This window comes from Nocardiopsis endophytica (assembly GCF_027706725.1).
Taxonomy (GTDB): Bacteria; Actinomycetota; Actinomycetes; order Streptosporangiales; family Streptosporangiaceae; genus Nocardiopsis_A; species Nocardiopsis_A endophytica.
Genome location: NZ_JAQFWQ010000018.1, coordinates 1 through 57,671, shown reverse-complemented (window position 1 = coordinate 57,671; position 57,671 = coordinate 1). Strand labels below are relative to the sequence as shown.

Sequence of the window (57,671 nt, the reverse complement as noted above, 5' to 3'; positions counted from 1 at the left end):
CGCGCAGGCCCGCCATCAGCGCGACCGTGCGGGCGCTGCGCGAGGCGGCGATGAACCCGGAGGCGGCCACGGCGTCGGTGCGCGCCTGAGCGGTGGGTCCTCCGCACGACGGGGCGGGGGCGGCCGTCACGGTCCGGGCGTGCGTCCGTAGGGCCCTAGGAGCCGTGGTCGGCCCTGCGGTCGGCCTGTGTCCGGCGACCGCCCGCGTCGGGTGCCCGACTGTGGCCGGAGCCCCGGAGGCGGCCACCGTCGCGGTGGGGCCGCCCGCGCGACGGCTCCCTGCGGACGGAACCGTCACCCCCGCGCGCGATACTGGCCCGTGCCGTCGGTCGCCACGACCGGGGGCACGGCAGACGACGGACGGGAAGGCGCGCACATGGAGCGGATCGGGATCATCGGGGTCGGGGAGATCGGCCGGGCCATCGTCGAGGGCCTGTGCGACGGCGTCGACACGCCGCCGGAGGTGAACCTCTCGCCGCGGGGCGCCCGGACGGCCGCCGCGCTGGCCGACACGTTCGACGGCGTGCGGGTGTGCGCCGACAACCAGGAGGTCGCGGACCGCTCCGACCTCGTGGTGATCGCGGTCCGCCGCCAGGACCGCGCCGAGGCGCTGGCCGGGCTGCGGATCCGTCCCGGAACCACCGTGGTCAGCGCCATGGCCGGGGTGAGCGTCGCGGAGCTGCGCGAGACGCTCGGCGACGGCTTCACCCTGGTGCGGGCCATCCCGCTGCCCTCCGTGCGCGAGCGCCGGTCCACCACCGTGACCTGGCCCTCCGACCCGGTGGCCGAGGGCTTCTTCGACCGCCTCGGCCGGGCGCTGCCGATCGCCGACGAGGAGGCGTTCGGCGTGTTCTCGGCGCTGACCGGCACCTTCAGCGCGCACTACCGGTACCTGACCACGCTCACCGAGTGGGCGGTCGCCCAGGGGGTGCCCGCGGAGGCGGCGGACCGCTACGTCCGGGGCCTGTTCCAGGACACGGGACGGGCACTGGCCGACACGTCGCGGACCCTCGATGAGCTGGCACGCGACCACGAGACCCCGAACGGCAACAATGAGCGCATCCGGACCACCTGGTTCGACGAGTCCAACGCCCGGTCCCTGACCAAGGCCCTGGACGGGCTGCTGGACGACATCCGCTAGACCGTCGACGGGGGTTCGCCGAACCGGCTGCGGACACGGCAAGGGGCGCCGAGGATCAACGTGCGACCACGAACCTCGACGCCCCGACCGCGTTCCACGGCCGTCCCGGCTGCCACGCCCCGCCCTCCGGTGAGGCGGCTCCGGCCGCCACGGTCGGCCCGGGGCCGCCCTGCCTGGCGAAACCGCCACGCGATCATGCTCGAAGCGTCCGTGTCACTGCGCGGAATCGCCGCCCTGCGCCCTGGCGTCCGGTATGTCGGGTATGAGGGCGGTTCCGAGGGCCTTCCGAAGACCCGGCGGCGGCCCCGGGGGCGACGGGGGATGATTCCACTGTCCGATCACGCCTGCGATGGCCGTTTCACCGCACCGGATGCCCGAACCGGCGCTGTGGGCCCGGTATGCGCGGTGTGCGCCGCCCGGCGGCCGCCACGAATGCGGGCGGCCGCAGAGCCGTCGCCCATCCGGACCACGAGGAACCCGCCGCCCTTCAGGCAGGCCCGGGGACCCACCGGCTCACTCCGTCGCAGCCCAGCACGGTGGTGAACGCCCGCCTCGCCCCCGCCTCCGCTCAGTCCTCGCCGAGCAGGCCCGACAGGGTCGCCCCCGGGCTGATCACGTCCGGGTCGGTCCGGGCGTCGATCAGGGTGGGCAGGTCCGCCTCCAGCGCCTCGGTCAGCGCCTTCTCGAACTCCTCGGGCGTGTGCGCGGTCGCCCCGCGCGCCCCCAGGGACCGGGCGTAGCCGGCCAGGTCGAGCGGGCCGCTGATGTCCACCGCCGCCGTGCGCCCCATCTCCTTCGCCTGGTGCATGGCGATGGTGCCGTACAGCCCGTTCTGGAACACCACCACGACCACCGGCACGCGCAGCCGCACCGCCGTCTCCAGCTCCTGGCCGGTCATCAGCGCGCCGCCGTCGCCCACCGCCGCCACCACGGTCCGGTGCGGCTCCACCAGCTTCGCCGCGACCGCCGCGGGCACCGCGTACCCCATCGCGCCGCTGGTGGGCGCGAGCTGGGTGCGCGGCTCGGTGAAGCGCCACCCCCGGTGCAGGAACGCCGCGAAGTTGCCCGCGTCGTTGGTGAGCACCGTGTCCCGGGGCAGCACCGTGCGCATGCGCTCGACCACGGCCCACGGGTGCAGCCGCCCTCCCGGGTGGGAGGCGGCGGCCGGGTCGGGGACCGTCGTCTCCTCCCACGCCGCGTGCGCCGGGGCGAAGTCGCGGTACATCGCCGTGGTCGGCGACGCGGCCAGCGCCTCCAGGGCCCGCCGGGCGTCGGCGACCGCGCCCGTCCACACCCCGGCGACCGCGCCCACCTGGTCGGGGTCGATGTCGATCTGCGCGACGCGGGAGTCGACCACCCGCACCCCGGGGGCGGGGAACCGGTAGGCCTGGGTGGTGACCTCGCTCAGCCTGCAGCCCACCACCAGCACCGCGTCGGCCTCCTCCAGGGCGCCCAGCACCTGCGGCGGGCACCCCAGGCCCAGGTGGCCCAGGTAGAGCGGGTGGTCGTTGGGGAAGACGTCCTGGCGCCGCCAGGAGGCGTACACCCCGGCCTGGAAGCGCTCGGCGACCCGCACCAGCTCCTCGCGGGCGCCGCGCGCGCCGCCCCCGGCGATGATCACCGGGCGCTCGGCGCCGGCCAGCCACCGCGCCAGGCGGTCCCGCTCCTCCTCGGCGAGCGAGGGGCGGGGCGGGAACGTCCCGGGCAGGGGGCCCACCACCCCGGCCGGCTGTCCCCACAGGTCGCCCGGGACGGCGATGGCGACCGGTCCCGGGCGGCCCGAGGTGGCGATGCGCAGCCCGCGCGCGGTCGCCTCCACCAGCCGGTCGGCGCGCGTCACCGTCGTCGACCACTTGGTGATGGGGGCGTAGAACGCCGTCAGGTCCACCTCCTGGAACGCCTCCCGGCCCAGCCGGTCGCTCTCCACCTGGCCCAGGAACACGATCATCGGCGTGGAGTCCTGCCTGGCCGTGTGCACCGCCACCGCCAGGTTGGACGCGCCGGGGCCGCGGGTGGCGGCCGCGGCGGCGGGGAACCCGATGAGCTTGCCCTCGGCCTCGGCCATGAAGCCGGCTCCGCCCTCGTGGCGGGTCGACACCAGCTGCATGTCGCTGCGCCGGTCGATCGCGTCGGCCAGTTCCAGGAAGCTCTCGCCGGGGACGGTGTAGCAGCGGCGCACGTGGGCGGCGGCGAGCAGCTCCGCCACCGCCTCGGCCGCGGTGGGGCCACTGGGCAGGGTGGTCTCGGGGGGCACGGTCGTCCTTCCGTCGTCGCAAGGCACTACGGGGCGGGGACGGCGCGCGGCCGCCCCCGCCGGTCACCGCCATCCTGCCCGAGGGGAGCGGGTCCGTCACGCGCCGGCCGGTGCGGACGGGGTGCGCCCCGCGCGGTCAGCCCAGTCCGAGGGCCCGCAGCAGCGCGGTCGTTCCGGCCGCCGCGGCGACCACGACCAGGAACGGCGCGCGCAGCAGGAGCGCGGTGGCGGCCGCCCCGACCCCGGCCAGGCGCGCGGTGTCGGCGGTGAGCGCGGAGCCCCCGTCGGAGAAGGTCTGCACGGCCACCAGCGCGGCGAGCAGCGCCACGGGGACGGTCATGGCGAACCGCCGCACGGCGGGGTGGTCGAGCAGGCGGCGCGGAGCGGCCAGCCCGGCGTACTTGAGCGCGTAGCAGCCCGCGGCGGTGACGGCGATCGCGATCCAGACGGTCATGGCCGTACCTCCTGTGCCGGTCCGAGGTCGGAGGCGCCGTCCCCGTCCCCGTCGGGGCCGTTGGCGCCGCCGGTGGCCTCGCCGCCGTCCGCGTCCTCGTCGGCGGGGGCGGGGGCGGCGGCGGGCCCCAGCAGCGCGGCGGCCGCGGCGATGAGCACCGGGACACCGGGCGGCAGCACGGGGACGGCGGCGAGGGCCAGCCCCGCGCCGACGGCCGCGACCAGCACGATCCTGCGCCCTTCGCGCAGCCGGGGCCAGACCAGGGCCAGGAAGATCGCTGGGCCCACCGCGTCCAGCCCGAAGGCGGAGGTGTCACCGACCCGCTCGGTGGCCACCGCGCCCAGCAGGGTGGTCGCGTTCCAGAAGAGGAACAGCGCGGCGAAGGTCGCCGTGAAGGCGGTCCGTGCGGCGGCCGGAGTGGGCTGGGCGAGCGCCGCGGCGGCGGTCTCGTCGATCACCCCGTGGGCGGCGACCGCCTTGCGGACGCCCCGCACGCCGAGGATGTCGGCCAGGCGCAGCCCGTAGAGGGTGTTGCGCGCGCCGAGGAGCAGGGCCCCGGCGGCCCCGGCGATGACGTTCCCGCCCCCGGCGACGACGCCGATGAGGGCGAACTGGGAGGCGCCGGTGAAGGCGAAGAGGCTCAGGGCGCAGGTCTGGGCGACGGTGAGGCCGGCCGCGACGGACGCGGTACCGAAGGCCACCCCGGAGACGCCGACGGCGAGCCCGATCCCCAGCGCGTCGCGCACCGGGGGAGAGAGTGCGAATGCTGACGTGTTCACGCCCCGAACGCTACGGAGTGGGCCCAGAGGCGGTCTTGAACGTTATTGCGCGTTCGGAGGGGAATGGGGAGGATGCCGCCATGCCTCCCTCCCCGCTGGCCGTCTTGACGGCATTGGCGCTCCTGCTCGTCGGCGGAACCGTGGTCGCCGCCGTATTACTGAGGAGGAGAGTGCTGAGGGAACGGGCCGAGGAGTGGTCGCGGTTCCAGCGCGCGCGGGCGGCGCATCCTGACGCCCGGGTGTTCGAGGTCGTCGAGGTCTACCAGAATGCCCGTTCAGGCACGAAAGCGATCATCGAATGGCACGGCACACAGGGGCGACAGGACGCCTGGTTCGACGGGTTCTTCCTCCCGCCCGGCGCGCTCGCCCTGGTCACCGGTAGGACGGGATACGGGCCGCATAACGACGATCCCGCCGTCTTCTACGTCCGCTGGGATCAGGTTCACACCTGGGTCCGGCCGGAGGTGCGGGCAGCACCCTAGTCGGCGCCTCCCGGCACCGCCCCCAGGATGCCTTTTTGGAACTCGCCCGGTGGCACACCCGTCCTGCGTTTGAAGTGGCGGGTCAGGTGCGGCTGGTCCGCGAAGCCCACGGCCGGCGCGACCTCCGACGGCGGCGTCCCCTCGGCCAGCAGGCGGCGGGCCCGCTCCACGCGCGCGCTGTTCAGGTAGGCGTGCGGTGGCAGCCCCAGGTCGCGTCGGAACGCCCGGAGCAGGGCGAACGCCGACACCCCCACCCGCTCGGCCAGCTCCTCCAACGACGGCGGATCGGCCATGGCCGACCGCAGGATCTCCCTCGCCTCGGCGACCGTGCGGCGCGGCGCCGGGGCGGCGGCCGCGCGCGCGGAGTCGGTGGCGTGCCCGGCGAGCAGCCGGTGCAGGGCCTGGCGGGTGAGCGTCGAGGCGCTGAGCCGGTCGCCCCGCTCGGCGGCACGGTGGGCGGCGCGGAGCACCTCCGCCGTCGCGGGGGCGTGCGCCGAGGAGTCGGTGAACAGGGGCGCCCCCGCCATCCCGATGTCGCGGGCCGCGTCGGCGACGACCGCCTCGTCCGGGTACAGCACCCGGTACCTCCACCCCTCCGGCACCCCCGCGTGCCCGGTGTGCACCACCCCCGGCTCCACCAGGGCGATCCCGTCCCTGCCGACCCGGTGGGTGGTGCCCTTGTAGTCGTAGACCTCGATCCCGGACTCGATCACCGCCAGCGTGTAGGCGTCGTGCGTGTGCGGGGTGAAGGCGTGCCGGACGTAGTGCGCCTTGAGCAGGTCGACCCCGGGCAGCCCGGGGTGGCGCCAGTAGCGCGCTGTGTCGCGGGGAGGCGTGCTCATCCTGCCAGCGTAGGACGGCCCGGGGCGGTCCCGGGTGGCGCGATTCACGAAATACCGCCCGATGTGCCCGAGTTGTTCTCTGCTGGTGGGACGGCCCACGCCCCCGGGCTGCACCCCAGAAAACTACTACCGAGTAATATTCGGTTTCAGTGGCGCCGGACCGGCGCCCGACCGCCCGCGCCGACCGGTGCGGGACGACGAGCCGACGAAGGAAGCCATGACGGTCGACGCACAGCCGGTTGCGGAAAAGCCGGACCCCGCCGATTACGGGTTCACCGTGGTCCCCGAGGAGCAGATCCCCGCGGAGCTCTCCGCGCTCGTGGACCGGGTGCGCTCGCTGATGGACACCGCCGCCCACACCGAGGCCGCCCCCGAGGCGCTGTCCGCGGCCGCCGACGCCGTGGCCAAGGCCGAGGAGATGCTCCGCGGCGACCGCCGCCCCATCGGCACCATGGTCCGCTACACCTACTCCGACGGCAGCACCGAGTACGGCACCATCACCAACGGCGTCTCCGGCCCGGTCAACCCCCTCGCTCCGCCGATCGACCTGGACAAGGACGGCGATGGCCTGCGCGCGGACTTCACCCTCAACGGCCTGTACGAGGGCCCGCCCGGGCTCGTGCACGGGGGCTGGCTCGCCGCCGTGCTGGACCAGGCCCTGGGCACCGCCGCCAGCGCGGCCGGGATGCCGGGCCTGACCGCCAACCTCGACGTGAACTACCGCAGGCCCACCCCGCTCAACGTGCCCCTCGAGGTCCGCGCGCGGGTGACCGGCACCGAGCGGCGCAAGGTCTTCGTCTCCGGGGAGATCCGCCACGGCGGCGAGGTCACCGCCGAGGGCACCGCCATCATGGTCCGCCTCAACCTGCCGGAGTGATCCCCGACATCCGGGGTCGGGCCGGTGGGGGGCGGTCGCGGATCCGGGTGATGGGGCCGGTCACGGGTCCGGCCGCGCCCGACGGTGCCGGGCGGCCGGTCCGGGCGCCCCCGTGTCGCCCGCGCCGCCCGTGTCGCGTCCTCCCAGGTCGCGCAGGGGGCTAAGGTGCGATACCGGGCCCTGGCGCATGCGCGGGGGCATCCGGCGCGCGACGCCGGGCGTGAAGGGGGTTACTCGCCGGTATGGCCTTTCTCATGTCCCTGTCTGAGGCGTGATGTTCAGATTTGTTACGAATGTCGGATAGACACGGAAGCGTGACCCACATCTCGACCCCCGCGACCGGTCGGCCCCGCGAGCACGGCGGCCTGGCCGAGCTCTTGTACGAACGCGCCGCCGCGCACCCCGGCGCCGCGATGCTCAGCGCGAAGGACGGCGGCGCCCCGGGCTGGCGCGACGTCTCCGGCGCCGACGTCGCCGCCCGGGTCACCGCCGTGGCCAAGGGGCTCGTCGCCTCCGGGATCGGCCCCGGGGACCGGGTCGGCCTGCTCGCCGCCAACCGCTACGAGTGGACCGTCGTCGACTTCGCGATCTGGGCGGCCGGCGCGGTGACCGTGCCGGTCTACCCCTCCTCCTCGCCCGAGCAGGTCGCCATGGTCCTCTCCGACTCCGGCGCGACCGCCTGCATCGTCGACGACGAGGACAACACCGCCACCGTGGAGGGCGTCCGCGCCTCCGTCCCCGACCTGCGCCACCTGTGGACCATGGACCCGCTGCGCGGCGAGCCCGGAGCTCTGGAGGCCCTCGCCGCCGCCGGGGCCGAGGTGCCCGACTCCGCCGTCGAGGAGCGCCGCGCCGCCGTGCGCCCCGGGGACCCGGCCACCATCGTCTACACCTCCGGCACCACCGGCACCCCCAAGGGCTGCGTGCTCACCCACGCCAACTTCTTCGCCGAGGTCGAGGCCGCCACCACGGCGCTGTCCGCCCTCTTCGACGACGGCGGCGACCCCGGCGCCGCCCCCTCCACGCTGCTCTTCCTGCCGCTGGCGCACGTGTTCGGCCGCATGGTGCAGGTCGCCGCCGTCCACGCCGGGGCCCGCCTGGGCCACGCCCCCAGCGTCCGCGAGCTCATCGCCGACCTGGGCACCTTCCGGCCCACCTTCCTGCTGGCCGTGCCCTACGTCTTCGAGAAGATCCACACCACCGCGCGCAAGCGCACCTCCGGGCTCAAACGCCGGATCTTCGACGCCGCCACCGACACCGCGGTCGCCTACAGCAGGGCCCTGGACACCCCCGCCGGCCCCGGCCCGCTGCTGAGGCTGCGCCGCCGCCTGTTCGAGCCGATCGTCTACCGCCCGCTCACCGGCGCCCTCGGCGGCCGCTGCACCCGCGTCATCTCCGGCGGCGGCGCCCTCGACGTGCGGCTCTTCCACTTCTACCGGGGCGTGGGCGTGGAGGTCATCGAGGGCTACGGCCTCACCGAGACCACCGCCGCCGTGCTCGCCAACCTGCCCGGCCGCTCCCGCGCCGGGACCATCGGCGGCCCCCTGCCCGGCGTCGAGGTGCGCATCGATGAGGACGGGGAGATCCTCGTCAAGGGCGGCCCCGTGTTCGAGCGGTACTGGAACCGCCCCGACGCCACCGAGGAGGCCTTCCGGGACGGCTGGTTCGCCACCGGCGACCTGGGCGCCGTCGACGGCGACGGGTACGTGCGCGTCACCGGCCGCAAGAAGGAGATCCTGGTGACCGCCGGGGGCAAGAACGTCGCCCCGGTCCCCATCGAGGAGCGCGTGTGCGCGTCCCCGCTGGTCGACCAGTGCATGCTGATCGGCGACGGCCGCCCCTTCGTCACCGCGCTCATCACCCTGGACCCCGAGGAGTTCGCGGCGTGGAAGGCCGCGGCGGGCAGGCCCGCCGACGCCGACGCCGCCTCCCTGGCCGACGATCCCGACCTGCGCGCCGAGGTGCAGAAGGCGATCGACGCCGGGAACTCCGCCGTCTCCCGCGCCGAGTCGGTCCGGGCGTTCACCATCGTGCCGCGCCCCTTCGGTGTCGAGGACGCCACCCTCACACCGACGCTGAAGCTGCGCCGCGCCCGCATCATGGAGCGCGAGTCCGCGGCGGTCGAGCGGATGTACGCCAAGCGCTGAGGCGCCCGGACGGCCGGGCCGGGAGCGATCCGCCGCCCCGGAGCGGCGGCGCCCCGCCCGTCCGGCCCCTCAGCCGGCCCGGCCGCCGTCCTCCGGCGCCGGGCCGGACCTCCAGGTCAGCGTCACTTTGACGGCGCCCTGGGCGGCGGTCTTGGCGAGGAACACGTCCGCCTCGGCGCTCACGTTCACCCCCAGCTCCACCGTCACCTCGTCCGGGTCGCCGGGCAGGTCGCGCAGCTCCCTCACCACCAGGGCGGACAGGGCGCGGATGCGGCCGAACACCTTCTGCGCCGTCTCGTCGGCGCTGCGCAGGATGTCCCGCCCGCTCACGTCGCGCATCTGCGGCGAGCTGCCCGCCGCCTCGATCAGCACGTAGGCGTCCTCACCGCCCCGCTCGTCGGGGAACCGCACGATCTCCGCCATCGCCTCCGCCCTTCGCACGCGGCCCCCGCCCGGTTCGGCCCGGACGGGAGACCATCTCAGCGCGGAATCCCCTTGCGCGTAAGGGAAATGTCCGGGATCGGCCGACATGAAGGTAAAAGCGTCGGGGATATACAGGCCGACTGGCGCCGAGTCGCGAACTTCGTCATGGGAGCAGATGTGTGTGCCGCCCCTACGTGGCGTACCCGAGCGTGTCCCCACCGCATGGCCGCGAGGTGCAGATGAGCGCTGAGCCGACTCCGTCGGTCGTCGGGGAGGACGGACGGGAAGATCGCGCACGCGCGCGGCACAAGGCCGCGCGGGGCCTCTACGACGGGCGCCATTGGCGGACGTCCACACATACGTCGTCGGCGGGCCAGTGCGTCGAGGCCGCACCCGCCGGGGCCGGATCGGTCCTGGTCCGCGACTCCCGCAACCGGCGGGCGGCCCACCTGTCCTTCGGCGGCGGGGAGTGGACGGCCTTCCTCGCCTGGGCGGGCGGCGCCGTGGCGCCCGGCCGGGAAGGGCGGTAGCCGCCCTCCCGGCCGCCTCGGCGCGGCCCGCTCTCAGAGCAGGTTCAGCATCAGGTCGCAGTTGCCGCGCACGTCCCGTTCGGCCGACCTGGTCGCCGGGTGCTCGGGCCCGAACACCTCGCCGTAGCGGGCGATCATCGCCGCGCGCTCCTCCTCGGGGACGGTGCCCTCCACCGCGGCCCGGTCCAGCAGCAGGTTCCGCCACACCACCAGCGTCAGCGGATGGTTCTCGCCCAGGACCTCGCGCGCGGTGCGGTGCGTGCGGGCGTCCTGTTCCAGCGCCTGCTCGGGGCGGCCCAGGGCGAACAGGTCGCTGGCGAGGTTGACCGCGTTGGCGACGGTGTTGGGGTGCTCGTGCCCCAGCCGCGCCTCGTGCACCCGCAGCGCCTGCTCGTCCAGCTTCTTGGCCTCTTCCAGCCGTCCCACCAGCCGCAGGATGACGGCGTGGTTGACGGCCGCGTCGGCGGGCAGCGGGTGGTCCTCGCCGTAGGCGGCGCGCAGCGCGTTCAGCGCGCGCTCGGACAGGGTCAGCGCCTGGTCGTGCTCGCCCACCGCGCGGAGGGCGACCGCGTGGCAGCCGGTCGCCTGGAGGGACAACAGGGAGTCGGGGCCCTCGCGCTCCAGGTAGAGGCGGTAGGTCTCGTCGGAGATGTCCAGCGCCTCCTCCAGGCGCCCGATGCGGCGCAGGATCGCGGCCAGCACCAGCAGCGCCCCCAGCCGGAACTGGTTGTCGGCCGGATAGTTGCGCTCGATGACGGTCCGCGACCCCTCCATGATGTCCAGGGCGCGCCAGTAGTCGCCCGACTCCATGTGGCCGAGCGCCAGGCAGTACTCGCTGGACAGGGTGCGCAGGTTCTCGGGGCCGAGGATCTCGATGCGGCGCTGCAGGTTGTACCGGTCGATCTCCATGGCCTCGTCGAAGCGGCCGATCAGCCGCAGGCCCACCGCGTGGATGTGCGCCACCTGCAGCGTCACCGGGTCGTCGCGCCCCATGAGGCGCTCCTGGCTCGCCAGGATCCGCTCGCTGACCTCCACGGCCTCATGGAAGCGCCCCAGGTTGCGCAGGTCCGTCGGCAGGTCGTTGCTGACCCGGAGCGTCTCGGCGTCGTCGGGGCCGTACAGGCGGGTGAGGCTGTCCACCACGTGCAGGGTCAGCTCGTGCGAGTCGTCGAAGTCGCCGAACATCGACAGCAGCACGGCGTAGAGGGCCTGGAGCCGGAGGGTCTGCGGCTCCTCGTCGCCCAGGTGGTGGGTCCAGTGCCGGATCGCGGTCTCGGCCAGGGTCCGGGAGGCCCGCAGCCGCCCCCACAGCATGAGGAACTGGGCCTGGTTGATGACCAGCTGGCGGCACCACGGGCTCTGGCAGTCCCACTGCTCGGTCTCCCACACGTGCGGCTGCAGCTCGGCGTAGCGCGGCCAGTCCGCCACCGACTCGGGGTCGCCCGGCTCGTAGTTGGCCAGCAGCTGGTGGGCGCAGTGCCGGTACTCCGCCCGCTGCTCCTCGGTCAGCGGCAGCTTCAGCGTCTCCTGCACCAGTTTGTGCAGTTGGAAGGTGCCGTTGCGGTGGTCCATCCGGGCCAGCGCGTAGCGGTCGATGCTGCGCAGCACCCGGCCCAGGCGCACCGCCGGGTCCGACAGGATCTCCTGGAGCTCTCTGGGCCCCTCCACGTTCCGCGCGCCGTTGAACAGGCGGCGCGAGATCGGCTGGGGGGCCAGGAAGGCGCACACCTGCAGCAGCCGCAGGGCCGCCGGGTCGGTCTGGTAGAGCCGGTCCAGCGCCATGTTCATGGTCGCCCCGACCGTCCACGGGTAGTCCGGCGACGGCGCGACGCTGGTCAGCAGCTCCTCCTGCTTCTCGTCGAACACCTCCAGCCAGTCCCGCGGGTCCATCATGGTCTCGTACAGCCACACGGCCGTCTGTTCCACCGCCAGCGGCAGGTCGCCCAGCTTGTCGGCGATCAGGTCGGCGTCGGGCCCGGTCAGCGCCTCCGGGCCGCGCTTGCGCAGCAGCTCGATGCTCTCCTCGCGCCGGAAGACGTCGACCTCCAGCAGGTTCCCGCCGGCGTTGCGCCACTGCGAGGACCGCGAGGTGATGAGCACCTGCCCCGGACCGCCGCTGGGCAGCAGCGGCCGCACGTCCTCGGGGTCGGCGGCGTTGTCGTACACCAGCAGCCAGTCGCTGTGGGGCTCGCCGGAGCGCAGTGCCTCCAGGACCGACCGGGAGATGCTCGTCGGGTCGCGGTCGATGTCCACGCCCAGCCGCGGGGCCAGATCGATGAGCGACTGCTGGATCTGGGTGGGGGTGTCCGCGGGGATCCACCAAACCAGGTCGTACTCGTCGCGGTGGCGCCAGGCGAACTCGGTGGCCAGCTGGGTCTTGCCCACGCCGCCCATGCCGCGCAGGGCCTGCGGCAGGATGTGCGTGTCCCCCGAGGCCAGCCGCCGGGCCAGCTCCTCCAGCAGGTCGTGGCGGCCCACGAAGGACGGGTTGCGGGGCGGGACCCTGCCCCAGACGGCCGGACGGCCGCGCTGCCCGGGGGGCCGTGGCGGCTCCGGTGCGGCGGGGCGCTCCGGGCGTGCCTCTTGGGCGGGCACTCCCGGGCGCTGCGCGGCGGGCGCCCCGCCACGGCCGGCTCCAGGGAACACGGAATCTCCAGCAGCCACGTCGTCCCTCTGTTCTGGTCGTTCCTGGTGGTGCGCGGGCGCCGGCTCGCGCGCCCGCTCGTGCTCGGGGCCCGCGGGCCCGGTCCCGCCCGCCGGGGCCACGTCCCACAGGTCGGCGGCCGTCCGCATCACCCCGGGCAGTGCCCGCATCGCGGGCCGCAGCGCGCGGGCGATGGGCGCGGTCTCGTCGTGGACGGGCGGCAGCGCCGGGTCGAAGGTGCGCCCGTGCAGCAGCGCCGCGAACGCCTCCATCCACGGGGCCGCTCCGGCGAACCGCTCGGCGGCCAGGGCGAGCAGCGCCCGGATCCGCTCGCGGGTGCCCCCCGAGGCCAGCAGGGCGGCGCGCACCCCCGGACGGAAGCCCAGCGACACCTGGTCGGCGCGGGTGATGGGGATGCCTCCGGGGCGCCGCACCACCAGCCCCGACCACAGCGCCTCGGCCAGGTCGGAGGCGGTGGCCTCGGGCACGAAGCGCGCCCGCACCGCGTGCGCCGTCGGCAGGTTCAGCGGCACCGCCGCCAGGCACACGGCCAGCTCCAGCGCCGGTGCGGAGGCCGTCTCCCGGAACCGCGCCACCAGCTCGCCGGCGTCCGCCGGGTCGGGGCCGGCGCCGCGCCGCACCAGCGGGCGGGGCTGGGCCGACGGGGGCGGGTCGCCGGTCGCCTCCTCGGCGTAGAGCACCGAGGCGTTCAGCTCGTGGGCCTCCGGGCGCTGGGACACGAAACCGGCCCAGGCGCCCAGCTCATCGGTGTCGAGCGGGACCACGGGCACCGGCACCGCGCCGTCCGGGGCGGCGCCGGGCCGCCCCGGTCCGAAGGGCTCGGCGAGGCCGTCGACCGGCGCGGCGGGCACGGTCCGGTAGGCGGCGTTGGGGGCCACGGCGGGCCCGGGGTCCTCGGGCGGGCGCAGCACCGCAAGCCGGGGGCGGATGCCGGTGCGCGGCCACTGGGCCCGGTCGAGGAGCTGGACGACGCCGACCGCGGCGGTGCGCCCCCAGCGGGCCAGCCACACCGGGACCGCCCCCCGGTGCCACCCCTCGCCGACGCCGTCGGTGAGCACGAGCACCACGTGGCTCCCGCCGTCGGCGACGAGACGCCGGGGGGAGGGGGCGGGGCCGTGCTCGGAGCGCAGCACCAGGTCGTCGTGCCAGGCCTTGTCGGAGTCCATGCGCAGGACGCGGGTGCGGGCGCACACCTTCAGCGGCGCCAGCAGCTCCAGGAACCGCTTCACCCGGGGCTCGTGCACGAGCATGGACAGGCCCGCGTCCACGAGCACGGTGAGGGAGTCGGGGGAGGCGGGCTCCCCGGAGAAGCGGGGCAGCAGCGGGACGCCGCGGGCCCCGGGGCCGGAGGGGTGGGCCAGCGCGCGCTCGGCGTACCCCTCGGCGGTGGCGTGCTCGTCCAGCGGCCCGGCGCCGGGGCGCAGGCGGGTGCGGCGCAGCCGGAGCAGGGCGCGCACCAGGCCCTGCGGATCGGGCAGGTCGGAGGCGGGCCCGGCGGCGGGGCCGGGGACGGCCAGGTCGTCCTGCCCGCCGCGGTCGGGGCGGACGGGTGAGAAGGGCGCTCCGGCACCGGGCGGGGCCCCTGCGGAACCGGGAGTGCCGTCACCGGGGGCGTCGGCGGTGGGCCCGGGCTCCCCGGGGAGGCCGGGCGGAGCGAGCGGTTCGTCGTCCGCGCCGGGGGAGCCCTCGGGGGCGTCCGGGCCGGCCTCCTGCCGGGCGGGCGCGCCGTGCGGCGCGGGCGGCGGTGGGCCCCCGGCGGCGTCCGGGGCGCCGCCGCTGCGCGCGGCCAGCCACACCGCGTCGGCGACCTCCCACCACAGGGGGCCTTCCGCGGTGTCCTGCGGGTACGCCTCATCGGGGGGCGGCTCCCGCTCCGCCCCCTCGGCCCGCGGCTGCTCGGCCCGCGGGCGGGGTCGCTCGCCTCGCGCGCTCACTCAGGGCCCGTTTCGGTCAGGCGTTGCCAGATCACGTCGAGTACGTGCTGCCAGGCATTCGGATCCCAGGATGTGGCACGCGCGCGGACATCGGAACTAACGAGATGGACCGAGTTGAGTAGCTGGTCGATGGACAGGCCGCCCTTGCCCGCCGAGCGCTCCACGAACGCGCGGATCAGCTCCCGGTCGGCGGCGGCGTCGCGGCCGGAGAAGTGCGCGGCGACGATCTCGGCGAGCTGCTCCTGCGTGGGCGGCGGCAGCTCCACCGGCAGGCAGCGGCGGCGGAACGCGGCCGGGAAGGGGCGCTCGGAGTTGCTGGTGATGACGATGAACGGGAACTCGCGGCAGACGACCTCGCCGTTGCGCACGGTCGCGGTGCGCCCGGGGTCGTCGGTGGGCACGGCGACCTCCGGCCGGGAGGCGCCCAGCCGCGCCAGCTCGGGGATGCGGAACCGACCGTTCTCCATCACGTCCAGCAGGTCGTCGGCCAGGTCGGCGTCGCCCTTGTCGAACTCGTCGATGACCAGCACCCGGGGCAGCTCGGCCGGGAGGAGCGCGGTCCCCAGCGGCCCGAGCCGCAGGTAGTCCCCGATCGGGCGGCGCACCTCGCGCTCGGCGGCCTCGGGCCCCAGCGCCGCGGCGTCGGCGCTGATGTCGTGGATGCGGGCCAGCGGGTCGTAGGAGTACAGGCCGTCGGCCAGGGAGGTGCGGCTGGTGACCGACCAGCGCAGCACGCGGCCCAGGCCCAGCTCCCGGGAGACGCGGTAGGCCAGGCTCGACTTGCCCACCCCGGGGCGCCCGGTGACCAGCAGCGGGCGGCGCAGCAGCAGGGCCGCGTTGACGGCGTCGGCCACCGCCGTCTCGGCCTCGGAGAGCCGGCGCGTCCGCGCGCCGTGCCCCGGCCCCAGCACCCGCTCCATTTCAGCCTCGTCGATCGGAGGTTCCGACCCGTCCGGAATCCCGGGGAAGCGGCGCCACGGCGGCGGCGGGGGGAGCCGCTCGCCCAGCGGCGGCGCGTACGGGCTCGGCGTTCCGGTGCCCCGGTAGATCCACCAGGAGGGGAACGCGGGGCCGCTCTCGGGCCGCCCGGGGCCGGGCTCCGGGGCGGACGTCATCGGCGGGACCTCCCTATTCGCTGTCCGGGGTCTCCTCGGGGGCGGCGATGGCCCCGGGCCCGCGCTCCTCGGCGGCGGGGCCGGTGAGGTCGCTGAGAAGTGCGATGTCGAAGGGGTCGCCGGTATTCGTGGTCGTCGCGTCGGAAATGTCGGTATCGGTGGCCGCGATACGCCATTCGAGCAGGCGTTTCGGGAGGGCGTCGATCTCCTCTCGGGTGAGCCGGTGACGCTCTCGGGAAATCAAGGTATCGAAAGCGTACTCGTTCTCCAACGGAGGAATGGGCGCCGTGTTCTCACGCTCCTCGGCCGGGCGCCGCGGGGGCGGGGCCCGGCGCGCCGCCGGGGCCCGCCAGGCGACCACCGGCACGCCCGATTCCAGGGCCGCGGCGAGCGCCTCCCGGAGACCGTGCGCACCCCCTTCGACCAGCAGGCACACCGCGACCGACGGGTCGCTGAGCCGGTCGTGCAGCGGCCCGGCGGCCCGGTGGTGGGCCCCGATCCTCCGCACCCGCCCCTGGCCGCTCCCGGTCACGTGTTCGATCCGGCGCCGCCGCTGCCGCCGGGCGCGGCTCCATTGCCGCGCCCGCTGCCGCTCGTAACTGTGGAGAACGATTTCATACGCGCTGCCCAGCCGCTCCCCATAAGGGCTCATCGGGGTCCTGATCCTCCAGTGCGGCACGTCGCCGGAAATGAGCAGCTCGAAAGGGAGGACGAACTCCAGGGCCAGCTCCGGGGCGTGCGCGCGCGAGCGCTGCTCCAGCATCCGCTCGACGTCGGTGACCATGTCCAGCACGGCCGGGCGCAGGCCGCCCGCGTCCACCCGGAGCGCGCCGTGCGGCGTCACCGTGCCCCCGGCGCGCACGCGCGCGTGCAGCTCGTACCGGCGCGGCCGTCCCGGCGGGCCGGGCAGCGGCTCGGCGATGAACTCCAGGCGGGCACCGGCGCGCGCCGCCGGCGCCGGGCCGCCGCGCAGCCGCAGCAGCGCCTCCCGGGGCACCTCGCCCGGCCCGCGGGTGTCGGCGTAGGCGCGCAGCACCGCCGGGTCGCCGATACCGAGCCGGGCCGCCTCCTCGGCGAAGACCACCTCCAGGGGAAGCCCGTCCCCGCGCGGGGCCAGGCCGCTCAGGTGGTCGAAGGCCTCCAGGGCCGTGCGGAACGGCGCCCCCTCCAAGGCGCGGGAGGCCGTCGCGGCCCGGTAGGCGGCGGCCGCGTCGCCGAACGGCACCGCCCCCAGCGCGCGCTCCACCCCCTGCCGCCCGGGGTCGGCGGCCAGCGGGGACAGCGACGGGACGGCCTCGACCGGCACCACCGCGGCCAGCCGGCCGCCCCCGCCGTCCGGCCCCACCAGCGCCTGTCCCACGATGCCCATCACCGCGCCCTCCTCCACGTCCAGCACCCCGCACCCGCTGAACCCGGGCAGGATCCCCATCGGCCCGCCCGGGTCCAGGTCGAGCTGGGCGGCGCCGGCGCGCACCCCGTCGCCGACCACCCGGCCGAAGGCGCTGAGCCCGAACGGGGCGTCGGCGGCGTACCGGGCGGGGTGGCCGCGCACGTGCACCGCCCGGGGCCGCCGGGTGCGCCGGATCCGCTCCATGACGCCGCGCAGCACCGCGGGCTCGGGGTCGGCGGCGCCGGGCGCCGGGTCCAGGAGCAGCACCGCGGTGTCCCCGGCCGGGTCCCAGGCGTCGGGGTCGACCCGGGCCGTGCGGCGGGTGAACCCGCCCGCGCCGGGCACCTCGACGGGCACGGCGGCGGCCCGCGCCGGAGGCGCCTGCCCGCGGGGGCGCTCCAGCGCGGCGTCGACGACGTGGGCGCAGGTGAGGATCCGGCCGCCGGGCAGGACGACGCCGCCGCCGGCGACCGCACCATGGAGGGTGGGGATCCGTACCTGCCACGTGGGGAGGGAGAGCGGTGCGGGGGTGAGGGGGTGGGAAGGAGAAGCCACCGTGGCGCGGTCTCTTTCTGCGGTTGTCCAAGGTGTGTGATTCGGTTGGCTCCTTATTGTTCCCGTCGCGGTCGTGAATACGCTATGTAGGGATTCGGCTACTGGAAAATCGCAGGTAGGGGAGGTGAGGGCGGAACGGGGGCGCCTCCCGGCCGTTACGGAGCGGTTATCAAAGGGGGGAGTGGGAGGGAGGGGAGGGTATGCGCCCGCCGCGACCAGAATGGCGGTTCACCTGGGCCCTTGCGCGTCAGTGGAGGTGAGGGCGGTGCGCCGGGGAGGGGCCGAAGGCGGGTGCCCCGAAGCGTCGGCGGCCGAGCCGAGTCCCCGGTGGTCGCGTCCGTTGGAGCGGTGTGATCGGCGGCCGGCCGGGTCGGCCCGCCGGTGACGGCCCTGGGGCGGGGCCGAGCCGCCGTCGCGGCCTCGGCCAGCGGCGCCCCGCCCCACCGGCGTGACACCGTTCTTCCTGAGGGAAGCGGCGTTTCTCCAGGGCGGCCGTGCTCGTCACCCGAGGGTCGGGATCGACTTCCACCGCAGGTACTCGTCGAGCCCCTCCGGGCCGAACTCGCTGCCGACCCCGCTCGCCTTGCGCCCGCCGAACGGCGTGTTCACGTCGATGTTGTAGGCGTTGACGCCGAACGTCCCCGCGCGCACCCTGCGCGCCACCGCCAGGCCCCGCTCGGGGTCGGACGTCCACACCGACCCCGCCAGCCCGTACTCGCTGTCGTCGGCCAGGCGCACCGCCTCGTCGTCCCCCTCCGGCCCCTCGCCGTCGTAGGGCACCACCACGACGACCGGGCCGAAGATCTCCTCGCGCGCGATGCGCATGTCGTTGCCCGCGTCGGCGAAGACGGTCGGCTCCACGTAGAACCCGCGGTCCCGGCCCCCGCCCTTCGGGCGTCCCCCGCCCGTGGTGATGCGGGCGCCCTCCTTGAGGCCGAGCGCGATGTAGCCCTCGACGCGTTCGCGCTGGCGCTCCGAGACCAGCGGCCCCACCTCGGTCGCGGGGTCGGCCGGGTCGCCGACGCGCAGCGAGGCCACCTTCTCCGAGACCGCCTCCACCACCTCGTCGTAGCGCGCGCGGGGCGCGAGCACGCGCGCCTGGGCGATGCACGCCTCCCCGTTGTTGAGCAGCGCCGTGAGCGGCAGCATCGCCAGGTAGGCGTCGAGGTCGGCGTCGTCCAGGATCACCGCGGCCGACTTGCCGCCCAGTTCGAGGCTGCAGCCCTTCAGGCGTTCGCCGCACAGCGCGCCGATGCGGCGCCCGGCGGCGGTCGAGCCGGTGAAGGCGACATGGTCCACGCCCGGGTGGGCCACCAGGTGCTCGCCCGTCTCGCGCCCGCCCGCCACGATGTTGAGCACGCCCGGCGGCAGGTCCGCCTCTTGGGCGGCCTCGGCCAGCAGGTACGGGTCGAGGGGCGTCTCAGGTGCGGGCTTGACCACCACCGTGCACCCGGCCAGCAGCGCGGGGGCGATCTTGGCGGCGATGAGGAACTGCGGCACGTTCCACGGCACGATCGCCGCGGCCACCCCGGCGGGCTCGCGCTCGACGTGAACGGGCCCGAGCAGCCCCGGCCGGACATCGCCCCAGTCGACCTGGTCGGCCAGGCCCGCGTAGTACTCCAGCACCGCGTGGGCGAGCGGGGCCTGGGCGAGCTGCGAGAAGGACAGGGGGCTGCCCATCTCGGCGGTGATGAGCTCGGCGAGGTCGCCGGTGCGCCGGCCGAACGCCTCGGCCAGCCTCCCGAGGGCCGCGGCCCGCTCGGCGGGGGAGGTCCGCGGCCAGGGCCCGGAGTCGGCGGCCCTGCGGGCGGCGTCCACGGCGAGGTCGATGTCGGCTGGGGTGCCCTCGGGGGCCGACCCGACGGTCCGCCCGTCGTGGGGGCAGTTCACCCGGAGCACCCCGTCACCCGCGGGCGCGGCCCACCGTCCGTCGATGAAGAGCCGGTCGTGCGTCGTCATCACGCCTCCCTGGATATGCAGAACAGGTTTCAGTCTGCATTCCGCGCATGGAGAAGGCTAGACGGGCGCACGGGATCGATTCCTGAAACTGGTTATCGATAGTGGTCCGGCCCCCTGTCCGTCGAGATCGTCGCCGGGGGGCGTGGGGTGCGGGGGGCGTCCTGGGTGGTGGAATCGCCACCTGATCTGCATAAAAGCGTCGATTTCACGACGCGGGACGGCCTGGCCCTCTCTCGGTGCCCGTCATGCCTGGTATGAGTGGGCCGGGCGCCCCGTATGGACCCGCGGCGGGTCTGCGGGATGCCGTCGTAGCGCGCGGGGTCAAGGTGGGGCCGGAACGGGGGAACCGGGCCGACCGTCCTGCGGCCCGCCGGAGCCGGGCCGTGCGGGCCCGCCCAGGTCGTGGCGGGGACGCTGCCGCGCCTCCGGGGGATGTGTTCCTCGGGACACCGCCGGCGCGGCGCGGAGGCGCTCCGGCACCCGTGCGATGGTCGTAGGCTCAGGAGTCGTCCGCCGTCCCACCGACTCGCTTGAGGGGAACCCCGCGCAATGGCCGATCCCTTCGTCCACCTGCACGTCCACACCGAGTACTCGATGCTGGACGGTGCGGCGAAGCTGAAGAACCTCTTCGAGGTCGCCCAGCAGGAGAAGATGCCCGCGGTCGCCATGACCGACCACGGGAACATGCACGGCGCCTACGACTTCTACAAACAGGCGCAGGCGGCGGGGATCACCCCGGTGATCGGCGTGGAGGCCTACGTCGCGCCGGAGTCGCGGTACCACAAGAAGCCGGTCCGCTGGGGCGACCCCAGCCAGAAGAGCGACGACGTCTCCGGTGGCGGCGCCTTCAACCACATGACCATGTGGGCGCGGAACAAGGAGGGGCTGCACAACCTCTTCAAGCTCAACTCGCGCGCCTCCACCGAGGGCTTCTTCCGCAAGCCCCGCATGGACAAGGAGCTCATCTCCGAGCACGCCGGCGGGATCATCGCCACCACCGGCTGCCCCTCCGGCGCGGTGCAGACCCGCCTGCGGCTGGGCCAGTTCGACGAGGCGCTGCAGGCCGCCTCCGACTACAAGGACATCTTCGGCCCGGAGAACTTCTTCGTCGAGCTGATGGACCACGGCCTGGACATCGAGCGCCGTGTGCGCGAGGGCCTGCTGACCATCGCCAAGCAGCTCGACCTGCGGTTCGTCGTCACCAACGACTCGCACTACACCTACGAGAACGAGCGCGACGCCCACGACGCGCTGCTGTGCATCCAGACCGGGTCCAAGCTCGCCGACGAGAACCGGTTCAAGTTCGGCGGGTCCGGCTACTACCTGAAGACCGCCGAGCAGATGCGGGCCATCGACACCTCCGACGCATGGCTGGAGGGGTGCAGGAACACCCTGGCCATCGCCGAGATGGTCGACACCACCGGGATGTTCGACTACTACGACCTGATGCCCAAGCTCCCCTGGCCCGAGGGCGAGACCGAGGAGAGCTTCTTCCACAAGCAGGTCATGCAGGGGCTGGAGCGGCGCTTCCCCGAGGGCATCCCCGACGGCTACGTCGAGCAGGCCGAGTACGAGATCGACGTCATCGTCCAGAAGCGGTACCCGTCCTACTTCCTCGTGGTCGCCGACTTCATCAACTGGGCCAAGGAGAACGGCATCGCCGTGGGCCCGGGGCGCGGGTCGGCCGCGGGGTCGCTGCTGGCCTACGCGCTCGGCATCACCGACCTCGACCCCATCCCGCACAGCCTGATCTTCGAGCGGTTCCTCAACCCCGAGCGCGAGTCCCCGCCCGACATCGACATCGACTTCGACGAGCGCCGGCGCGGCGACGTCATCCGGTACGTCACCGAGAAGTACGGCGAGGACAAGGTCGCCATGATCGCGACCTTCGGCACCATTAAGGCCAAGGCCGCCATCAAGGACGCCTCGCGCGTCCTGGGCTTCCCCTACGCGCTGGGCGACCGCGTCTCCAAGGCGTTCCCCCCGGCCGTGATGGGCAAGGACATCCCGCTGACCGGCATCTTCGACGAGAAGCACGCCCGGTACAACGAGGCGGGCGAGCTGCGCAAGCTGTACGAGGAGGACGTCGAGGTCAAGCAGGTCATGGACCTGGCCCAGGGCCTCGAAGGGCTGATCCGGCAGACCGGCGTGCACGCCGCGGGCGTCATCATGAGCTCGGAGACCATCACCGACCACATCCCGGTCATGATGCGCGACTCCGACGGGGTCATCATCACGCAGTTCGACTACCCGACCTGCGAGACGCTCGGCCTGATGAAGATGGACTTCCTCGGGCTGCGCAACCTGACCATCATGGACGACTGCATCAAGAACATCGAGGCCAACCGGGGCGAGAAGGTCGAGCTGCTCGACCTGACCCTGGACGACGGGCCCACGTTCGACCTGCTGCAGCGCGGCGACACCCTGGCGGTCTTCCAGTTCGACGGCGGCCCGATGCGCGCGCTGCTGCGGCAGATGAAGCCCGACCACTTCGAGGACATCTCCGCCGTCGGCGCCCTGTACCGGCCCGGCCCCATGGGCGCCAACTCGCACATCAACTACGCCCTGCGCAAGAACGGCCAGCAGGAGATCACCCCGATCCACCCGGAGCTGGCCGATGCGCTGGAGGAGATCCTCGGCACGACCTACGGCCTGATCGTGTATCAGGAGCAGGTCATGCAGATCGCCCAGAAGCTCGCCGGGTACACGCTCGGCGAAGCGGACCTGCTCCGCCGCGCCATGGGCAAGAAGAAGAAGGAGGTCCTCGACCGCGAGTTCAAGCCGTTCAGCGAGGGGATGAAGAAGAACGGCTACTCCGACGAGGCGATCAAGACCCTGTGGGACATCCTCGTCCCCTTCTCCGACTACGCCTTCAACAAGGCGCACTCGGCCGCCTACGGGCTGGTGTCGTACTGGACCGCCTACCTGAAGGCGAACTACCCGGCCGAGTACATGGCCGCGGTGCTCACCTCGGTCGGCGACGACAAGGACAAGAGCGCGCTCTACCTGAACGAGTGCCGCCGCATGGGCATCAACGTGCTGCCGCCGGACGTCAACGAGTCCCACGCCACGTTCACCCCGCGCGGGGAGAAGGAGATCCGCTTCGGCCTGTCGGCGGTGCGCAACGTCGGCACCAACGTCGTCGAGGGCATCGTCAAGGCGCGCAAGGAGAAGGGGCGCTTCACCTCCTTCGCCGACTTCCTGGACAAGGTGCCCCAGCAGGTCTGCAACAAGCGCGTGGTGGAGTCGCTGATCAAGGCGGGCGGGTTCGACGAGTTCGGCGAGCCGCGCAAGGGCCTGGTGCTCGTGCACGAGCAGGCCATCGACGCCATCATCGGGCACAAGCGCGCCGAGGCGGCGGGGCAGGACTCGCTGTTCGGCGGGATCGCCGAGCCGGAGTCGGGCATCCAGGTGGTGCCGGACATCCCCGAGGGCGAGTGGGACAAGACCACGCTGCTGGCCTTCGAGCGGGAGATGCTGGGCCTGTACGTGTCCGACCACCCGCTGCTGGGGCTGGAGAACCTGCTGGCCTCCAACGCCGACTGCTCGGTGGCCGACCTGGCCGACCGGTCCGACGGCACCATGGTGACCGTGGGCGGGCTGCTGTCGGGGCTGACCCGCAAGATCACCAAGCAGGGGAACAGCTGGGCGATGGCCCAGCTGGAGGACCTGGGCGGCGCGGTCGACTGCATGATCTTCCCCAACACCTACCAGCTGTGCTCGCACGTGCTGGCCGAGGACGCGGTGCTGTTCGTCAAGGGGCGGCTGGACCGGCGCGAGGACGTGCCCAAGCTGATCGCGATGGAGGTCATCCAGCCGGACCTGTCGCAGGTGGGCAAGGAGCAGCCGGTGGTGGTGTCGATGCCGATCTCCCGGGTGCAGAAGGGCACCATCTCGGAGTTCCGCGACATCCTGTCCCGGAACAAGGGGCAGACCCAGGTGCACCTGCAGGTGCACAATGGGCCCCGCACCACGGTGTTCGCGCTGGACGAGGGGCTTCGGGTGAGCCCGTCGCCGGAGCTGATGGGCGAGCTGAAGGCGCTGCTCGGCTCCAACTGCCTGGGCGGCGTCTAGACCCCGGCCCCGCCCGGGGCACCCGCGTTTTGGGCCCCGTTCTCCCGGAGGGGAGGGCGGGGCCTTCGTCGTGCCCGGGAGGTGTCCGGAGGTGTGTCCGGCGGCACACTTGCCAAGCGATCGGTACCGATATATCGTTAACTATCAAGATAGAAAACCACCTATCGGGACCGGTCGGTAGTGCGGCACGCACCCTCCGGCCCCGGAACGAGGAGGACACCATGACCGCGATGGCGATGCCGTGGCCCTGGGGCGGCCGCGACGACGAGGACGCGCACGGACCGCGGGACGCGCGGCCGGGCGCCGAACACCACGGGCGGGGCGGCGGCCGCTCCGCGCCCTGGGGCGAGCTCGACCCCCGGCGGGCGCTCAAGCACTGGATGAAGATGGGCGAGGGGCGTCCACACGGCCACGGGAGGGGAGGCTGGCGCCCGCCCGAGGGCCCGTTCGGCGGAGGCCCCGGGCCGCACATGCCGCCGGTCCCCCCGGGGCCGCCCGCGCCGCCCGCGGGCCCCTGGGGGCCGCCCTTCGGGTTCGGCGGGCCGGGCGGCCCGTTCGGCGGAGGGCGCGGGGGCCACGGAGGGCGCCGCGGCCAGCGGGCCCGCCGGGGCGATGTGCGCACCGGAATCCTGCTGCTGCTGGCCGAGGGGCCGCTCAGCGGCTACGAGATCATCCGCGAGGGCAAGGAGCGCAGCTCCGGCACCTGGCGGCCCAGCCCCGGGTCGGTGTACCCGATGCTCCAGCAGTTGGAGGACGAGGGGCTGGTCCGCCCGGTCACGACCGAGGGCGGCGGCCGCCGGCGCCCCTACGAGCTGACCGAGGAGGGCCGTGCGTACGTGGAGGAGCGCGGCGGCGACCTGACCCCGCCGTGGCAGGCGGCGGCCGAGGAGTTCGAGGACGCGCACTCCGGCCAGATGGAGGTGCAGGCGCTGGCCTACCAGCTCATGGCCGCGGCCGCCCAGGTGGCCCAGGTCGGCACCCCCGAGCAGCAGGAGCGCGCGAAGCGGATGCTGTCGGAGACCCGGCGCGAGCTGTACCGGATCCTCGCCGAGGACGACACCGCCCCCGAGGAGGAGCCGGACGAGGACGAAGAGGAGTAGTCCTCAGGGGGTGAGGAGCCCCCGCCCGGATGAGGAAGGCGGGGCCGCACGGGGGCGGCCCCGCCTTCGCCGTGTCCGCCGGACGGTGCCCGCGGACGGAGCCCCATCCGCCGAGGGGCCGGCGCCGGTCGAGGACGCCGAAGGGGATGGGTCCTGCGAGCGGCGCCGTTGCCCGGCGGCGGTCGTTCTGACGTGTCTCGTGCGGGGCGGGTGCGGGCGCGCTACATGTCCACCATCCTCCGCAGCATCTCCAGTTGGCCCACGTGGGCCGCTGTCTCCTCCACCATGTGGATCAGGACCCAGCGCAGGGTCACCGGCGGCTCGCCCACGCGGGAGCGGCGCGCGCCGGACCGGGGCTCCAGGCGGGCGGTGATCGTCCGGGAGCGCTCGCACTGCGCCTCGTATGCGCCGATGAGGCCCACGAGCCCCGTGCCGGGGTCGGGCCGCCAGTCGGCGCCGGGGCCGGGCGCGGGCGCCCCTTCCGGCGGGTCGAACACCCGGTCCGGGCGGCCGAGCAGGACCGCCTCGAACCAGTGCTGCTCCGACCAGGTCAGGTGGGACACCAGGCCGCGCACCGTCAGCATCGGCGAGCCCGGTACCGGGGCGGCGGCGGACGCGGCGGGTGACAGCCCGGCGCAGGCACGGCGCACGGACGCGCGGTGCCGGTCCAGGAAGGCGCTGAGCATCGTGGTCTCGTCCGCCCACACCGGGGGCGGCGCCGGGCGGCACGCCCCGGGGTCGGCGAGCGCGGATTGACCGTCGCAAGTCGTGTCCATGCGCTCATTGTCACCGGGGCCCCCGAGGCGGACCACTGGTTTTCCGGCCCGCGGAGCGGGATAGATTCGTGTGAGCGGAAACGGAAGGGGGCGCCCGGATGGTGCGAGGGCGGTTGGCCGCGGGCGGTGCGGTGCTCGGGGCGGTCGCGCTCCTCGGGATCCCCCTCGGCGTGCTGTGGTGGTGGCTGGCGCCGAGGCCGGAGGTCACCGTCGGCCTCGACGGGCGGTCCCTGCCGTACCCCATCAGCGAGACGGCGTTCTCGGTCCAGGGCCACTACGCCCTCATCGCCGCCGGGGCCGGGATGGCCACCGGGTACGGCGCCTTCCTCATCCAGTACCGGATGGCCCGCCGCCGGGCCGACCGGGGCAGGCCGCCGCTCGACGTGCGGATGGCGTGCCTGCTCGGCCTGGCCGCGGGGGCGGCGCTGGGCACCGTTCTGATGTGGCGCACCGGAGTGCTCCTTGACGGGGACGCCTTCGCCCGGGCCCTGGCCGCCGCCGAGCCGCAGGACGTGCTCACCGACCGCCTCCGTCTGGACGCGACGGCGGCCCTGGTGATCTGGCCGTTCGTTGCGGTGCTGCAGTACGGACTGTTCGACGCGGTCAGCACGTGGCGCAAGGACGTCCCCGTCGAGTCCGTGGCGGCCGAGCGGGCAGGAGAGGCGGACGCGGCGGTACCCGCCGAACAGGAGGAGGCCGAGAAGGCCTCGCAGTAGCCGTCCCCCATCGCGTTGATCTCGGGAGAAACGACGCTACCGGCGCGGTTTCAGCGTCGGTTATCACGAGATCAACGACGGGTGGTCGGGGCGTGGCAGGGCGGCCGCCGTCTACCAGCGGCGGTGCCGCTCGACCTTGGGGGCGTCGCCGTCGCCGCGCCAGGTGCCGCGGCCGCCGTCCCCGGCGAAGTCTCCGCCCAGGCCGGTGTCCACCCGGCCGAGACCGCGCCCGCAGGCGGCGGCGAAGGAGCGGACCAAGGCCTCCTCCCGGGGCCGCGGGGGTGCACCGTTCCCCGGCCCCCGCCGCCGCAGTTCGGGGAAGCCCTCCAAGGCGGTCGTGCGCAGGGCGCCGACGGGGCCGGGGGCCGTCTCCGCCGCGCGGGCCTCCGCCAGAAGCGCATCCCCGGCGAGCGTGCGCGGCCCCAAGCGGCCCCCGGTCGCCCGGTACACCCAGTGGACCCCGAACCAGCACCCGTACAGGGCCGGGGCGGCGAGCGCCACGCGCGGCAGCGGGGCGGCGGCCAGCGCGATGGCGGCCGCGCACGCGCCGCACGCCACCGCGCCGGGCAGCCCGCCCAGCAGCCGCCGCGCAACGTGCAGCAGGAACGGGTAGGCCATCAGCAGCAGGGCGAAGGCGGCAGGGAACAGCGCGTGCACGGGGTCGGGGCCGGGGCGCATGCCCGCCAGCAGCAGCACGGCGCCGAGCACGGCCGCTGCCGCACCGGCGCCCGCGTGCACGGCCCAGGCGGCACGGCGCAGCCGCCGGACCCGGCGCAGCGTCTCCGGGGCGGAGAACAGGCCCAGGCGGCGCAGGCGCCACAGGACCGCCGTGGTCGCGTCCCCGCGCGTCACCGACTCGACCAGGCGCTCGGCCGGGACGCAGCGTCCGGGCTCCAGCGAGGCGCCCATGATCCGGCCGAAGGGGGACGGAGGGCGGGGGAGCGGGGGCGTACCGTGCGGCGCCTGCTCGGGAGGCGACACCGCGCCGTTGCCGCGCGCGATCACCTTGGCGGAAAGGTACAGCTCGGCGAGCGCGACCTCCCCCAGGCGGGTCCTGCCACCCGCGAGCATGCCCAGGTCGGTCGGGTCGAGCTCGTCGGCGCCGATGGCGGGGAGCCGCGGGCCGGCGGCGCGGGCGCGGGCGTAGCCCCAGCGGGAGAGCAGGAGGCAGAGCGCGGTCAGCACGTGGAGGATGACCGTGCCGAGCACGACCGCCGGGACCATCGTGCCTCCCTGACGCGTCCCGCCTTCGGATGTGATGCAGACCACCGTAAGACGGCGACGGTCCGGTGAAAAGTACCTTGCGCTAAGTAGCACACACCGGGGCGGAGATGGGCCTCCCGGAGCACGAATCGGACGGCGGGGAGGGAGGGGCGGAGTTCCACGTCACCGGAAGACGGCCTGGGGCCGTCGGACCCCCGGCGGTCCGCCGGCCGGGTCGCGGAGGTTCGCGGACAAGGACCTCCTGGGCCAGGTCCGGATCGAGTCGGGGCTGAAGGGCCGTCCGTGACGCCGCCCCTGCACCTCTACCGGCCCGCCGTCGGCCGTGGTTCGTAGCCCCTGGCCCGTCAGTACGCGGCGATGGGGCCGGTCGTGGCGCGGGTCAGGTCGAGCAGGTCCCTGGGGGACAGCTCCATCTGCAGGCCCCGGCGGCCCGCCGACACGTACACCGTCTCGTGGTCGCCCACCGACGCGTCCACCACCGTGCGCAGCCTCTTGCGCTGCCCCAGCGGGCTGATGCCCCCGCGCACGTACCCGGTGGCGCGCTCGGCGTCCTTCGGGTCGGCCATCGCGGCCTTCTTCCCGCCCGCCGCCGCGGCCAGCGCCTTCAGGTCCAGCGTGGCCGAGACCGGCACCACGCCCACCGTCAGCACACCGTCGACCTCGGCCACCAGCGTCTTGAACACGCGGTCGCGCGGGACGCCCAGCGCGTCGGCGGCCTCCTCGCCGTAGGAGGAGCCGCCGTCGCCCGAGGCCTCGTAGGTGTGCAGTGTCGTCTCGATCTTCGCCCGGCTCGCCGCGATGGTCGCCGGGGTCCCCTTTCCGCTCACGCGGCCAGCCTAGTGCGGCCGCGGAGCGGGCCGCCGGGTCCGGTGGGCCCGGCGGGGAGGCCGCCGAGGGGCGGCGCCCCTCACACGGTCAGCGCCGGCCCGGCCGTCTCCGGGGCGCCGGCGTCGCCGCCCGTCTCGTCGGGCATCTCGCGCGCCAGCCAGGTCTCCACCTCGAACAGCGACCCGCCCGCGGCGCGGTCCAGCACCGCCAGGATGGTCGACATCTTGTGCTCCTCCTCCACCTGCTCGGAGAGGAACCACTGGAGGAACTGCTCGCCGGTGTAGTCGTTCTCCTCGCGGGCGACGCGCTGCAGCACGTGGAACTGCTCGGTCACGCGCTGCTCCTGGGCCAGGGCGAGGGCCACCAGGTCCCGCGGAGCGTCGAAATCGTTCTGGATTTCGTCGACCCGGGGGATGGAGGTGGGAACGTCCCGGTCGAGCAGGTAGCGCACGATCATCATCGCGTGGTCGCGCTCCTCCAGCGACTGGCGGTAGAAGATCCGCGCGAGCTGGGGCAGGTGGCGGTCGTCGAACCAGGCCGCCAGCGCCACGTACTGGTGCGAGGCGGTGAACTCGTGCCGCACCTGGTCCAGCAGGAGGCGGTGGAACTTGGAAAGGCCGTGCTCGGTGGTCTGCGGTGTGGAAGCCATGCCCTCACAATAACGCTTCCCAAAAGCCGGGTCGATCAAATACACGGCAATTCTCGCCACACAGGGAAGCCTTTCTTGAGAGGAATTAGGTTAGCCCTCCCAAAGTTAGGCCAGGCTTATTGCATGCTTTTATGGTGAGGCTTGCCTGAACGGTGGCGAACGGGGGCCGAAGGGGGTGCGGCGGGCGAAAGGGGAGCGGCGCCGCCGCGCGCCGCCGCGGAGCCGGCCCGTCCCGCCCGTGACCGCGGTCACCCCGCCCGACCAGGGCGCTCCTGGGGCGCACGGGGCGCCCGGCCCCTAGAATGGGGCCGTGATCTCCCGAATCGATCTCCGAGGCACCACCGGCGACCCGCGCGACCTGCTGCCCCGCGCCGAGACCGACGTCGAGGCGGCCGTGGCCAAGGTCCGCCCCATCGTCGAGGACGTCCGGCATCGCGGCACCGACGCGCTGATCGAGCTCGCCGAGCGCTTCGACGGGGTCCGCATCACGGGCATCAAGGTGCCCGAGGAGGAGATCGCCGCCGCGCTGCGCACCCTCGACCCGTCGGTGCGCGCCGCCCTGGAGGAGTCCATCCGCCGCGCCCGCCTGGTCCACCGCGACCAGCGCCGCACCGACACCACCACCCGCGTCGCCCCCGGCGGCACCGTCACCGAGCGCTGGGTGCCGGTCGGCCGGGTCGGCCTCTACGTGCCGGGCGGCCGCGCCGTCTACCCCTCCAGCGTCGTGATGAACACCGTGCCCGCCCAGGAGGCCGGGGTGGCCTCGCTGGCCGTCGCCTCCCCGCCGCAGGCCGAGTTCGGCGGCCTGCCGCACCCCACCGTCCTGGCGGCCTGCGCCCTGCTCGGCGTCGACGAGGTCTACGCGGTCGGCGGCGCCCAGGCCGTGGCCATGTTCGCCTACGGCGCCGGCGAGTGCGCCCGCGCCGACATGGTCACCGGCCCCGGCAACATCTGGGTGGCCGCGGCCAAGCGCCTGCTCAAGGGCACCATCGGCATCGACGCCGAGGCCGGCCCCACCGAGATCGCCGTCCTGGCCGACGACACCGCCGACCCCGGCTACGTCGCCGCCGACCTGATCAGCCAGGCCGAGCACGACACCGTCGCCGCCTCCGTCCTGGTCACCCCCTCCACCGCGCTCGCCGACGCCGTCGACGCCGAGCTGGAGCGCCGGGTGGCCGCCACCAAGCACTCCGACCGCATCACCCAGGCGCTCACCGGCCCCCAGTCGGGCACCGTGCTCGTCGACGACATCGAGCACGGGCTGCGCGTGGTCGACGCCTACGCCGCCGAGCACCTGGAGATCATGGTCCGCGACCCGCGCGCCACCGCCGACCGGGTCCGCAACGCCGGCGCCATCTTCGTCGGCCCCCACGCACCGGTGTCCCTGGGCGACTACCTCGCCGGGTCCAACCACGTGCTGCCCACCGGCGGGTGCGCCTGCCACTCCTCCGGCCTGAGCGTGCAGACCTTCCTGCGCGGCATCCACGTGGTCGACTACGACCGCGACGCCCTGGCCGAGGTCGCCGGGCACGTCGTCGCCCTCGCCGAGGCCGAGGACCTGCCCGCGCACGGCGAGGCCGTCACCGCGCGCGTCGGCCGCACCGGCGCCTGAGGAGCCCGCACCACCCGCACCGCCGCACCGACTTCCCGGACGGAACACCTGACACCGTGAGCGACTTCGGCCCCGACGACCTGCCGATCCGCGACGACCTGCGCGGGCGCACCCCCTATGGCGCCCCCCAGCTGGACGTGCCGGTCGCCCTGAACACCAACGAGAACCCCTTCCCGCCCTCCGAGCGCCTGGTAGAGGCGCTGGGCAGCGCCGTCTCCGACGCCGCCCGCGGCCTCAACCGCTACCCCGACCGCGACGCCGTCCGGCTGCGCGAGGCGCTCGCCCGCTACCTCGGCCACGGCCTGGACGCCGACCGGGTGTGGGCGGCCAACGGCTCCAACGAGGTCCTGCAGCAGATCCTTCAGGTCTTCGGCGGCCCCGGGCGCACCGCCATGGGCTTCGAGCCCTCCTACTCCATGCACCCGGTCATCACCGAGGTCACCGGCACCCGCTGGATCACCGCCGAGCGCGGCGCCGACTTCCGCATCGACCCCGACCGGGCCGAGGAGCTCATCGCCGAGCACCGCCCCGACGTGCTCTTCCTGACCTCGCCCAACAACCCCACCGGCACCGCGCTGCCGCTGGAGACCATCGCCCGCCTGGCCGCCGCCGCGCCCGGCATGGTCGTGGTGGACGAGGCCTACGCCGAGTTCCGCCGCGAGGGCACCCCCAGCGCGCTGACGCTGCTGCCCGACCACCCGCGGCTGATCGTCTCGCGCACCATGTCCAAGGCGTTCGCCCTGGCCGGCGCCCGCCTGGGCTACCTGGCCGCGCACCCGGCCGTGGTGCGGGCGCTGCAGCTGGTGCGCCTGCCCTACCACCTGTCGGCGGTCACCCAGGCCGTCGCCCTCACCGCGCTGGAGTTCTCCGACGAGCTGCTGGCCGGGGTCAAGCAGCTGCGCGAGGAGCGCGACGCCCTCGTGGAGTGGCTGCGCGCCCAGGGCTTCTCCGTCGCCGACTCCGACGCCAACTTCGTGCTGTTCGGGGAGTTCGAGGACCGCGGCGCGGTGTTCCGCGGAATGCTGGAGAACGGCGTCCTCATCCGCGAGGTCGGCCCGCCGCGCTGGCTGCGCGCCACCGTCGGCACCCCCGAGGAAATGTCCGCCTTCCGGGAGGCGTTGCTGCGGGTGACGGCCTGACCGCCGACGCCGGCCGCCCCGAGACCAGGCCCCAGACCAGGAGAGTCCCACCACCATGAGCCGCATCGGCCGCATCGAGCGCGCCACCAAGGAGACCAAGGTCAGCGTCGGGATCGACCTCGACGGGACCGGCGTGTCCGACGTCTCGACCGGCGTCGGGTTCTACGACCACATGCTCGACCAGCTCGCCAAGCACGGCCTGTTCGACCTGACCGTGCGCACCGAGGGCGACCTGCACATCGACTCCCACCACACCATGGAGGACACCGCCCTGGCCCTGGGCGCCGCCTTCCGGGAGGCCCTCGGAGACAAGGCGGGCATCCGCCGCTTCGCCGACGCCAAGGTGCCGCTCGACGAGGCCCTGGCCGAGGTCACCGTCGACGTGTCCGGCCGCCCCTACCTGGTGCACAGCGAGCCCGAGGGCATGGCCCCGGTGATCGGCCGCGACTACGACACCACCATGACCCGGCACATCTTCGAGTCGTTCGTCGCCCAGGCGCGCGTGGCCATGCACGTCCACGTGCCCTACGGCCGCAACGCCCACCACATCGTGGAGTGCCAGTTCAAGGCCCTGGCCCGGGCGCTGCGCTTCGCCTGCGAGAAGGACCCGCGGGTCAGCGGCGTCCCCTCCACCAAGGGCGCCCTCTGATGCAGGACCTGTGGGGCGTGCTGCTCATCGGGCTCGGCGGGCTCCTCGCCGGGGGAGCGCTCTCCACCTGGAAGCAGCAGCGCGTGCTCTCCGTGGTGCTGGGCGTGTGCGCCCTGATGGCCGTCGCCTCCGGGGTGCTCCGCCTGGGGTACTTCGGGGGCTGAGCCCGCCGCCCGCCCCGCCCACGCCCCTCCACCGCCGAACCAAGAAAGGCGCGGTCGACCGTGCAGCCTCGCGTCGTCATCCTCGACTACGGATCCGGCAACCTCCGGTCCGCCCAGCGCGCCGTGGAGCGCGCCGGCGCCGTTGTGGAGGTCACCGCCGACCCCCATGCCGCCATGGAGGCCGACGGCCTGCTCGTCCCCGGCGTCGGCGCGTTCGCCGCGTGCATGGCGGGCCTGCGCTCGGTCCACGGCCACCAGGTCATCGGCAAGCGCCTGGCCGGGGGCCGCCCCGTGCTCGGCATCTGCGTCGGCATGCAGGTCCTCTTCGACCGCGGGGTCGAGCACGGCGTGGAGACGCAGGGCTGCGGCGAGTGGCCCGGCACCGTCGAGCGCCTGCGGGCCCCCGTCGTCCCGCACATGGGCTGGAACACCCTCGACGTGCCCGAGGGCAGCCGCCTGTTCGCCGGTGTGGGCCCCGAGGAGCGCTTCTACTTCGTGCACTCCTACGGCGTGCTGGACTGGGAGCTGGAGGCGGCCTCGGCGCACATCGCCGCGCCCCTGGTGACCTGGTCGACCCACGGCCGCCCGTTCGTGGCCGCGGTGGAGAACGGCCCGCTGTGGGCCACCCAGTTCCACCCCGAGAAGTCCGGCGACGCCGGGGCCAAGGTGCTGGCCAACTGGGTGGCGTCGCTGTGAGCGGCGCCGCCGAACCCGTCCCCGTTCCGCGCAGCGGACCGAAACCGGAAAGCAGGGTCTGCGAACCGATGTCCTCCACCCTCGAACTCCTCCCGGCCGTGGACGTGGCCGACGGGACCGCGGTCCAGCTCGTCCAGGGCAAGGCCGGGTCCGGCGGGCGCTACGGCGACCCGCTGGAGGCCGCCCGCGGCTGGCAGGAGGCCGGCGCCGAGTGGATCCACCTGGTCGACCTGGACGCCGCCTTCGGCCGCGGGCACAACCGCGAGCTGCTGTCCTCGATCGTGGGGCGCCTGGACGTCAGGGTCGAGCTGTCCGGCGGCATCCGCGACGACGAGTCGCTGGCCGCCGCCCTGGCCACCGGGTGCACGCGGGTCAACATCGGCACCGCCGCCCTGGAGAACCCGGACTGGTGCGCGCGCATCATCGCCGAGCACGGCGACCGCATCGCCATCGGCCTGGACGTGCGCGGCACCACCCTGGCGGCGCGCGGCTGGACCCGCGACGGCGGCGACCTGTACGCCACCCTGGACCGCCTGGAGGCCGAGGGCTGCGCCCGCTACGTCGTGACCGACGTCAACAAGGACGGCACCCTCAAGGGCCCCAACCTGGAGCTGCTGAGCGCGGTGTGCGCGCGCACCGACAAGCCGGTCGTGGCCAGCGGCGGGGTGTCGAGCCTGGCCGACCTGGAGGCCATCGCGACCCTGGTGCCCGAAGGGGTGGAGGGCGCCATCATGGGGACCGCCCTGTACGAGGGGGCGTTCACGCTGGAGGAGGCCCTCGAGGCGGTGAAGCGGTCGTGACCCTCGCCGTGCGCGTCATCCCGTGCCTGGACGTGGACGCCGGGCGCGTGGTCAAGGGCGTGAACTTCCAGAACCTGCGCGACGCCGGGGACCCGGTGGAGCTGGCGGCCCGCTACGACGCGGCCGGGGCCGACGAGCTGACGTTCCTGGACGTCACCGCCTCCAGCGGCGACCGGGAGACCACCTACGACGTGGTGCGCCGCACCGCCGAGCAGGTCTTCATCCCGCTGACGGTGGGCGGGGGCGTGCGCACCCCCGACGACGTCGACCGGCTGCTGCGCGCCGGGGCCGACAAGGTGGGCGTGAACACGGCGGCGATCGCCCGCCCGGAGCTGATCCGGGAGATCGCCGAGCGGTTCGGCAACCAGGTGCTGGTGCTCTCGGCGGACGTGCGCCGCGCCGAGGGCACCCCCGAGGCGCCGCTGCCCAGCGGGTTCGAGGTCACCACGCACGGCGGGCGCCGGGGGACCGGGATCGACGCGGTGGAGTGGACCGAGCGCGCAGCGGAGCTGGGCGCCGGGGAGATCCTGCTGAACTCGATGGACGCCGACGGCACGAAGGCGGGGTTCGACCTGGACCTGATCCGCGCCGTGCGGGCGCGCGTGGACATCCCGGTCATCGCCAGCGGAGGGGCGGGCGAGGTGCCCCACTTCCCGCCGGCGGTGGACGCGGGCGCGGACGCCGTGCTGGCGGCGTCGGTGTTCCACTTCGGCGATTTCACCATCGGAGACGTGAAGGCCGAACTGGCGCGACAGGGCCACCCGGTCCGCACGGTGGGCTGAGACGCGCCCCTGCCCGGCGATGATCTCGACGAGGGTGCTGTCAAAACCGCCGGAATGACAGCACTTCCGTCGAGATCATCGCCTTCTCCCTCAAGGTCAACGGCACAGGGGCCCTTACACCGCCCCCAGGCGCGCGTACAGCCCCCGGTAGACCTCCGCCACGCGGGGCCACGTCCGGTGGGCGGTCACCTCTTCACGGCCGGCCGCGGCCAGCTCCGAGCGCAGCCCGGGGTCGCCGTGCAGCCGCTCCAACGCGTCCGCCAGCGCCTCGGCGTCCCCCGGCGCGACCATCAGCCCCGCCTCGCCGCCGCCCAGCAGCTCGCGCAGCGCCGGAAGGTCGCTCGCCACGACAGGGGTGCCCAGCGCCATCGCCTCAACCGGCTTGAGCGGCGTCACCAGCCGGCACACCCGCTCGTCCGCGCGCGGCGCGGCGAAGGCGTCCAGCGCCGCGTGCGCCCGCAGCGCGTCGGACGGGTCCACGCGGCCGGGCAGCACGCACGCCTCACCGATGCCCAGCCGCCGCACCGCCGCCCGCACCCCGCCCAGCGCCTCGCCGTCGCCGACCAGCAGCATCCGCGCGGGCACCCCGCGCCCGCGCAGCAGCGCCACCGCCTCGGCGAGCACCGTGAAGCCCTCATAGCCCACCACGCTGGAGACCGACCCCACCACGAAGTCGCCGTCCTCCAGCCCGTGCTCGCGGCGGAACCCCGCCCCGTCGGGCCGGGCGTCCAGCAGCGACGGCTCCACCGCGTTGGGCGCCAGCACGATCCGCCCGGGGGCGGCCCCCCGCGCGACGATCTCCTCGCGCATGGTCTCCGAGAGCGTCACCACCGCGTCGGCGGTGCGCATCAGCGCCGACTCGCGCTCGACCACCGCCCGGTGCCGCTCACTGCCCTGCGCCTGCGGGACGGCCCCCGACAGCCAGCTCTCCTCCCGGAAGCCCCGCACCTCGTACACGAACGGCAGCCCCAGCCGGGCCGCCACCGCCGCGGCGATGGAGCCGTTCCGGTGGTCGGTGGCGGCGTGCAGCACCGACGGGCGCAGCCGCCGTGCCAGCGCCGACACGCCCTCGACCCCCGCCTCGATCTGCGCGGCCAGCCCGCCGGGAAGCTCGACGCCCGGGTGCAGCCGGTGGTGGCCCACCCCGTCCAGCTCCTCGGTCTCCTCCACCCCCGGCCGGTCCAGCGGCCACCCGGGGAAGGTGACCACGCTCGGCTCCAGCCCGGCGTCCTTCTGCGCGGTGACGATCCGGTGGGTGCGCACCGTGTACCCGGCGCCCGTGTAGGGCAGCGCGTTGGACACCACGTGCAGCACGCGTCCGGGGACCGGCTCGAACCCCGCATCGTCCCGGGCGGGCGGCTCGGGGAGCGGCCCGAGGGCGCGGCGCTCGCCCAGCAGGCGGTCGTGCATCCGCGCGCACACCTCGTGGCCGCCGGTGTAGGGCTCCACGGCGGCGATGGCGTCGGAGAGGCGCCCCTGCTCGAACATCAGCCGGGCCTTGCGCGCCGCCACGGCCCCGCCGAGCGAGGCGGTGTAGTGCTCCGGCAGGCCGGACAGGTGGCGCAGGGCGACCTCGGTCAGGCGAGGGCGCTCGGCGGCCGCCAGGACGGACGCCAGGCGCCGGGCGGCCCGCCGACCACGCGGCGTCTCCTCGGCGGCGGGCCTGGCGATGCGCGGCATGTCGCCGCGGGCGTCGTCGATCCGCTCCCCGGCGGCCAGCAGGAGCAGGTGCGCGGCGGGGAACCGGGGAGGCGGGGCATCGGCGCCGGACGGCTTGCCCGCCCCGTCGGCCGGCGGTCCGTGCGGGTCGGTGGTGGACAGGGCGGACGCCCTCGCGTCCTCGGAGAGGGACCGCGCCCAGCGCAGCGCGGCCCGGGCCGCGGCGTCGCGCAGGCCGTCGAGGAGCGCCGCGCGCGGGGGAGAGGGCGCGGCCGCGGGAGGGCCGAAAGTGGGGGAAGACGTGTCGGACACCTTTACGAGTCTGGTGCCGTTCCGGGGCGCCGTGCGCCGCTCGTCGCGATCCGGGCGAGGAATTCCCCGGACCGAACACCGCCGTTCACCGCCCGTTCGCGGCCGCGGGCGGCCGACGCGCACCCCCGCACCATGGTTGACCTGGGCAGAGCAAAGCGCAAGAACACTGGCGGTCGAGAGGTATTTACCGCCTGCACCCGAACCGGTCCCTCCTGCGGCGGGTCTCCCCGGGAGAACGGACGTGACCCGGAGAGAACAAGGGGGACTCTCTCATGTCCATGTGGAACAGGATCGCCACGGTGGCCGCCTCGGGGGCGCTGGTGTTCGGCGCGGGACTGGCCGCCGCACCGGCGGCGCTCGCCGACGGGCCGAACACGCCGCCCGAGGTCGAGCAGCGGGTGGAGGCCTGCGAGTGGATCGTGCTCAAGCCCGGCGACGAGCGCTGGGAGGTCGGGTTCGCCAAGTACGTGCTCAAGGGCCTCGGGGCCTACGACACCGATGCGGTGGACGCCGTCTACGGCGACGACCTCAAGGCGGCGGTCGAGGAGTACCAGTCGGCCGAGGACGTCCCGCAGAGCGGCGAGTTCGACACCGCCACGTGGGAGCACGCGCGTGCCGACTTCGACGAGGTGGGTCCGGGCATGCAGTCCGAGCCCGACGACCTCGTGCGTGCGGTGCAGTACGCGCTGGCCGAAGGGTACGGCTACGACGTGGCGGTCGACGGGTACTACGGCCCGGCCACCGAGGGGGCCGTGCGCGAGTTCCAGGGGATCGTGGGGATCGACGCCGACGGCATCGTCGGCCCGGTCACCTTCCGCGCCCTCGTCACCGGCGGAGCCTGCCAGGAGCTCGGCCTGACCGACTAGCAGGGCCACCCCGGGAGGGGGCGGGCGGGCCCGAGAGCGACAAGGGCTACTCGGGCCCGCTTCGCTGTGTGCGGGACGGGGACGGGGACAGGGCGGGGCCGGCGGTGCTCCTACCGGCGGACCGGTCGTGTGCGCTGGAGTGGTGCCATTCCCGTCCGGCCGGGCCGGTTCGCAGGCGTCGGTTCTGGGACGGGATCGACCCGACGCAGAGTCACACCCCTCAGCGGGACCCCATCGGCTTGGAGGCCGGGTGCCGGGACGGCGTTTGTGGCGTACCCGCTCCCAGACCCCCGGTCTCCGGTTCGCCCGGACCGGGCGGCGCCCCGGGCGAGCACCGCGGGCTCCGCCTACCGGGCGGGGCGGGGGCAGGCGTCCGGTGTGCGGAAGAGCGCACGCCCCAGAGGGAATAGCGGTCGAACCGGCACACTCGCTCCTCGGGCCGCCTGCGGGACATTGTCGTCGGCATCGGGTGGAATAGGCGTCACCCGGGCGGTGCTGAACAAAATCGATACCTTCGGTGCCTCGCCGCACAGTAGGTTGGTCCGGCACATGCCGTCCCCTGATCGGATGGCATGTGCTTTTTGCGGGCGTCCACCGGCGCGCCGCGAGCGAGAGCCACCGGAGACCGTGGACGAACAGGGGGCCGCATGGCGCAGTCAACCGCGAACGGCGACGGGGCGGGCGGGACCCGCGGCGCCCCCGGGAACCGCGACCGGCGGATCTTCGCCCGCGGCCTGCGGGTGCTCTGGGTGGCCATGCGCGCCGAGCCCGTCGTCTTCCTGGTCGCGGTCTTCGGCGCCTCCCTGCACGCCGCCGTCACCGTCGCCTCCGCCGAGGTCCTCGGACGCGTGACCGACCAGGTCATCCTGCCCGCCTTCCAGGACGGGCGCACCACCGCCGGGGCCCTCACCGCCGCCGCGGCCGCCCTGCTGGCCGTCGGCGTCCTGAAGGCCGTCGGCCTGGGCCTGCGCCGCCTGTACGCCGGGCTCATGCAGTTCCGCATGCAGGCCCGCTACCGGCGCAAGGTCGCCCGCAAGTACCTGCGCCTGCCCCTGGCCTGGCACCACCGCCACCCCGCCGGGCAGCTGCTCTCCAACGCCAACGCCGACGTCGAGGCCGCCTGGCAGCCCCTCGCGCCGCTGCCCATGGTCGTCGGCAGCCTGTTCATGCTCGTCATCGCCGCCGTGGCGATGGTGTTCACCGACCCCGTCCTGGCCCTGGTCGGGTTCGTCGTCTTCCCGCTGCTCTTCGCCGTCAACGTGGTCTTCCAGCGCAAGGCCGCACCCGTGGCCACCCGCGCCCAGGCCCTGCGCGCCGAGGTCAGCGAGGTCGCCCACGAGTCCTTCGACGGCGCCCTGGTCGTCAAGACCCTGGGCCGGGAGGACACCGAGACCGAGCGCTTCACCGCCGCCGCCCACCGGCTCCGCGACGCCCAGATCCGGGTGGGCCGCATGCGCGGCCTGTTCGACCCCGTCATGGAGGCCCTGCCCAACCTCGGCGTGCTCGGCGTGCTGCTGGTCGGCGCCTGGCGGCTGTCCACCGACGCCATCGCCGTCGGCGACCTGGTGCAGATGTCCTACCTGTTCACGCTGCTGGCGCTGCCCATCCGCTCCTTCGGGTGGCTGCTGGGCGACATGCCCCGCAGCGTCGTCGGCTGGGACCGCGTCACCACTGTGCTCGGCGCCGACGGCGCCATGGAGCACGGCCGGGCCCGCCTCGACGGAGGCGGCGGCATCGGGGTGAGCGTGCGCGGCCTGGACTTCTCCTACGAGGACGGCGGCGCCGCCCGCGACCTGGCCGACGACGCGGCCCAGGCCGCCGCAACCGCCGCTGCCGCGGCCTCCCCGGGCGGCACCGCCGCCGCGGACGGGGCACGGGACGGGGACCGGGACGGGCGCACCACCGTGCTGCACGGCGTCGACCTGGACATCGCCCCCGGCCGCACCGTCGCCGTCGTCGGCCCCACCGGCTCGGGCAAGTCCACCCTGACCACCCTGCTGATGCGGCTGGTCGACCCCGACACCGGCACCGTCGCCTACGACGGCACCGACGTCCGCGACCTGGCCCCCGGCGAGATCCCCGCCGCGGCCGCCCTCGTGCCCCAGTCCACCTTCGTCTTCGAGGACACCGTCCGCGACAACGTCGCCCTGGACACCGGCGCCACCGACGCCGAGGTGTGGGCCGCGCTGCGCCTGGCACGCGCCGACTCCTTCGTCGCCGCCCTGCCCGACGGCCTCGACACGGCCCTGGGCGAGCGCGGCGCCAGCCTCTCCGGCGGCCAGCGCCAGCGCCTGGCCCTGGCCCGCGCCGTGGTGCGCCGCCCCCGCCTGCTCATCCTGGACGACGCCACCTCCGCCGTCGACCCGCAGGTGGAGGCGCAGATCCTCGCCGGGCTCCGGGAGACCGACCTGGCCGCCACCGTGGTCGTCGTCGCCTACCGCAGGGCCACCATCGAACTCGCCGACGAGGTCGTCTACATGGAGGACGGCACCGTGGCCGACCGGGGGCCGCACGCCGAGCTGCTGCTCCGCTCGCCCGGCTACGAGCGCCTGGTCACCGCCTACGAGCGGGCGGCCGAGGAGCGCGCCGCCGCCGAGCGGGCCGCGGCCGCCGGCGCCCCCGACCAGTCCGCCGAGGGCGGCCCCGCCGCCGAAGAGGAGGCCCTCCGATGAGCGCGCCCGCCGCCACCCGCGACCGCTCCGCCAGGGAGGAGGGGCTGGGCCCCGAGGCCCCCGCCCCCGGCCTGAGCCGCTCCAGCCTCGGGGCCGTCGCCACCATCCGCCGCGGACTGGCCCTGTCCCCGGAGTTCACCCGCGGCCTGGGCTGGACCGTGCTGTTCGCCCTCGTGGCCACCGCCGGGAAGATCGTGGTGCCGCTGGCCGTCCAGCAGACCATCGACAACGGCATCGCGGTGGAGGGCGGCCCCGACCTCGACTTCACGGTCCTCGCCGTCGCCGTGAGCACCGCCGTGCTCGCTCTGACCACCGTGTGCTCCTACGTGATGAACGTGCGCCTGTACCGGGCCACCGAATCGGGCCTGGCCACCCTGCGCCGCAAGGCCTTCCGGCACGTGCACGACCTGTCGGTGCTCACCCAGAACAGCGAGCGCAAGGGCGCCCTGGTCTCCCGGGTCACCTCCGACGTCGACCAGATCAGCACCTTCATGCAGTGGGGCGGCATCCTGCTCATCGTCAGCTCGGGCCAGCTGCTGGTGGCCACCGTGCTGATGGCCGTCTACTCCTGGCAGCTCACCCTCGTGGTGTGGGTGTGCTTCCTGCCGCTGCTGTTCGGCGCCCGGTGGCTGCAGCGGCTGCTGTCCAAGGCCTACCTGTCGGTGCGCGAGCGCACCGGAGAGATGCTCGGCGTCATCGGGGAGACCGTCGTCGGCGCCGCCGTCATCCGCGCCCACGGCACCGAGGACCGCACCGCCCGCCGCATCGACGACCGCGTCCTGGCCACCCGCAAGGCGCAGGTGAAGGCGCAGCGCCTGTCCATGTCGGTCTCGCCGTTCGCCGAGCTCGTCGCCGCCGTCGGCAACGCCGCCGTGGTCGTCACCGGCGTGCTGCTGGGCGTGGGCGGCCACCTCACCCCCGGCCAGCTCGTCGCCTTCCTGTTCCTGGTCACGCTGTTCGTGCAGCCGATGATGATGGCCACGGAGATCTTCAACGAGGCGCAGAACGCCATCGCCGGGTGGCGCCGCGTGCTGGGCGTGCTCGACACCGAGCCCGATGTCGCCGACCCGGGCGACGGCGGCCGGGAGCTGCCCCGCGGCCCGGTCGGCGTCCGCTTCGACCGGGTCTCCTACGCCTACCCGGGCGGGCCGACCGTGCTGGACGGCGTGGACCTGGAGATCGCCCCCGGCACCCGGGTGGCCGTGGTGGGCGAGACCGGGTCGGGCAAGACCACCTTCGTCAAACTCCTCACCCGCCTGATGGACCCCTCCGCGGGGCGGGTCCTGCTCGACGGCGCCGACCTGCGGGAAGTGGCCTTCTCGTCACTGCGCAGTCGGGTCGTGATGGTGCCCCAGGAGGGGTTCCTGTTCGACGGCACGCTGGGCGACAACATCCGCTTCGCCCGCCCGGAGGCGACCGGCGCCGACCTGGAGCGGGCCGTGGCCGACCTGGGCCTGGGCGACTGGCTGGCGGGCCTGGCGCACGGCCTGGACACCCCGGTCGGCCAGCGCGGGGAGTCCCTGTCGGCGGGGGAGCGCCAGCTCGTGGCTCTGGTGCGGGCCTTCGTCGCCGACCCCGACCTGCTGGTGCTGGACGAGGCCACCTCGGCGGTCGACCCGCACACCGAGACGCGCATCCAGCGGGCGCTGGACCGGATCACCGCCGGGCGCACCTCGGTGGCCATCGCCCACCGGATGTCGACCGCGGAGGCCGCCGACGAGGTACTGGTGTTCGACGCGGGCAGGGTCGTCCAGCGCGGCCCGCACAAGCACCTCGCCGAGCAGGAGGGGGTCTACGCGGACCTGTACGCCTCCTGGGTGCGCAGCTCGGCCTGAGGCGCCGGCGCGGGCGGGCAGGGGACGACAGGGAGGGCAGGGCCGGCAGGGGAGGGGCCGCGAGGGCTGCCACCCCTGGCCCGGGCGGGTCCATCCGGCCGTGCCTGAAGGGGCGCCGCGGCTCATGGGCGGCCCCGCCACGGCTCGGAAGCCGCGCGGATGGGCGGGTCGCTCGGCGTTGACGCTTCTATGTCAAGCGGCCAACGAGAGTGCTTGTTGTTCGCGGGCCGTGCGCGCGGCCTTGTCGGCGCGCATGGCCCGGAACACCTGCCGCACCAGCTTGCGCTTGAGCACCCGGTAGGCCCCCGGCGGCCTTTGACGGCCTCTCGGGAGAAACGACGCTTCCGGGGCCGGCGGCGTCAACCGGTGAGTGCAACCACGGGCCGGGCGCCCGGGCCGCGACCCGGAAGGGCGCGGGGCGCGGCCGAGGGCTCCCGGCCCTCCGCCGTCAGATCCCGCGGGCCGCCCACCAGTGGGCCGCGAGGATCTCGGCGACCAGCGGCTCGGTCAGCAGCGCCACGTCCGGATCGGTGTCGCCCAGGTACCGTACGGTCGCCGCCGCGCCCTCCACCTGGCCGCCCACCGCCACGAACCGGCCGCGCAGCTGCAGCAGGTGCTCGGAGAACCGCTCGTCGTAGTGGGACCCGGCGAACAGCAGCGCCCGGTAGTCGCTCACCGCCGCCAGGTACCGCCCCGTGTGCGACCACTCGGCCGTCTCGAACGCGAACGACGCCATCACCGGGCCCTGCCGCAGCACCAGGCTCGCCTGCTCGGCCGAGGCCTCCCGCTCCGCCGGGGCCGCCGTGTGCACCGGGCCGCCGCCCTCCAGCACGGCCGCCGCCTCCGGCACCCACGTGCGCGCCCGCTCCAGCAGGTCCGCCGAGGCGTTGGAGGCCCGCCGCAGGGTCGGCACCAGGTCGGCCGAGCGGCCCAGGGGCTGGGCCCCCAGCCGGTGCCCCAGGTGCAGCAACTGCGCCAGCGCCAGCCGGTGGCCGCGGGAGTTCAGCCCGCTCTTGTCCGGCTCGTCGCCCAGGGGCACCAGGATGTCGGCGTAGCGGGCCGCCGGGGAGGTCGTGTCGTCGGTGATCACGACGATCGCCGAGTTCGCCACGTACCGGTCCAGCGCCGTGCACAGCTCCCGCAGGCCGCCGCCGACCGCGACCGCAACCACCAGCGTCGCCGGGCCCGCCGGGAGCGACCCCTCGGCCGAGGGGTGCTCGGCCGTCGCCCCCAGCCCCGCCCGCCGCAGCCGGTGCGCGGCCGCCTCGCACGCGTGCCGCGCCGAGCCCGTGCCCAGGAGCAGGATTCCCGCGGGCTCGTCGTCCACCAGCGCGGGCAGCGCCTCATAGGGGTCCTTGCGGGCCAGGCGGTCGGCGAGCGCGTTGAGCGCCGCGGGCACGCCCGCGAGGTCGGCGGAGAGCAACTGCGCGGTCACACGGCTCCTTCTCGGGTCATGCGGAACGCCAACGACGATACTCGCCGCCCGCCGTCGGCCCGCCGCCCGCCGTCGGCCCGCCGCCCGCCGTCGGCCCGCCGTTCGCCGTCCGACTGCCGCCCGCTGTCCGTCCGCCGTCGGCCCGCCCGCCGCGTGGCCGGTGGGAGCGCGGCGGGGGCGGGTCGGTGAGAACGCGGAGGCGGCCGGTGGGAGCGCGGTGGCGGCCGAACGCGGGCGCCGCGCGGCCGAGCATGATCAACACAACACGCCCTAAGGCCGACCCGGCCGCGGGCGGCGCCGACCCGCACATAGGCTGTCACCATGACCGCCCGCCCATCGGAGGGCGGCCCGGCAGGCGCGCCCGCCAGCGGGCTCGCCCCCGAGGTCGCCGCCCGCCTCAAGCGCACCCCCGACGGCCTCGTCCCGGCCGTCGTGCAGCAGCACGACACCGGCGAGGTGCTCATGCTCGCGTGGATGGACGACGAGGCCCTGCACCGCACCCTGACCACCCGCAGCGCCACCTACTGGTCGCGCAGCCGCGGAGAGTACTGGGTGAAGGGCGCCACCTCGGGCAACGTGCAGCGGGTCGTCTCGGTCGCCCTCGACTGCGACGGGGACACGCTGCTGGTCCAGGTGGACCAGACCGGCGCCGCCTGCCACACCGGCGACCGCACCTGCTTCGACGCCGGTGCCCTGCCGGTGGAGGGCGGGCCGTGAGCGGGCCGGACCACGCGCGCGCCAAGCGCGAGTACACCTCGGCCCTGGCCGCCACCGCGGTCGGCGCCGCCGCCCTGATCACCGCCGCCGGGCAGACCTGGGCCAGCGGCGACGTCGAGGTGCCCGGCCCGCTGGCCGCGGCCCCCGTCCAGGTGGACGGTGCCACCGCCGCCCCGGCCGTCGCGGCCATGGGGTGGGCCGGGCTCGCCGCGGTCGCCGCGCTCATCGCCACCCGCGGCCGTGCGCGCACCGCCGCGGGCGTCCTGATGGTCCTCTTCGGAGCCGGAGCCCTGGCGGGGGTGTGGACCGGCACCCGCGGGTCCTCCCTGGCCGCCGCGGCGCTCCGGGCCACGACCGCCCGGGGCGAGCTGGGCGGCCTGCACGTGGAGTGGGGGTGGCCGGCCCTGGCCGCGTTCGGCGGGGCCGTCCTGCTGGCCGCCGGCGCCGCCGCCGCGTGGCGGGGGCCTGCCTGGCCCGCCATGGGCAGCAGGTACGATCGCCACGGCGCCTCCGCCGCGACCTCCCGGAACGGCCCTGCCGACCCCGCCGACCTGTGGAGGTCGCTGGACCACGGAGAGGACCCCACCGCCGACCCGGCCCAGGGCGGCGCGTCCGCCGAGGAGGCCGGCGGCGCCCCTGACAACGACGATCCCGACCGTGACCGCGCCCGACCGGCGGGCGCACCGGCAGCACAGAAGGAGCCCTGATGGCCGACGCACACCACGAGGAGCACGAGGACCACGGCAACACCGTCGCCGCGTGGTTCCTCACCATCTCCTGGATCGCGGCGTGGACCGTGGCCGGCGCCGCCATCATCCTCGGCGGGGACATCATCGTCTGGACCGGGCTCGGTCTGGGGGCCAGCGTCGTGCTGGCGATCGTCGCCGGGGTCATGAAGAAGGCCGGCCTGGGCCGCAAGGAGCCGCGCCCGGTGCCGCCGACGCGCGAGCAGTGGGAGTCCGAGCGCGCGCAGGGCGGCGAGGCCGCCAAGGGCGACAAGGCCGCCAAGGCCTCTGAGAAGGCGGACAAGGCCGAGAAGGCGGACAAGACGGACAAGAAGGGTGGCGACGACGACAAGGAGCCCGCCACCGCGGGCGCCAAGTAGCCGACGCCCCGTCCGGTCGGTGGGCCCGCCCGAGGGCCTACGGACCGCTGGGGGCGCGGACCGGGCCGGCCGCACGGCCGGGACGGCGCACGCCCCCGAGAGAGACCGACACGGCCCGCTCCCCGTGGTGCACCGCCACCACCAGGAGCGGGCCGCGGTCGTATCCGGGGACGGGGAAGAGCGGCGACGACGGAGGTGGGCGGCGCTTGCTGCAGCGTCGTCGGCCGCGGCGCGTGTGCGTGGTTTCTGGTGAGGGCGGCGACGGCAGCAGCGGGGCGGTTCCCCGGCCCTGCCTGCCGGGCGCCGGGCCCCTCCGCGATGATCTCGGGAAAAACGACGCTACCGGGGCGGTTTTAGCGTCCTTTTCCCCGAGATCAACGAGGGGACGGCGGTGCGGGGGCGCGCTGGTGTTGATCTCGGGGAAGTCGGGGTTATTGTGTCCGGTTTAACCCCGGGTTCCCCGAGATCATCGCGGAGGGGGGCCTCCCGGGCGGCGCATGTCGGGCATTTCGGGCGGTGGGGGAGGGGGTTGGGCGTCCTGTGTCGTGAAATCGACGCTTCTTGGTGGATCAGGTGTCGATATCACCACTCAAGATGGCCCTGCGCCCTGCCTGGCCCCTTTGGTGAGATCATCGCCGGGATGGCGTCTCTCGGGGTGGGGTGCGGCCGTCGCGGGCGCCCGATATGGCTCGTTCGGGTGCGGGGTGACTGGTGCCTCAGGGCCGCTTTCGGCCATGGGGGCGGGGGCCTTCGGTCTCGGTTCGCCGCTTGCCCGCCCGTCCCTGTTCTCCCAGGCCTCGCCGCCACATCTCCGGGGTCGCTCGGCGGCGAGGCGTGCTCGCGCGCCTCCGGACCGTGGTCGCGGGTCTGCGGAAATGGGGTCCGGCCTGTCCTTCGTCTGGCATGATGCCTACCGATCTGCGGCGAAACGCGGCGTACCCGGCCCTGAGACCGCCGGCCCCCCATCCCCGCACACCTGCGCGCGACGGCGCGCCGCCGTGGCCCCTCACACGTTGGCGTCACAGGTACAGAGAAGTAGGTAGTGATGAGCTATCCACCCCCCGGACCGCCCCCTCCTCCGCCCGGTGGCGGGTACAGCCCTCCCCCAGGAGGCGCGCCGTACGGGCACGCGCCCGGCGGCCCGCCCCCCGGCGCGCCCCAGGGCGGGCCGCCGCAGGTCGGCATGGCCGGCCTCATCATCGCCATCATCCTTTTCCCGCTGCTGGGCATCCCTGCCCTCATCTTCGGCCTGAAGGTCGACTCCGCCTGGCGGGCGGGGGACTACCAGGGCGCCTACGACGCCCATGACAAGGCGAAGAAGTTCGAGAAGTGGTCCTTCATCGCCTTCGGGATCAGCATCGTCCTCAGCGTCCTGCTGAGCATCCTCATGACGCTGGGGATCATCGGGCTCGGGTTCGGGGTCGCCGCCACCTCCGGGGGGCTGGACGACGGCACCGACTCGGGCTACAGCGAGTACGACGACACCACCGGCTATGACGACGGCACCGGGTACGACGACGGCACCGGGGAGTACGACACCGGAGACGAGGAGCTCGACCAGCAGCTGGAGGAGCTGGACGAGCTCAACGAGAGCCTCGACGACGAGATGAACGGCTACTGACGCCCACGGCGCCGCACCGGAGGGTGCGGCGCCGTTCCGCGTCCGGCACCGTCTAGACTCGGCCCGTGGAGACCAGCCCCGCATCACCGCCCCCGCCCGCCGGACCGCGCCCCTCAGGGCGCCTCCGCGCCCTCGCCGGGCGCCTGCACCCCGCCACCTGGCCCCTGCTGCTGGGCGCCGCAGGAACGGCCGGGCTCCTGGTCGTCCACGCCATCGACCCCAACCAGCCGGGCAACTACCCGACCTGCCCCTGGCTCACCGTCACCGGCACCTGGTGCCCGGGCTGCGGCACCACCCGCGCCGTGCACGCGCTGACCAACCTCGACATCGCCGGCGCCGCCCAGATGAACGTCCTCCTGCTGGCGCTCCTCCCCTACATGGCCTACCTGTACGGCCGGTGGCTCTACCGGTCCTTCCGCCCCGACGTGCCGCCCGCCAGGGGCCTGCGCCCGGTCGGGGCCCTGGTACTGCTGCTCGTCGTCATCGGGTACACCGTCGTGCGCAACACCCCCTTCGGCCTGTTCCTGGCCCCCGGCGGGGTGCCCGCCCCCGCTCCCGTCTGGGGCTGAGCCCCGCGCGGCGCACCCGCCCCGATCCGCGGGGCGGTGACCCTCCGCCGTCGCGGGACGGATACGATCGGACGACACCGGGGCGCGGACGATGAGCCTTCCCGCCGTGTGCCCCGACGCCACCGGCGTCCACCGCGGCGGCGGACGCCATGACGACAGCTATCTGGAGGGGGCAGGCCCACGTGAGCGTGCTCGACGAGATCCTCGACGGGGTGCGCGACGACCTCGCCGCACGGCAGGCGCAGACGCCGCTGGAACGCCTCAAGGAGATGGCCGCCGCCGTCCCCCGGCCGCAGGACGTGGTCGCCGCCCTGCGCCGGCCCGGAGTGCAGGTCATCGCCGAGGTGAAGCGCTCCAGCCCGTCCAAGGGCGCCCTGTCGGCCATCGCCGACCCGGCCGCGCTGGCCAAGGACTACGCCGACGGCGGGGCGTGCCTGATCAGCGTGCTCACCGAGCGCCGCCGGTTCAGCGGCAGCCTGGAGGACCTGGCCGCGGTGCGCGCCGCCGTGCCCACCCCGCTGCTGCGCAAGGACTTCGTCGTCAGCTCCTACCAGCTGTGGGAGGCGCTGGTGCACGGCGCCGACGCGGTGCTGCTCATCGTCGCCGCCCTGGAGCAGGACGCCCTGGTCTCGCTGGTCGAGCGCGCCGAGTCGCTCGGCCTGACCCCGCTGGTCGAGGTGCACACCGAGCAGGAGGTGGAGCGGGCCCTGGCGGCCGGGGCCACCGTCATCGGCGTCAACGCCCGCGACCTGACCACCCTCAAGGTCGACCGGGACACCTTCGCCCGCGTCGCCCCCGCCATCCCCGACGACCGCATCAAGATCGCCGAGTCCGGTGTGCGCGGACCGCACGACCTGCTCGCCTACGCCGGCTCCGGCGCCGACGCGGTGCTCGTCGGCGAGAGCCTGGTGACCGGCCGCCACCCGCGGACCGCCGTCGCCGACCTGGTCACCGCCGGGGCCCACCCCGCCCTGAGGGACCGCCGATGACCGTGCCCAGGGAACCGCTGCACCGGCGATGGCCCGGCCTGCCCTGAGGGGGGAACCGGCGCCCGGGCGCCCACGCGCGTCCGGCCACCGCCCCGCCGGTGCCTTCGACGGCACCGGCGGCGCCGCACGGGTCCCGCGCCGGTAGCCGGGCCGCACGGCACCGCCCGCCGGCCGCCCCGAGGGCAGGACACCGCTCGACCCGCGACGCGGCGGCTCGCCGGTCCGCTCACAGCGGACCCGGCCCGCGCGGCGGCGCCCCACCGGGGCCGCCCGCACCCGAGCCGGCCCGCGGCGCGGACCGGGGCGGCACCTCCGGACGTCCCAGCGGCGCCCGCGCCGGACGGACACCGCGACCCCGGCCGCGGACACGCCCGCCGGCGCGCCTCCGAGGAGCCCGCCCCCGGGGCCCAGCGCCCCGACCGCCCGATGACGACCCACGGCTCGGCCGCGCCCCCGACGGCGCCGGCCAGGAGAGACCCCGACATGACCACCGAGACCACCGGACCTGCCGCCACCGGCGGCGCGCCCGGACACTTCGGCCGCTACGGCGGCCGCTTCAGCCCCGAGGCGCTCGTCGCCGCCCTCGACGAGGTCGCCCGGGCCTGGGAGAAGGCCCGCGAGGACAAGGACTTCCAGGAGGAGCTGGACGGCCTGCTGCGCGACTACACCGGCCGCCCCAGCCCGCTCACCGACGCGCCCCGGTTCGCCGAGCACTGCGGCGGGGCGCGCATCCTCCTCAAGCGCGAGGACCTCAACCACACCGGCTCGCACAAGATCAACAACGTGCTGGGCCAGGCCCTGCTCACCCGCCGGATGGGCAAGACCCGGGTGATCGCCGAGACCGGCGCCGGGCAGCACGGGGTGGCCACCGCCACCGCGTGCGCCCTGCTCGGCCTGGAGTGCGTCGTCTACATGGGCGAGGAGGACACCCGCCGCCAGGCGCTCAACGTCGCCCGCATGCGCATGCTCGGCGCCGAGGTGGTGCCGGTGACCATCGGCAGCCGCACCCTCAAGGACGCCGTCAACGAGGCCTTCCGCGACTGGGTCGCCAACGTCGACCACACCCACTACCTGCTGGGCACGGTCGCCGGGCCGCACCCCTTCCCCACGATGGTGCGCGACCTGCACTACATCATCGGCCGGGAGGCCCGCGAGCAGGTGCTGGAGCGCACCGGGCGGCTGCCGGACGCGGTGTCGGCGTGCGTGGGCGGCGGCTCGAATGCCATCGGGGCCTTCGCCGCGTTCATCGGCGACCCCGGCGTGCGGCTGTACGGCTTCGAGGCCGGAGGCGACGGCGTGGCCACCGGCCGCCACGCCGCCTCCATCACCGGCGGGTCCCCCGGCGTCTTCCAGGGCACCCGCACCTACGTGCTGCAGGACGAGCACGGCCAGACCGTGCCCAGCCACTCCATCTCCGCCGGCCTGGACTACCCGGCGGTCGGCCCCGAGCACGCCCACCTCGCCGACACCGGCCGCGCCGAGTACCGGGCGGTCACCGACGCCGACGCCATGGAGGCGTTCCGGCTGCTGTGCCGCACCGAGGGCATCATCCCCGCCATCGAGAGCGCGCACGCCCTGGCCGGGGCGCGCGAGATCGGCCGGGAGCTGGGGCCGGAGGCGACCGTCCTGGTGAACCTGTCCGGCCGCGGCGACAAGGACATGGGCACCGCCGCCGCCTACTTCGGGCTCATGGACGACGAGGGGGAGCAGGAGTGACCGGGCAGCCGAACACCGCGCAGGACGCGGACGGAACCACCCCGCTGCAGCGCGGGCTGGCCCGCGCCAAGGACGAGGGGCGGGCGGCCCTCATCGGCTACCTGCCCGCGGGCTTCCCCGACCTGGCCTCCTCCATCGAGGTGGTGCGGGCGATGGTCGCCGGGGGCTGCGACGTGGTCGAGGTGGGCCTGCCCTACTCCGACCCCACCATGGACGGCCCCACCATCCAGCGCGCCGCCGACCGGGCGCTGGCCGCCGGGACCACCCCCGCCGACGTGCTGCGGGTGGTCGAGGCGGTCGCCGAGGCGGGCGCCGCCGCGCTGGTCATGTCGTACTGGAACCCGATCGACCGGTACGGCACCGCCCGCTTCGCCGCCGACCTGGCCTCCGCGGGCGGCTCCGGCGCCATCACCCCCGATCTGCTCCCCGAGGAGGCGGGGGAGTGGATGGAGGCCACCGACGCCCACGGGCTCGACCGGATCTTCCTGGTGGCGCCCTCCTCCACCGACGAGCGGCTGAGGCTGACCACCGGCGCCAGCCGCGGCTTCGTCTACGCCGCCTCCCTGATGGGCGTGACCGGCACCCGCGCGGCGGTGGCGAGCACCGCCGAGAAGCTGGTGGTGCGCACCCGCCAGGCCATCGGGGACTCCGGTCTGCCGGTCTGCGTGGGTCTGGGCATCTCCAGCGGTGAGCAGGCCGCCGAGGTCGCCGGGTACGCCGACGGGGTCATCGTCGGCGCCGGGTTCTGCCAGCGGGTGCTGGACGCCGCCGACCTGGGCGCGGCCACCGCAGCGGTCGGCGCGTTCGCCGAGGAGCTCGCCGAAGGGGCCCGCGCCGGGCGGCGGTGAGGCCCACCGGTCGGCCCTGCTGCCCGAGGGGCGGCGGGGCCGACCGGGGTGCGGCGGCGTGGAGGCGCGGCGCTGCGGTGGCGTGTTCGCGAGGCCGCGCGGAGGGCGGGGCGAGGGGCCCGGAGTCGGCCGTTCCCGCAGGCCGCGGTGGGCCCGCCGCGGGTCCCCGGCCGCGAGCGGGGCCGGGTGAGAAAAGGGTGAGAATCGAGTCCTCTTCCTGGGAAGAGGACGTGCGGGGCGCGCCGACCGGCATAGGCTTCTCCAGCACCGGCCGCCGCACACCGCGCCGCGACCTGCGCGACCAACGGTCTCCGGGCGGTCACATGCAGTAGGCTCCGCTGCGACGCCGCGCGCCCCCGGCGGCGCCCACGGCCCGCGGCGCGCCCACCCGCCCAGGCGAACAGGGAAGTCCAGACATGAACACCGGTCCCACCGAGCAGAACACCGCCTCCGGCCGGCCCGACGGCGAGGCCGCGGCCGCCACCGGGCCCGAGGACGCCGCCGCCCCTCCGTGGAAGGCCCGCTGGGCCGCCGCCCAGCCGTGGGTGACCCTCGTGTGCCGCGTCGCCCTCGCCGGAATCCTCGGCTTCGCCGCCTACACCAAGCTGCCCCCCGCGCTGTCCATCCAGTCCGTCGAGGCCTACCAGCTCTTCCCGGCCGGCGTCGCCGAGTTCATCGGCATCACGCTGCCCCTGCTGGAGTTCGCCCTGGCCCTGCTCCTGCTCCTGGGGCTGGCCACCCGCTACGTCGCCGCCGCCACCGGCCTGCTCATGCTGGCCTTCATCGCCGGAATCGCCTCCGCCTGGGCGCGCGGGCTCAACATCGACTGCGGCTGCTTCGGCACCGGCGGCGCGGTCGCCCCCGGCGAGACCGCCTACGGGGTCGACATCGCCCGCGACATCGGCTTCGTCGTGCTGGCCGGTATCGTCATGCTCTGGCCGCGCTCCCCGCTGTCCCTCGACCGGCTCGCCGGGCTCTACCGCTGACGCCCGGCGCCCGGCGGCGTCCCCCGGGGCGCCGCCGAACCTGATAGAACGGCCCCGCACCCGCGGGGGACGGACCCGACAACCCATCAGTACGGAGAACGGTGATCGGCCCATGGGCAAGGCGGCGCGGCGCGAGGCCCGCGAACGTTTGAAGCAGCAGCGCCTCAAGGAGCAGCAGAAGGCCAAGCGCAACCGCGTCCTGCTCGTCGTGGGCGCCGCGGTGGTCGTGGTCGCGCTCGTGGTGGCGGTCGGCTACTTCGTCCTCATGCGCGACCGCGGCGGCGGCGAGGTCGAGCTGCCCCCGCAGGCCCTGCAGACCGACGGCAGCGTCGTCCTGGCCGAGGACGGCGCGAGCGCGCCCGTGCTGGAGATCTACGCCGACTACCAGTGCCCGGCCTGCAAGCAGTTCGAGACCGCCACCGGCTCGGCCATCCAGGAGATGGCCGCCAAGGGCGAGGTCATCGTGCACTACCGCCCGGTCAGCATCTTCGCCCTGCGCGGCGAGCCGCTGGGCTCCAACTCGCTGCGCGGCGGGGCCGCCGCCCGCGCCGCCGCCGACGCGGGCAAATTCGTCGAGTACAACGACGTGCTGTTCGAGAACCAGCCCGCCGAGGGCGACCCGGGCTTCTCTCCGGACGAGCTCAAGCAGTGGGGCGAGGACGTCGGCATCGACGACCCCGCCTTCGCCGAGCGCGTCGACGCCGAGTCGGAGGTCGCCGACCGCTTCGCCCAGGACTACGCCCCCGAGCTGCTGGAGAAGGCCCAGGGCGAGCTGGGCGCCGACAGCATCAACACCATGCCGGTCACCGACCTCATCGCCTGGGGCGACGAGAACGGCGTGGACTCCTCCTTCCTCGACGACACCTACGTCCTGGAGATCCTGGAGTCCACCGGCGCGGTCAACCAGCGCTACGACGGCGAGAACGCCTTCGCGGGCACCCCGAGCGTCTACCTCAACGGCGCCAAGATGGGCAATGAGATGTACTCTGCCTCCAGCCTCCGCAGCGCCGTGGCCGAGGCCGAGCCCGGCGAACCGCAGTCCACGCCGGCCGAGGACGCCGAAGACGGCGGCGACGGCGAGGGCGCGGGCGGCGACGCCGGGGCGTCCCCCTCCACCTCGCCCTCCGCCGACGCCAAGGAATGAACCAGCCGAGATGACCACACCTGCGACCCTCGCGACCGCGGACGCCGCCGGGGGCGGCCTCACTCTGGCCGCCATCCCGCCGCCCCCGGTCAGCCAGTTCGAGATCGGCCCGCTGACCATCCACATCTACGCGCTGTGCATCCTGGCCGGCGTCATCGTGGCCGTGGCCTGGTCCGAGCGCCGCTGGGCGGCCATGGGGGGTGAGAAGGGCACCATCATGGACCTGGCGGTGCCCGCCGTCATCCTCGGCCTCATCGGCGGCCGCCTCTACCACGTCATCAGCGACTACCAGCTGTACTTCGGGCCCGGGCGGGAGCCGATCCAGGCGCTGTACATCTGGAACGGCGGCCTGGGCATCTGGGGCGCCATCCCGCTGGGCGCGCTGGGCGTGTGGCTCGGCGCACGCCGCCGCGGGCTGTCGCTGTCGAAGCTCTCCTTCGCCATCGCGCCCACCATCCCGCTGGCGCAGGCCTTCGGGCGCTGGGGCAACTACTTCAACCAGGAGCTCTTCGGGAGCCCGACCGACCTGCCGTGGGCGCTGGAGATCTCCACCGCCGACGGGCGCCCGGCCGGGTACATCGAGGGATTCAGCACCTACCACCCCACGTTCCTGTACGAGTCGCTGTGGAACATCGGTCTCGCGGTGCTCCTGGCCTGGCTGGGGCGGCGCTACGCCGACCGGCTCGGCGGCGGGCGGCTCTTCGCGCTCTACGTCATGGGTTACTGTGTGGGGCGGTTCTGGATCGAGTACATGCGCATCGACCCGGCGAACGAGATCCTCGGCTTCCGCCTGAACAACTGGACGTCGGTCGTCGTGTTCCTGCTGGCCCTGGGCTACTTCGTCCTGTCGGAGCGGTGGATGCACCGCTTCTCCACGCGCGTGGTGCCCTACGGCCACGAGGCCGGAACCCAGGTCTTCGACACCGACCCGGCCACCGACGGGGAGGAGGGGCGGACCGGCGCCGCTGCCGCCACCGGCACGGACGAGCCGGGCTCGACCGGCGCCGACACGGGCGAGGAATCCGTCACACCCGAACCGGAGGACGAGGCCGCCGGGGCCCGACCCGCGGAGGACGCCCCCGCGGAGGCCGGAGCCCCGGACACCGCCGCGCCCGACGGGGACGGCCCCGCGGAGGACGCCGCCTCGGCGGAGGACGCCGGGCCCGAAGGACCCGACGGCGACCGGGACGGCGCCCGAGCCAACGGGGACGCCCCGGCCGATGGGCCCTCGGAGGCCGACGGGGACGCCTCGGCCGACGGTGGGCCCCAGGGCGAGCCGGAGTCCGCGTCCGACGAGGACGCGGACGGTGGGCCCCAGGGCGAGAAGGCCGGAACCGAAGAGACCCGGGCCGCAGCGGACGACACCGACGACTCCGAGACGGCCCCCGAGACCGACACGGCCCCCGACCCCGGGACCGGCCCCGAGTCCGACACGGACGGGGCCGCGACCGGACCCGCGGAGAACAAGCGGGAGGACTAGGCGCCGCCGGCGCCGCCGCGGAACCTCCGCGGACGCGGCGGCGCCGACGAGGATGAGTGAGCTAGCGACGTGAGCAGATCGGACTCCGCCGGCCGGGCGGGCGCGCGCGGATCGCGCCGCGCCCGGAACGGCCGCCGCCACCGCGGCGACGCCGCACCGCAGGACACCGTGGTCGACACCGGGCCCGGCGAGGTGGTCGAGGAGCTCGGCCCCGAGGCCTACGACGGCCCCGGGCCCGAGGCCCTGCCCGAAGGGGACGAGGCGGCCGACGAGGCCGCCCCCGCCCGAAGAGCGGGCAAGAGGAAGAAGAAGGGCCGCAAGGCCAAGGGCAAGGCCGAGGCGGCGCCCCCGCGCCGGGGCCGCCGCTCGGCCCCCGGCACCGTCGACCCCGTCTCCAAGTTCTCGGCCACGGCCCTGCGCAAGGTCAGCGTCCTGGGCGACCGCCCCAACCAGGTCGTCAACACCCTCGCCGAGCAGAGCACCGGCAAGCGCGGCACCGCCGTGCTGGGCGTGCTGCTCGGGCTGTGCGGGGTGGCCCTCGTGGTGCTCCTGGGCGTGCTCTTCTACCTGCTGCTGTTCACCGACAACTCCTTCGGGGGCGGCGACGACCCCGCCATGGCCATGCCGGAGGACGGCCACTCCACCCTCCTGCCCACCGTCTTCCAGGGCGAGTCGCAGGAGCAGAAGATCTTCGACCCCATCGCCGAGCGGCCCGAGGGCGCCAAGCCGCTCGACGCCGAGAAGGTGTTCGGGTCCGACGCGGAGAAGCTCGAACTCGACGACCTCACCCTCACCCTCCAGGAGGCGGAGGCCACCGACACCTGCACCCGGTGGGTGTGGGGCGAGGACGTGGGGCAGGCGCTGGTCGACGGCGGCTGCACCTCCGCGGCCCGCGGCTTCTACCAGGACGCCGACGAGGAGTACGTGGCGCAGTTCACGCTCTTCGACCTGTCCGACTCCGAGGCCTCCAGCGCCGCCGCCAAGACCCTCGACCCGCGCAACCACGACACCGACGTCGGCTTCCTGGTGCCCATGGACCAGGGCGTGGACGGCCTGCACCAGGGGTACAGCCAGGCGTCGACCCAGGTCATGGGGCACTACCTGGCCGTGTACTGGGTGGCCCGCGCCGACGCGGGGGAGCCGGAGGAGGACACCGCGATGGCCAAGGTCAACGTGGTGGCCATGGACGCGGCGGTGTGGGTCTACGAGCAGGTCGGCCGCGCCAAGGAGGAGCAGGAGGGCTGACCCGCCCGCGCGGCGCCGCCCCGGCGATCCCGGCTAGGATGCGCCTACCGGCGCCGCGCCCCGCGTTCACCGCGCGGCCCGGACGTCACAACGCGAGCAGCAGGCTCAGGCATTCGAGAGGTCACGGTGTCTTCTTCAGATCCCTCAGGCGCGGCCCCCCGCGCGGCGGCCACGGGCGGCAGGCGCAGGCGGAACGGCGGAGGCGACCCCGGTGAGGGGGCGGCCGACGCGCCGCGCCGGCGCTCCGGCGGCGGGTCCCGGCGCAGGCCGGGGTCCGCGGGCGGAGACGACGGGAACGGGAAGGGCGGGCGGCGCGGCAAGGCGCTGCCGATCCTGCTGGGCGCCCTGGGCGTGGCGGTGGTCGCGCTCGTCGGCGTGCTGGTGTGGACCTTCATGGGCGGGGGCGCGGAGGCCCCGGCGCAGGCCCGGCCCACGACCTACTCGGTGTACGACTCGGAGAAGTTCAACGACGTACTGCCGTCGCAGGAGGTCGACTCGCGCCCCCTCACCGAGGGGGAGATGTTCGAGCGCGGCAACGAGAAGATCGACAGCCAGGACATCGTCTTCGAGCTCAAGGCCAAGTCGCTGACCGAGGACTGCTCGAAGGCGGTGTGGGGCTCGGCGGTGCAGAAGGCGCTCGAGGACGCCGGGTGCACCCAGGCGGCCAGCGCCGCCTACGACTCGGGCGACTACGTGGGTGTGGCGGTGATGTTCAACCTGCGCGACGCCGAGGCCTCCCAGGCGGTGGCCGACGCCATGGAGCAGCCGCTGATCACCGACGAGGAGAAGGAGAGCCCCGGGTTCGTCCTCAACCCCGGCACCGAGGACCCGCTGACCCGGCTGGGCACGGGCTTCAGCCGGGCCGAGGCGTCGGTGAGCGGCCACTACCTGCTGGTGGCCTGGGCACAGGACAAGTCCTCGGAGGACCCGAGCCAGCGGGAGGACCTGACGGCCCCGCTGATCGCGCTGAGCGGCTACCAGGACCCGCTGTACCGGAGGGTCGTCAACCTGGAACGCCCCGGCCTCGACGACTCCGGCCAGGGCGCCGGCACGGGCACGGAACAGGGCGCTGGCACCGGCACCGAGCAGGGAGCAGGGACGGGCACCGAGCAGGGAGCAGGGACGGGCACCGAGCAGGGCACCGGCACCGAGCAAGGGGCGGGCACCGGCACGGGCACCGGTACCGGCTGACGCCCAGCACCGACGGAACGAACCAGGCGGCCGCAGCCTTAGCGCTGTCGGCCGCCTGTGGTGTGCGGGGGTCGGCATGGTTGGCGGCGACGACGAAGGTCGGCGGCCCGCACCGCAGCGCTGTCGGCCACCAGGCGTGTGCATGGTCACCGCAGATGGCGGCGACGGTGACAGCCGGGCGGTTCCCGGGCCCTGCCTGCCGGGCGTCCGGTCGCTCGCGGCTCGGGTGGGCGGCTGAGCAAGGTACCCCGCTCAAGGGCCCTGGCCGGGTGGCGGTCCGCCGGGGTGTGGGGTGGAGGCGGCGACGACGAAGGTCAGCGGCCCGCCCGGTAGCGCTGTCGGCCGCCGGGCGTGCGGATGGTCACCGAGCTCGGCGGCGACGGCCGGAGCAGGGCGGTTCCCCGGCCCTGCTTGCCGTCCGGCAGGCCCCTCGCGGTCCGGGGAGGCGGCGCGACCGGGTGGGTGCGTGGCCGCCCGCGCTCGTGGCGCCCGCATCCCCGGTGCCCCTCCTTGTTGATCTCGGGG

Annotated in this window: 47 protein-coding genes and 1 pseudogene (1 of these 48 running past the window's edge); 32 read left to right on the top strand and 16 right to left on the bottom strand. The window is 74.7% G+C overall.

Going from position 1 to position 57,671, the window contains the following annotated elements; translation table 11 throughout:
* Both O4J56_RS08765 and O4J56_RS08760 read left to right on the top strand, forming a co-directional pair.
* Positions 1-89, top strand: partial view of a LysR family transcriptional regulator gene (locus tag O4J56_RS08765; RefSeq protein ID WP_270685010.1) — the 3' end only. The gene continues 838 nt to the left of window position 1, outside the view; only the last 89 of its 927 coding nucleotides appear in the window; the start codon falls outside the window, past its left edge; it ends in the stop codon at positions 87-89.
* 287 nt (positions 90-376) lie between these two features.
* A complete protein-coding gene (locus O4J56_RS08760; RefSeq protein WP_270685008.1) occupies positions 377-1,141 on the top strand; it encodes an NAD(P)-binding domain-containing protein in 765 nt (254 codons plus the stop codon).
* Between the two features lie 568 nt (positions 1,142-1,709).
* Here the strand turns inward: O4J56_RS08760 and O4J56_RS08755 are convergent.
* From O4J56_RS08755 to O4J56_RS08745, 3 genes are all read right to left on the bottom strand, one after another.
* Positions 1,710-3,395, bottom strand: coding sequence for a thiamine pyrophosphate-dependent enzyme (locus tag O4J56_RS08755; RefSeq protein ID WP_270685006.1), 1,686 nt, complete (start codon positions 3,393-3,395; stop codon positions 1,710-1,712).
* Positions 3,396-3,531: 136 nt separating this feature from the next.
* A complete protein-coding gene (locus O4J56_RS08750; protein WP_270679855.1) occupies positions 3,532-3,849 on the bottom strand; it encodes an AzlD domain-containing protein in 318 nt (105 codons plus the stop codon).
* Entirely contained in the window at positions 3,846-4,595 is a 750-nt protein-coding gene (locus tag O4J56_RS08745; RefSeq protein ID WP_270685046.1) for an AzlC family ABC transporter permease, read from the bottom strand. The genes O4J56_RS08750 and O4J56_RS08745 overlap by 4 nt, the downstream gene beginning before the upstream one ends.
* A 113-nt stretch (positions 4,596-4,708) precedes the next feature.
* Between O4J56_RS08745 and O4J56_RS08740 the strand changes: the two genes are divergently transcribed.
* Positions 4,709-5,110, top strand: coding sequence for a hypothetical protein (locus O4J56_RS08740; protein WP_270685004.1), 402 nt, complete (start codon positions 4,709-4,711; stop codon positions 5,108-5,110).
* On the opposite strand, the gene O4J56_RS08735 is transcribed toward O4J56_RS08740, so the two are convergent.
* Complete coding sequence (locus O4J56_RS08735) at positions 5,107-5,952, bottom strand: helix-turn-helix transcriptional regulator (RefSeq protein WP_270685002.1); 846 nt, start codon at positions 5,950-5,952, stop codon at positions 5,107-5,109. The genes O4J56_RS08740 and O4J56_RS08735 overlap by 4 nt on opposite strands.
* A 217-nt stretch (positions 5,953-6,169) precedes the next feature.
* Between O4J56_RS08735 and O4J56_RS08730 the strand changes: the two genes are divergently transcribed.
* Positions 6,170-6,829 carry a PaaI family thioesterase gene (locus tag O4J56_RS08730; RefSeq protein WP_270685000.1) on the top strand — a complete coding sequence of 220 codons (660 nt, stop codon included), beginning with the start codon at positions 6,170-6,172 and terminating at the stop codon, positions 6,827-6,829.
* A 314-nt stretch (positions 6,830-7,143) separates the two neighbouring features.
* Positions 7,144-8,976: an AMP-dependent synthetase/ligase gene (locus O4J56_RS08725; RefSeq protein ID WP_270684999.1), complete on the top strand. Its 1,833-nt coding sequence runs from the start codon at positions 7,144-7,146 to the stop codon at positions 8,974-8,976.
* 69 nt (positions 8,977-9,045) lie between these two features.
* On the opposite strand, the gene O4J56_RS08720 is transcribed toward O4J56_RS08725, so the two are convergent.
* A complete protein-coding gene (locus O4J56_RS08720; protein ID WP_270684998.1) occupies positions 9,046-9,399 on the bottom strand; it encodes a CU044_2847 family protein in 354 nt (117 codons plus the stop codon).
* A gap of 239 nt (positions 9,400-9,638) precedes the next feature.
* Between O4J56_RS08720 and O4J56_RS32025 the strand changes: the two genes are divergently transcribed.
* Positions 9,639-9,929 (top strand): DUF397 domain-containing protein, encoded by a 291-nt coding sequence (locus O4J56_RS32025; RefSeq protein ID WP_333563787.1) that lies wholly within the window; start codon positions 9,639-9,641, stop codon positions 9,927-9,929.
* Between the two features lie 33 nt (positions 9,930-9,962).
* On the opposite strand, the gene fxsT is transcribed toward O4J56_RS32025, so the two are convergent.
* The 4 genes from fxsT to O4J56_RS08695 form a co-directional block, all read right to left on the bottom strand.
* Positions 9,963-14,528 carry an FxSxx-COOH system tetratricopeptide repeat protein gene (gene fxsT / locus O4J56_RS08710; RefSeq protein WP_270684997.1) on the bottom strand — a complete coding sequence of 1,522 codons (4,566 nt, stop codon included), beginning with the start codon at positions 14,526-14,528 and terminating at the stop codon, positions 9,963-9,965.
* Positions 14,525-15,643: an AAA family ATPase gene (locus tag O4J56_RS08705; protein WP_270684996.1), complete on the bottom strand. Its 1,119-nt coding sequence runs from the start codon at positions 15,641-15,643 to the stop codon at positions 14,525-14,527. Before O4J56_RS08705 ends, fxsT begins: the two co-directional genes overlap by 4 nt.
* Before the next feature lie 13 nt (positions 15,644-15,656).
* A complete protein-coding gene (locus O4J56_RS08700) occupies positions 15,657-17,588 on the bottom strand; it encodes a VMAP-C domain-containing protein (RefSeq protein WP_270684994.1) in 1,932 nt (643 codons plus the stop codon).
* A 501-nt stretch (positions 17,589-18,089) separates the two neighbouring features.
* The gene (locus tag O4J56_RS08695; protein ID WP_270684992.1) at positions 18,090-19,547 is read right to left on the bottom strand and encodes an aldehyde dehydrogenase; all 1,458 of its coding nucleotides are present in this window, start codon (positions 19,545-19,547) and stop codon (positions 18,090-18,092) included.
* Positions 19,548-20,096: 549 nt separating this feature from the next.
* On the opposite strand from O4J56_RS08695, the gene dnaE reads away from it, so the two are divergent.
* Positions 20,097-23,621, top strand: a complete 3,525-nt coding sequence (dnaE, locus tag O4J56_RS08690; RefSeq protein WP_270684991.1) for a DNA polymerase III subunit alpha — start codon at positions 20,097-20,099, stop codon at positions 23,619-23,621.
* A 221-nt stretch (positions 23,622-23,842) separates the two neighbouring features.
* The gene (locus tag O4J56_RS08685) at positions 23,843-24,721 is read left to right on the top strand and encodes a PadR family transcriptional regulator (RefSeq protein ID WP_270684989.1); all 879 of its coding nucleotides are present in this window, start codon (positions 23,843-23,845) and stop codon (positions 24,719-24,721) included.
* Between the two features lie 221 nt (positions 24,722-24,942).
* Here O4J56_RS08685 and O4J56_RS08680 read toward each other — a convergent pair whose 3' ends face one another.
* The gene (locus O4J56_RS08680) at positions 24,943-25,407 is read right to left on the bottom strand and encodes a mycothiol transferase (RefSeq protein WP_270685045.1); all 465 of its coding nucleotides are present in this window, start codon (positions 25,405-25,407) and stop codon (positions 24,943-24,945) included.
* 188 nt (positions 25,408-25,595) lie between these two features.
* On the opposite strand from O4J56_RS08680, the gene O4J56_RS08675 reads away from it, so the two are divergent.
* A complete protein-coding gene (locus O4J56_RS08675) occupies positions 25,596-26,213 on the top strand; it encodes a hypothetical protein (protein ID WP_270684987.1) in 618 nt (205 codons plus the stop codon).
* Between the two features lie 111 nt (positions 26,214-26,324).
* Here O4J56_RS08675 and O4J56_RS08670 read toward each other — a convergent pair whose 3' ends face one another.
* From O4J56_RS08670 to O4J56_RS08660, 3 genes are all read right to left on the bottom strand, one after another.
* On the bottom strand, positions 26,325-27,437 hold the full coding sequence (locus tag O4J56_RS08670) for a TIGR04222 domain-containing membrane protein (RefSeq protein WP_270684985.1): 1,113 nt from the start codon (positions 27,435-27,437) through the stop codon (positions 26,325-26,327).
* Between the two features lie 344 nt (positions 27,438-27,781).
* Positions 27,782-28,264, bottom strand: coding sequence for a Cys-tRNA(Pro) deacylase (gene ybaK / locus O4J56_RS08665; protein ID WP_270684983.1), 483 nt, complete (start codon positions 28,262-28,264; stop codon positions 27,782-27,784).
* Positions 28,265-28,344: 80 nt separating this feature from the next.
* Positions 28,345-28,914 carry a ferritin gene (locus tag O4J56_RS08660; protein ID WP_270684981.1) on the bottom strand — a complete coding sequence of 190 codons (570 nt, stop codon included), beginning with the start codon at positions 28,912-28,914 and terminating at the stop codon, positions 28,345-28,347.
* 310 nt (positions 28,915-29,224) lie between these two features.
* Here O4J56_RS08660 and hisD point away from each other — a divergent pair, with 310 nt between their 5' ends.
* The 7 genes from hisD to hisF all read left to right on the top strand — a co-directional run bounded on the left by hisD (position 29,225) and on the right by hisF (position 34,756).
* A complete protein-coding gene (gene hisD / locus O4J56_RS08655) occupies positions 29,225-30,526 on the top strand; it encodes a histidinol dehydrogenase (protein WP_270684979.1) in 1,302 nt (433 codons plus the stop codon).
* Positions 30,527-30,582: 56 nt separating this feature from the next.
* Positions 30,583-31,665: a histidinol-phosphate transaminase gene (locus O4J56_RS08650; protein WP_270684977.1), complete on the top strand. Its 1,083-nt coding sequence runs from the start codon at positions 30,583-30,585 to the stop codon at positions 31,663-31,665.
* Between the two features lie 55 nt (positions 31,666-31,720).
* Complete coding sequence (gene hisB, locus O4J56_RS08645; protein WP_270684975.1) at positions 31,721-32,314, top strand: imidazoleglycerol-phosphate dehydratase HisB; 594 nt, start codon at positions 31,721-31,723, stop codon at positions 32,312-32,314.
* Complete coding sequence (locus O4J56_RS08640; protein ID WP_270684974.1) at positions 32,314-32,478, top strand: hypothetical protein; 165 nt, start codon at positions 32,314-32,316, stop codon at positions 32,476-32,478. The genes hisB and O4J56_RS08640 overlap by 1 nt, the downstream gene beginning before the upstream one ends.
* Before the next feature lie 60 nt (positions 32,479-32,538).
* Positions 32,539-33,174 (top strand): imidazole glycerol phosphate synthase subunit HisH, encoded by a 636-nt coding sequence (gene hisH / locus O4J56_RS08635; protein WP_270684972.1) that lies wholly within the window; start codon positions 32,539-32,541, stop codon positions 33,172-33,174.
* 68 nt (positions 33,175-33,242) lie between these two features.
* A complete protein-coding gene (priA, locus tag O4J56_RS08630; protein ID WP_270684970.1) occupies positions 33,243-33,974 on the top strand; it encodes a bifunctional 1-(5-phosphoribosyl)-5-((5-phosphoribosylamino)methylideneamino)imidazole-4-carboxamide isomerase/phosphoribosylanthranilate isomerase PriA in 732 nt (243 codons plus the stop codon).
* On the top strand, positions 33,971-34,756 hold the full coding sequence (gene hisF, locus O4J56_RS08625; protein WP_270684968.1) for an imidazole glycerol phosphate synthase subunit HisF: 786 nt from the start codon (positions 33,971-33,973) through the stop codon (positions 34,754-34,756). Before priA ends, hisF begins: the two co-directional genes overlap by 4 nt.
* Positions 34,757-34,870: 114 nt before the next feature.
* On the opposite strand, the gene O4J56_RS08620 is transcribed toward hisF, so the two are convergent.
* A complete protein-coding gene (locus O4J56_RS08620) occupies positions 34,871-36,727 on the bottom strand; it encodes a glycosyltransferase family 4 protein (protein ID WP_270684966.1) in 1,857 nt (618 codons plus the stop codon).
* 272 nt (positions 36,728-36,999) lie between these two features.
* Between O4J56_RS08620 and O4J56_RS08615 the strand changes: the two genes are divergently transcribed.
* The 3 genes from O4J56_RS08615 to O4J56_RS08605 all read left to right on the top strand — a co-directional run bounded on the left by O4J56_RS08615 (position 37,000) and on the right by O4J56_RS08605 (position 42,100).
* A complete protein-coding gene (locus O4J56_RS08615) occupies positions 37,000-37,593 on the top strand; it encodes a peptidoglycan-binding domain-containing protein (protein ID WP_270684965.1) in 594 nt (197 codons plus the stop codon).
* A gap of 647 nt (positions 37,594-38,240) precedes the next feature.
* Complete coding sequence (locus O4J56_RS08610; RefSeq protein ID WP_270684963.1) at positions 38,241-40,265, top strand: ABC transporter ATP-binding protein; 2,025 nt, start codon at positions 38,241-38,243, stop codon at positions 40,263-40,265.
* Entirely contained in the window at positions 40,262-42,100 is a 1,839-nt protein-coding gene (locus O4J56_RS08605) for an ABC transporter ATP-binding protein (RefSeq protein WP_270684961.1), read from the top strand. The genes O4J56_RS08610 and O4J56_RS08605 overlap by 4 nt, the downstream gene beginning before the upstream one ends.
* 448 nt (positions 42,101-42,548) lie before the next feature.
* Here O4J56_RS08605 and O4J56_RS08600 read toward each other — a convergent pair whose 3' ends face one another.
* Positions 42,549-43,535, bottom strand: coding sequence for an SIS domain-containing protein (locus O4J56_RS08600; protein WP_270684959.1), 987 nt, complete (start codon positions 43,533-43,535; stop codon positions 42,549-42,551).
* A gap of 321 nt (positions 43,536-43,856) precedes the next feature.
* On the opposite strand from O4J56_RS08600, the gene hisI reads away from it, so the two are divergent.
* From hisI to O4J56_RS08535, 13 genes and pseudogenes are all read left to right on the top strand, one after another.
* Positions 43,857-44,252, top strand: a complete 396-nt coding sequence (hisI, locus tag O4J56_RS08595) for a phosphoribosyl-AMP cyclohydrolase (protein WP_270684957.1) — start codon at positions 43,857-43,859, stop codon at positions 44,250-44,252.
* Positions 44,249-44,959 carry a Trp biosynthesis-associated membrane protein gene (locus tag O4J56_RS08590; RefSeq protein ID WP_270684955.1) on the top strand — a complete coding sequence of 237 codons (711 nt, stop codon included), beginning with the start codon at positions 44,249-44,251 and terminating at the stop codon, positions 44,957-44,959. The genes hisI and O4J56_RS08590 overlap by 4 nt, the downstream gene beginning before the upstream one ends.
* Positions 44,959-45,357 (top strand): HGxxPAAW family protein, encoded by a 399-nt coding sequence (locus O4J56_RS08585; protein WP_270684954.1) that lies wholly within the window; start codon positions 44,959-44,961, stop codon positions 45,355-45,357. The genes O4J56_RS08590 and O4J56_RS08585 overlap by 1 nt, the downstream gene beginning before the upstream one ends.
* 1,045 nt (positions 45,358-46,402) lie before the next feature.
* Positions 46,403-46,978, top strand: a complete 576-nt coding sequence (locus tag O4J56_RS08580) for a CD225/dispanin family protein (RefSeq protein ID WP_270684953.1) — start codon at positions 46,403-46,405, stop codon at positions 46,976-46,978.
* A gap of 65 nt (positions 46,979-47,043) precedes the next feature.
* The gene (locus O4J56_RS08575; protein WP_270684951.1) at positions 47,044-47,547 is read left to right on the top strand and encodes a DUF2752 domain-containing protein; all 504 of its coding nucleotides are present in this window, start codon (positions 47,044-47,046) and stop codon (positions 47,545-47,547) included.
* A gap of 182 nt (positions 47,548-47,729) precedes the next feature.
* Positions 47,730-48,536 (top strand): indole-3-glycerol phosphate synthase TrpC, encoded by an 807-nt coding sequence (trpC, locus tag O4J56_RS08570; protein WP_270685044.1) that lies wholly within the window; start codon positions 47,730-47,732, stop codon positions 48,534-48,536.
* Positions 48,537-49,019: 483 nt separating this feature from the next.
* The gene (trpB, locus tag O4J56_RS08565) at positions 49,020-50,252 is read left to right on the top strand and encodes a tryptophan synthase subunit beta (protein ID WP_270684950.1); all 1,233 of its coding nucleotides are present in this window, start codon (positions 49,020-49,022) and stop codon (positions 50,250-50,252) included.
* Complete coding sequence (gene trpA, locus O4J56_RS08560; RefSeq protein WP_270684948.1) at positions 50,249-51,100, top strand: tryptophan synthase subunit alpha; 852 nt, start codon at positions 50,249-50,251, stop codon at positions 51,098-51,100. The genes trpB and trpA overlap by 4 nt, the downstream gene beginning before the upstream one ends.
* Before the next feature lie 416 nt (positions 51,101-51,516).
* Entirely contained in the window at positions 51,517-52,086 is a 570-nt protein-coding gene (locus O4J56_RS08555; protein WP_270684946.1) for a MauE/DoxX family redox-associated membrane protein, read from the top strand.
* Positions 52,087-52,198: 112 nt separating this feature from the next.
* Positions 52,199-53,230 carry a DsbA family protein gene (locus O4J56_RS08550; RefSeq protein WP_270684945.1) on the top strand — a complete coding sequence of 344 codons (1,032 nt, stop codon included), beginning with the start codon at positions 52,199-52,201 and terminating at the stop codon, positions 53,228-53,230.
* Between the two features lie 10 nt (positions 53,231-53,240).
* Positions 53,241-54,362 (top strand): annotated as a pseudogene (lgt, locus tag O4J56_RS08545) (prolipoprotein diacylglyceryl transferase); the annotation flags it as partial.
* 417 nt (positions 54,363-54,779) lie between these two features.
* The gene (locus O4J56_RS08540) at positions 54,780-55,955 is read left to right on the top strand and encodes a hypothetical protein (RefSeq protein ID WP_270684943.1); all 1,176 of its coding nucleotides are present in this window, start codon (positions 54,780-54,782) and stop codon (positions 55,953-55,955) included.
* A gap of 126 nt (positions 55,956-56,081) precedes the next feature.
* A complete protein-coding gene (locus O4J56_RS08535; RefSeq protein ID WP_270684942.1) occupies positions 56,082-57,146 on the top strand; it encodes a hypothetical protein in 1,065 nt (354 codons plus the stop codon).
* A gap of 314 nt (positions 57,147-57,460) precedes the next feature.
* Here O4J56_RS08535 and O4J56_RS08530 read toward each other — a convergent pair.
* The coding region (locus O4J56_RS08530; RefSeq protein WP_270684940.1) for a hypothetical protein at positions 57,461-57,671 on the bottom strand (211 nt) is incomplete at its 5' end.

Coding starts and splice junctions, on each gene's coding strand:
- O4J56_RS08760 (WP_270685008.1), top strand. CDS start 377: ATGGAGCGGATCGGGATCATCGGGGTCGGGGAGATCGGCCGGGCCATC.
- O4J56_RS08750 (WP_270679855.1), bottom strand. CDS start 3,849: ATGACCGTCTGGATCGCGATCGCCGTCACCGCCGCGGGCTGCTACGCG.
- O4J56_RS08740 (WP_270685004.1), top strand. CDS start 4,709: ATGCCTCCCTCCCCGCTGGCCGTCTTGACGGCATTGGCGCTCCTGCTC.
- O4J56_RS08735 (WP_270685002.1), bottom strand. CDS start 5,952: ATGAGCACGCCTCCCCGCGACACAGCGCGCTACTGGCGCCACCCCGGG.
- O4J56_RS08730 (WP_270685000.1), top strand. CDS start 6,170: ATGACGGTCGACGCACAGCCGGTTGCGGAAAAGCCGGACCCCGCCGAT.
- O4J56_RS08720 (WP_270684998.1), bottom strand. CDS start 9,399: ATGGCGGAGATCGTGCGGTTCCCCGACGAGCGGGGCGGTGAGGACGCC.
- O4J56_RS32025 (WP_333563787.1), top strand. CDS start 9,639: ATGAGCGCTGAGCCGACTCCGTCGGTCGTCGGGGAGGACGGACGGGAA.
- O4J56_RS08705 (WP_270684996.1), bottom strand. CDS start 15,643: ATGACGTCCGCCCCGGAGCCCGGCCCCGGGCGGCCCGAGAGCGGCCCC.
- O4J56_RS08695 (WP_270684992.1), bottom strand. CDS start 19,547: ATGACGACGCACGACCGGCTCTTCATCGACGGACGGTGGGCCGCGCCC.
- dnaE (WP_270684991.1), top strand. CDS start 20,097: ATGGCCGATCCCTTCGTCCACCTGCACGTCCACACCGAGTACTCGATG.
- O4J56_RS08685 (WP_270684989.1), top strand. CDS start 23,843: ATGACCGCGATGGCGATGCCGTGGCCCTGGGGCGGCCGCGACGACGAG.
- O4J56_RS08680 (WP_270685045.1), bottom strand. CDS start 25,407: ATGCTCAGCGCCTTCCTGGACCGGCACCGCGCGTCCGTGCGCCGTGCC.
- O4J56_RS08675 (WP_270684987.1), top strand. CDS start 25,596: ATGGTGCGAGGGCGGTTGGCCGCGGGCGGTGCGGTGCTCGGGGCGGTC.
- O4J56_RS08670 (WP_270684985.1), bottom strand. CDS start 27,437: ATGGTCCCGGCGGTCGTGCTCGGCACGGTCATCCTCCACGTGCTGACC.
- O4J56_RS08660 (WP_270684981.1), bottom strand. CDS start 28,914: ATGGCTTCCACACCGCAGACCACCGAGCACGGCCTTTCCAAGTTCCAC.
- hisB (WP_270684975.1), top strand. CDS start 31,721: ATGAGCCGCATCGGCCGCATCGAGCGCGCCACCAAGGAGACCAAGGTC.
- O4J56_RS08640 (WP_270684974.1), top strand. CDS start 32,314: ATGCAGGACCTGTGGGGCGTGCTGCTCATCGGGCTCGGCGGGCTCCTC.
- priA (WP_270684970.1), top strand. CDS start 33,243: ATGTCCTCCACCCTCGAACTCCTCCCGGCCGTGGACGTGGCCGACGGG.
- O4J56_RS08615 (WP_270684965.1), top strand. CDS start 37,000: ATGTCCATGTGGAACAGGATCGCCACGGTGGCCGCCTCGGGGGCGCTG.
- O4J56_RS08610 (WP_270684963.1), top strand. CDS start 38,241: ATGGCGCAGTCAACCGCGAACGGCGACGGGGCGGGCGGGACCCGCGGC.
- O4J56_RS08605 (WP_270684961.1), top strand. CDS start 40,262: ATGAGCGCGCCCGCCGCCACCCGCGACCGCTCCGCCAGGGAGGAGGGG.
- hisI (WP_270684957.1), top strand. CDS start 43,857: ATGACCGCCCGCCCATCGGAGGGCGGCCCGGCAGGCGCGCCCGCCAGC.
- O4J56_RS08585 (WP_270684954.1), top strand. CDS start 44,959: ATGGCCGACGCACACCACGAGGAGCACGAGGACCACGGCAACACCGTC.
- O4J56_RS08580 (WP_270684953.1), top strand. CDS start 46,403: ATGAGCTATCCACCCCCCGGACCGCCCCCTCCTCCGCCCGGTGGCGGG.
- trpB (WP_270684950.1), top strand. CDS start 49,020: ATGACCACCGAGACCACCGGACCTGCCGCCACCGGCGGCGCGCCCGGA.
- O4J56_RS08555 (WP_270684946.1), top strand. CDS start 51,517: ATGAACACCGGTCCCACCGAGCAGAACACCGCCTCCGGCCGGCCCGAC.
- O4J56_RS08550 (WP_270684945.1), top strand. CDS start 52,199: ATGGGCAAGGCGGCGCGGCGCGAGGCCCGCGAACGTTTGAAGCAGCAG.